Below are 55386 nucleotides of genomic sequence, written 5' to 3'. Positions count from 1 at the left end.
AGAACGCCGAGAGCTATGTTGATCAGGTGCCGGTGCGGCAGGAGAATCGGCTTGCCGGACATGCGGCCGTCGAGTTTCAGAAAGGCGATGACCGATCCCGTGAAGGTGATCGCGCCGATCGCCGCCCCGAGCGACATTTCAACGAGGCTGCCGGCGTGAATTGGCGAGCCGAGCGCGAAGGCCGGCGGAGCGTTAAGGGCGCTCGCCGCGACGAGCACGGCGGCAAGGCCGACGAGCGCGTGAAACAGGGCGACGAGCTGCGGCATCGCCGTCATTTGAATGGTGCGCGCGCGCCACGTGCCGATGGCGCCGCCGATGGCGATGCCCGCGACCACGATGAGAAGGGAAAAGGCGCTCGCCGGCGGCTGATAGAACAGCGTGGTGACAATGGCGATCGCCATGCCGATCATGCCGGCGTGATTGCCTCGCCGCGACGTTTCCGGCGAGGACAGACCCCGCAGCGCGTAAATAAAGAGCAGACCAGATGCGAGATAGAGCAGGGCCGCGAGATTGGCGTTCATCGATCAGCCCTTTTTCTTATACATCGCGAGCATGCGTTCGGTGACAAGAAAGCCGCCGAAGATATTGACCGACGCGAGGACGAGGGCGATGAAACCGAAAATCTTGGCTGCGAGGGCGCCGGCGCCCTCTCCGGCATGATCGCCGACCTCGACGCCCGCCGACAGCAGCGCTCCGACGACGATAACGGAGGAAATCGCGTTGGTGACCGACATCAGCGGCGTATGCAGGGCGGGTTTTACCGACCAGACGACGTAATAGCCGACGACCACGGCGAGCGCGAAAATCGCCAGGCGGAAGACGATCGGATCGATGACGCCGCCGGTCGCGGCATGAGCGCCGCCCGCCAGCTGATCGGCGTAGGTTTCCGCGTTTTCGGCGGCGTGGCGCGCCGCCGCGACAGCCTCATGCAGCCTTTGTAGAGCTTCTTGATCGATCTCGTTGGCCATCCGTGCCTCTCCCTCCGGTAGTCATATTTTGACGGGGTCTATCTGATTGGCGGCCCTTGCCGCCCACCTCTGGCGTCACGGCCCGGTCTGATTGGCGCCTTTGCCGGATCGCGTTCTTTGCCGCGGTTTGGCGGCGCCCGCCGGAGCTGCCAAGGCGTCGGGCGCAGCCTCGGCCTCGGGCTGAGCGGCCGGCTCGATCGTCGGGGCGGAGGATTCAGGGCGGTCGTCCCGCATCTCGGGCGCCTGCGCTGTGGCCGGCGCCTGGAAGTTTGGATGCGTGAGCGCTCCCTCCCGCGTTAGAACGGTCGCCTTGACGATTTCATCGTCCCAGTTGATCGCGAGATTTTTCGTTTCGGGATCAATCAGGGGTTTGAGGAAGGCAAGCAGGTTTCGGGCATAAAGCGCCGATGCCGTGGCCGGAACGCGCCCGGCGACGTTCAGATTGCCGATGATCTTGACGCCATTATCGGTGACGACGGTCTCGCCCGGCCTTGAGAGCTCGCAATTGCCGCCGCGCTCGACGGCGAGATCGATGATGATCGAGCCCGGCTGCATCGAGCGCACCATCTCCGCGGTGATGAGGATCGGAGCGGCGCGTCCGGGAATGAGCGCGGTCGTGACGACAATATCCTGCTTGGCGATATGGGAGGCGGTGAGGGCCGCCTGCTTTGCCTGATATTCGGGGGACATCGGCTTGGCGTAGCCGGCCGCGGTTTCGGCCGCGGCGAATTCATCGTCCTCAACGGCGATGAATTTCGCGCCGAGCGAGAGCACTTGCTCTTTGGTCGCTGGCCGGACGTCGGTCGCCGTCACGACGCCGCCGATCCGCCGCGCCGTCGCGATCGCCTGCAGGCCCGCGACGCCGACGCCCATGATGAAGATGCGGGCCGGCTGGACTGAGCCGGCGGCCGTCATCATCATGGGAATGGCGCGTTCATAGGCCGAGGCGGCGTCGATGACGGCGCGATAACCGGCGAGATTGGCCTGGCTCGACAGCACGTCCATCGTTTGAGCCCGCGTGATGCGCGGGATCAGCTCCATCGCAAACGCGCTGACGCCGGCGCCGGCGAGCGACTGCAATGCGTCAATGTGGTCGTAAGGGTCCAGAATGGCGAGGACGACGGCGCCGGGTTTGACGCCGGCGAGTTCCGCGGCTGTCGGCCGGCGCACCCGAAGCACGACGTCGGCGTCCTTTACAGCGGTGGCGGCGTCGGGCGCGATCGTCGCTCCGGCGGCGGCGTAAGCTTCGTCCAATATCGCGGAGTTGCGGCCGGCGCCCGTCTCGACCGTGACTTCCGCGCCGAGCGCGGCGAGCGATTTCACCGTCTCGGGGGTCGCCGCGACGCGGCTCTCAATGGCGTCGTTTTCGGCTTGGACGGCTATGCGCATATAAAATTCTCCGATTGTCATCGAGCTTTGGAGGCCAGAGGCTCAGTGCGGCCGGCGGGCGCCGGCGGTCGGATGGAAAGCTTAGCCTGCTATGATGGCCAATAAAATAAGGATGCCAGCCACTCCGGCGCCGCTGAAAGTGAGCAGGCGCAAGAACATTTTATATGTTTTTTCATGTTCCTCGTAATCGAGGCCCGAGGTGCTGATGGGTTGCGCGTGATCGTTCGTCATTGATCAGTCTCCTCCCGATGTGACATCCGCGAAGCTTTGGCCGCGAAGCTTTGGCCATGAGCTTTGGCCACGAAGCTTTGGCAATGAATCCCTCCCCATGCAAGAGGGCAAGCGGGAAAGCGCGACAATTTTGCATTAAGGCGAGGGGCCTCCCGAGAGATGTTTTGATCAATCCGGCGACGCGAGCCCGACGGCGGCGAGGGCGGCTGTCTGGCGTTCGCGCAACGCCTCGGCCGAAAAGACTCCGATCGCCTCATTGAACATGCGATGGAAGTTTAAGCGGGCGTCGAGATGCAGAAAGGCGCCGCCGAGGCCGATCGCGGCGCGATCCATGAAGACGAATTCGCGCGGCACCCGGACCGGCCCGTTTTTCTTCAGGGCCTGATGCACGAGAAAGGCCTGTTTGCGGCCGTATTGCGCCGGGGCGACGCCATCGGCCACAGTGCGCACGCGGTCGTCGAGCAGAGGCCCATAGATGAATCGCGCCCAGATGTTCAAGATCTCGGCCAACTCTTTGGTCAGTCCCTGAAATCCCCAGGTCTCATAGGCATGGAATGTGCGCGGAAAATCATTGTGGAGCAGGCCCTCATAGAGATCCACCACGCCGCCGACGAATTTTGGCGTGAAAATGCGGACACAGCCATAATCCAGCAGGTTAATGCCTGCCGCGCTTGCGACATCATCCGCCGAATGCCCGCGCTCGTTGAAAACCGTATAATTGCCAAGGTGCGGATCGCCGTGGATGACGCCGAACTGGCTGAACGGAATCCACCAGGCCTTGAACATCGCCGCCGCGATGCGCGCCCGCGCGGCCTCGTCCGCTCCGGTAAAACTGAGTAATTTGCCGCCTTCGAGCCAATCCATCGTGAGAAGGCGCGCAGTCGAAAGGTCGCTGCGGATGCGCGGCACGCGAATGTCGTCGAAATGCGCGAGAATGCCGGCGTAGAGCGCCGCATGCTTCGCCTCGCGCTCATAGTCGAGCTCCTCGCGGACGCGCTCGCCGATCTCCTGCGTCATTTCCCGCGTGTCGATGACGGGGTTGAGACGCCGGTGCACCGCGAACAAGACTTCGAGCTGGCTGAGGTCGGCCTCGACGGCCGATTTCATATCGGGGTATTGCAGCTTGCAGGCGAGCGGAGCGTCATCCTCGGCGACGGCCCGATGGACCTGACCGAGCGAGGCCGCGGCCGCGGGGTGCAGCTCGAAGCTTTTGAAACGCTCCCGCCAGTCCGGCCCGAGTTCGGCCTGCATCCGCCGCTTGACGAAAGCCGCGCCCATCGACGGCGCATCGCTCTGCAGCTTTTGCAGTTCGTCTGCATATTCGGGCGGGAGCACGTCCGGGATGGTCGCCATCATCTGGGCGACCTTCATCATTGGACCCTTGAGACCGCCGAGCGCTCGCGCCAGGGCGGCCGCGTTGCCGGCGTCGCCGCCGCGCGAACCGATGAGGCGCGCCCCGGCGATGCGCGCGGCGACCCCTCCGACATTCGCGCCGACGCGGGCGTAGCGCGCCGCGCGAGCTGAAAAGCGATTGGCTTCGTCGTCTCTCATGCAGATCCCTGGAAACACGAACCCGCAGGAGAGACAAGCCTCTCGAACAAAGTCACGCGTCAAACGCAGGACGCAGTGAGCCTGATCAATATTCCTCTTCGATCCTGCTCCGGCGTCCTGACCATTTGACTAGAGTTGATCGCCGGGGCGCCTGTCAACGCACGCCTGCGTCAATGCATCCATCGAAACACGGAGCGCGAGCCGCCGGGGGCGCCCTCAGCTTCCCGAAAGTTCAGCTTCGAGGCGCGCGTCGAGTTCGGCGAAATCGACGCGGACCTCGACGGCGTTGTCTTCGGTCCGCCGCGAACGGAAGCCGTGCTCGGCCACCATTTGCAGCATCTTGAAGTTGTCCGCGGAAATGGTCCCCGTGACCGCCTTCAGCCCGCGCCGTCTCGCGCAGAGAAGGATTTCGGTCATGAGCTGATATCCGAGGCCGTGCGCCTTGAAGTCGGAGCGCACCATAATGTCATATTCGGCCGTTTCGGAATCTGCATGCTCTTGTGCGATGTGCACGATGCCGAAGATTTCCTCGGGGCCCGACTCCGGCAGGGTTGTCGCGATGATGGCCGCCTCCGTTTCCGGATCAAGGCTTGTGAATTTTTCGGCCATTTTACCGGCGAAATCATGCACGGCGCCGAGGCAGCGGAAATGAATGTCCTCCGGCGAGGCATGGGAAAACATCTCTTCGAGACGCGCCCCGTCGTCGGGACGCACGTAGCGAAGCTGAAACAGCTCACCGTCCGGGAGCTTGATCGTATGTTGACGGTCTGACCGTCTGATCGGCTTGTTCATGAAGTTGGGCCTCATTGACCTTTTATTTTCAGCCGCGCCGCGAACAGGGTCACGCAGCGGCGCCAATCAAGCGGCGTCTTCAGCGCTTTGGCTTGATTGTTCGTTAAGATTGACAGAGAAGATGCCGTGAGCATGACAGAGCGGGCTGTCGCGGGGCCGATCGGCCTTTCGACAACACCCGCGGCGCTATTCCTGCTCGGTTTCGAACTACGTCGAATTGGCGTGGATCGGCCTTCTCTCGTCATCCATATATGCCTGCGCCCGAGTAATTTCGCAAGTGCAGCATTTTGCCGTCCGCCCCGGGGCGCCTCCCGACTTGACCGTTTCAGCCGGTGCGGCGGCGAGAAGTCGCAGCCGCACAAATGCTCCGGCGCGATCTATGCGGCGGCGATGATGTGAAAGAAACTGCCGCTCGTTTGCCCGCGCCGGCCGCCTTCCATGCGTTCGGCGCCGCCATGCGCGTCCCGAACCAGAGCGAAGGGGGCGTCGGTCTCGCTGGCGGCCAATGTCGTCGCATAATGAAATTCATGGCCGCGCAGGCTCGATCCAGCGGCGCCAAGCGGGTGGGCGGCGGCCAGCCGCGCGTCCCGATAGCCAAGATTCAGTTTGCGTTCTGCAAAGCTGAAGCTTTGAGACAGCAGCCCTGCCATCGCGTGAGCCTCGCCGGCTTTGTCGATGAGGCTCTGGCCCAGCACCATATAGCCGCCGCATTCGCCATGCACCGGCCTCGTCAAGGCAAATCGGCGGAGCCCCGCGAGAAACTGGCCGGAGGCGGCGAGCTTGCCGGCATGAAGCTCGGGATAGCCGCCGGGAAGCCAGCAGAGGTCGCAGTCAGGGGGAGGCGCCTCATCGGCCAGAGGCGAAAAGAAGCTGAGTTCCGCGCCGAGCCTGCGCCAGCCCTCCAGAATATGCGGATAGAGAAAAGAAAATGCGATATCCCGCGCGATGGCGATGCGCTGCGCTGGCGGGCGCAGAGCGGCGACCGGCGCCTGCTCGGGAAAAGATCCCGCGCGGGCCGACGCGCCAATGGCGTTGAGATCGCAATGCGCGCCGACGAAGGCCGCGATGGCGTCAAGCAGGGCGTCGAGACCCGCGATTTCCTCCGCCTGAACGAGTCCGAGATGACGTTCCGGCAAGTCGATTTTTGTCGTTCGCGGCAGGGCGCCGAGGACGGGAACGCCCAGCGCTGCAATCGCTTGCGCCGCGAGCCTTCGGTGGCGCTCGCTGGCGACGCGGTTCAAAACGACGCCGGCGATGTTAATACGCGAATCATAGGTCGCGCAGCCCTTGACCACGGCGGCGGCCGATTGCGCCTGGCCGCTTACGTCGACGCAGAGGAGAACCGGCCAGCCGAGCGCCGCCGCGACGTCCGCCGATGCTCCGCTGCGCCCGGGCGGCGCGATGACGCCGTCGAAAAGCCCCATCGAGCCCTCGCAGAGCACAAGATCGCAAGGCTCGCCATCCTTTGTCAGGCTGGCGGCGCCGGCGAGGGCGCACAGAAGCGGGGGGGCCATCGCCCAGCTGTCGAGATTGACGCTGTTTTGCCCGGTGGCGGCGGCGTGGAAGGCCGGATCAATATAATCCGGCCCGCATTTGGCGGCGCCGACGGCAAGGCCCTTGTTCCTGAAGGCGCGCATCAGACCAAGGGTCAGCACGGTCTTGCCGCTGCCGGAGCGCGGCGCGGCGATCAGAAGGCCGCGCGGAAAGCTCATCGCTCTCCCCCGCGAAAGCGGCGCTGATAATCCTTGTCGTAGAGCGCGCTCTCGCGGAAATCGCGCGCCTTAAGAACCTCGCCGACGAAGATCAAAGCGGTGCGCTCCATCGGCGCGGCGGCGAGCTGTTTGGCGATCGTTGCGAGCGTTCCGCGTAAAATCGTCTCGTCCGGCCAGGACGCGCGAAACACGATCGTCACGGGGCAATCGGCGCCGTAATGGGGCGTCAGCTCCGCGACCACGCGGTCGATGGCGTGAATGGAAAGGTGGATTGCGAGCGTCGTTCGCGTCGCGGCGAAAGCCGCGAGCGTTTCACGCGCCGGCATGGACGAGGCGCGCCCTTGCGTTCGGGTAAGCACGAGCGATTGCGCGACCTCCGGCAAGGTGAGTTCCGTGCCCAAAGCCGCCGCGGCGGCGGCGAAAGCTGGAACGCCGGGCGTGATCGTATAGGGAATGGCGAGCTGGTCGAGGCGGCGTAGCTGTTCGCCCATGGCGCTCCAGATCGAAAGATCGCCTGAGTGCAGGCGCGCCACGTCCTCGCCCGCCTCATGGCTGCGCAAAAATTCGGCCTCGATCTGATCAAGGTCCATGGCCGAGGTGTCGATGATCCGCGCGCCCGCCGGGCAATGCTCCAGCAGCGCGCGCGGAACAAGCGAGCCGGCAAAAAGACAGACGGGGCAGCGCGCGATGAGATCGCGGCCGCGCACCGTGATGAGATCGGGCGCGCCGGGTCCGGCGCCGATGAAATGAATGGTCATGACTGACGCTCTTTCGCGATAGCGCAGCTGGCGCAGGAGTCGCTGATGCGGGCAAGGATCAGTTCGGCGCCGGCGCCCGCCCCGGCCAGCGCGGCGGTCTCGGCGATCGACGGCAGGCCGAACATGTCGATGACTTTTTCCGATCGTGTCACTGCTCGTGGAGCCGCCTCGTCGAGAAGCTTGGGATCAAGAAAGACGAGCGGCATTTCAAGCTTTGCCGCCGCCTCGATCAGGCCGGGCTCCAAGTCCTTCGCCTGATGCGAATAAAGAGCGGCGGCCGACCCCTCGCAATGCGCGCGGGCGATGGCGCGGCGCACCAGCGCCACGATGGTCTCGCTGGCGCAATTTTTTCGGCATCCGACGCCGATTGCGATTTTCATTTCGTCACCGCCCATTGCGTGATGGGCATGGCCGGGCGCCAGCCGTGAAAACCGCCAAGAGGATCGGCCCGTGCGATCTCGATTTTCGTCAGTTCGCCGCCATGCGTCTTGAAGCGGCGGAAAAGCTCCGCCTGAGCCTCAAGCGTCACGGCGTTCATGACGAGCCGCCCGCCTGGCGCCAGCGCCGCGAAAGCCGCCTCGAAGATGGAGGGATCGCTGGAGCCGCCGCCGATGAAGATTGCTTGCGGCGGCGGCAGCTTCGAGAGAGCACCCGGCGCCTTGCCGCAAATGACGTCGATTTGCGGCGCGCCAAGATGTCTGGCGTTGCGCGCGATTCGCTCTGCCCGGTCAGGGCGCGCTTCGATCGCTATGGCGCGATTGGCGGGGTCGAGCAGCAGCCATTCGATGGCGATCGAGCCGGAGCCTGCGCCGATATCCCATAACAGATCCCCGCGCCGGGGCGTCAGCGCCGACAAAGTGAAGGCGCGGATATTGCGCTTGGTCAGCTGACCGTCATGCTCAAACAGGCCGTCGTCCAATCCGGCGCCGATCGGCAAAAAACATGATCTCGGCTCAAGCGGAATTTCGACGGCGACCAGATTGAGCGGATTGATCTCCTCAATATCGAAGGCCTCAGCAAGGCTCGACCGGATGCGTTCTCTCTCGCCGCCCATCGCCTCCATGACGGTGATGCGTGACGTCCCCAGTCCTCGCTCGCATAAAAGCGTTGCAATGCGTGGCGGGGTCGTCTCGTCCCAGGAGAGGCACAGGAGTTTTCCGCCGGGTTGGATGGCGGGGATGATGCGTTCGAAGTCGCGCCCATGGAGTGAAATAAGATCGCAGTTTTGCAGGCTCCAGTGCAGCCTTGCCGCGGCGAGGCTGAAGGCCGAGGGCGACGGAATGCAGAGCATTTCATCATGCGCGACATGCGCCGAAAGAAGGGCGCCGACGCCGTAGAAAAACGGATCGCCGGATGCAAGGACACAGACCGGCTCCCCCCGCCGCGCCAGAATCCGGGGCAGGGCCTGCGTGATCGGAGATGGCCAGATCATCGTCTCGACGTCGAGGGGACCGGCGAGCGCGAGATGGCGCGCGCCGCCGATGACGATTGAGGCTTGCGCGAGCAGCTCTCGCGCGGCAGGAGTGAGGCCGTCGACGCCGTCCTCGCCGATGCCGATGAGGGAGAGCCAGGGCTTTCCGGGCGCAGGCGACGCGGTCATGGCGCGAGCGGACAGGAGCTGGAGACAGAAAGATGAGGGTTCTCGTGCTTGGCGGCGCCTCCGAGGCAAGCGCGCTCGCAACGCTCCTCGCGGCGCGAAGCGACATTGAGGCGATCATGTCTTTCGCCGGACGCACCAGGGCGCCCGTCGCGCCGCCTATACCCTTGCGTATCGGCGGCTTTGGCGGCGCGGACGGTCTTGCGGCCTATCTCGCAGCCGAGCGCATCGACGTCCTTGTCGACGCCACCCATCCTTTTGCCGAACAGATCTCGCGCAACGCGCGGACCGCTGCGGCAAGAAGCAATATTCCGCTCATCATATTGTCGCGGCCTGCCTGGGCGCGGGAAACTGGCGATCGCTGGATCGAGGTTCCAGACATGGCGAGCGCGGTCGGCGCGCTCGGGGATAAAAGCCGCCGCGTCTTTCTCGCCATCGGACGGTTGCAGCTCGCAGCCTTCGAGGCTGCGCAGCAGCATTTCTATCTCATCCGCAGCATCGATCCGGTCGCGCCCGCTTTCCAGCATTGCCGCGTCATCGCCGCGCGCGGGCCCTTTGACGCCGATGCGGAAGAGCGCCTTCTGCGCGATGAAATGATTGACGTCATCGTTGCGAAGAACAGCGGCTCTCCGGCCGTGTTCGGCAAGATTCTTGCCGCGCGCCGGCTTCGCCTTCCCGTGATCATGGTCGAGCGTCCCTATGACGCCTTGAACGCCTCGCATGATCCCGCGGAGGCGCTTGATCTGATCCTGCGTCATGGCGCGCGTCCGGCGCTGCGCGGCGTGTAGACGAAAGGTTCGCCCGCGCCTCGCACGATCACTTTGGTTTCGCTTGATCCGATGATGACCAGTGTCGCCATATCGGCAAGGCCGGGCTCGGCGTCCGCAAGCGTCGTGACGATGAGGCGCTCGTCCGCGCGGCCGATGGATTTGGCGAACATCACCGGCGTCCGCTCCGCCTTGTGCTGACGCAGCAAAGCAAAGGCGGCGCGGATCTGATCGCGGCGTGTTCGTGAGGCCGGATTATAGAAGGCCATGACGAAATCGCCTTGCGCCGCGGCAATCAATCTTTTCTCGACGAGCGCCCAAGGCTTGAGATTATCCGACAAAGAGATCGCGCAGAAATCATGACCGAGCGGCGCGCCCAATCGCGCCGCCGCCGCCTGCATCGCGGAGATGCCGGGCGACACTGCGACGTCGATCTCGCGCCATGCCGGCTCGCCGTGATCGATCGCCTCGAACACCGCCGCGGCCATGGCGAAAACGCCAGGATCGCCCCCCGACACCACGGCGACATGACGGCCCTCCTGGGCGAGGCGCAAGGCGGCGCGCGCGCGATCGAGCTCGACCCTGTTGTCGCTGCCGTGCCGCACTTGCCCGGCGCGCTGCGGGCAGCGTTCGACATAGGGCGCATAGCCGACAAGATCAGTCGCCTCCGCTAGAATCTTCGAGGCCTCCGGCGTGATCCACTCCGCAAGGCCGGGGCCCAGTCCGACGACGCGCAGCGAGCCGGGGGCGCTGTTCGCCGCGCTCATGGCCGCCTGCCTTGACCCGGGATGAGGATCATCGAAAAATAGGGCGCGAGATCGTCGGTCTTGTCTTCAAGGCGGATGATCTTTTCGGCTTCCTGCGTGCCATGTTCGACATAGATCGCGGCGCCCTCGCGGCCGGCCTCGCGGATCGCCGCACGGACTTTGCCGAGATTGGCGCCGAGCTTCATGATGATGGCGGCGTCGCACGCCCCAAGGCGCTGCGCGAGATCCTCTCCGCCGAGCGTAGCGGGCAGAACGCTCAACACGTCGTCGCCCCAGGTGATCGGAACTTTGGCGGCGCTCCAGCAGCCGGACATGCCCGTGACGCCAGGAATGACTTCCACAGCGAAGCGGTCCTTCAGCCGTACGTAAAGATGCATGAACGAACCATAAAATAGGGGATCGCCCTCGCAGATGAGGGCGACGTCCCGGCCGGCCGACAGATGATCCGCTATCCTTTGCGTCGCGTCCTCATAGAAGGCGCGCAATGTCTCGACATAGACGGGATCGCTGAAATGCTTTTCCGTCGTTATGGGATAGAGGAGTGGCAGTTCGAGGCATGCCGGACAGAGCCAGCGGTCGACGATGGCGCGCGCCTGTCCGCGCCGGCCTTTCTTGGCGAAATAGGCGACGACGGGCGCGGAGCCCAGAATCTTGGTCGCCTTCACGGTTAAAAGATCAGGATCGCCGGGGCCGAGCCCAACGCCGTAAAGCCGCCCGGTAGCAGGCGCTGACGCGATCATTCGGCGTCCCCCGCCAGCGCGTTGAGGGCGGCCGCCGTCATGGCGCTCCCGCCCTTGCGTCCCCGCACAGTGATGTAAGGCGCCGGCGCCAGTTCGATCAGCGCTTCTTTTGATTCCGCCGCGCCGACAAAGCCGACCGGCATGCCGATGATGCAGGCGGGCCGCGCGGACAAGTGCTCCAGCATGTCGATCAGATGAAACAGAGCCGTCGGCGCATTGCCGATGGCGACGATGGCGCCGCTCAGCCGCTCGCGCCAGAGCTCCAGCGCCGCGGCGCTCCGGGTATTGCCGATCTCTCGTGCGAGCTCGGCGACGGCGGGGTGATCGAGCGTGCAGATGACTTCATTGCGGCTCGGCAGGCGCGATCTTGTCACGCCATCTGCGACCATCTTGGAGTCGCAAAGGATCGGCGCGCCATCGCGCAGCGCGCGGCGCGCCAGAGCCGCTGCGTTTGGCGAAAAGAAAAGATCGTTGCCGACCTCAACCATGCCGCAAGCATGAATGACGCGCACGGCGACCGTCTCTTCATCCGACGTGAAGCGCGTCAGGTCAGCTTCGGCGCGTATCGTCGCAAAGGAGCGCCGGTAAATCTCCGCGCCGTCGCGAATATAGTCGAAGCGATGTCCAATTTGCTGCGCGTTCATATGCATTTGCTTTTCGCGTTTTCGTCAACGCCATGCGTCATGGTTTCCAGCATGTCGCGCGCCGCCGTCAAGGTAAGGTTTTGCGCGGCGCTTGGATCGCAGGGCGTCCCGTTGATGATGAGATCGTAAAGGCCGCCCCTGCCGACCAGCGTCACCGGCGTTGGCCGCGGCCTGGCGCAGCCCTTTTGACAGCCGGACACGTGCAAGGCAATGCCGGCGCCGTTGAACCGTCGCGCGATGGCCGCAAGCGCCAACGCATCCTCGCGCGTTTGCGTCGTCGCGCGTTCGCAGGCAGGAGCGCCGCCGCAGGCCGCAAGGCGAAGCCGCGCATCGTCGGGAGCGACGATGAAATTTGCCGCTGTGAAATGACGCCGCAAAGCGTCGTTCGCTGAGGCGTCCACATGCGGCAGGAGCAGCGAGCGCCAGGGCGTCAATCTGATCTCGGCCGCCGCATAAGCCTCCGCAGCCTGAGCGGCCGCGTCAAGCATGTCGGCGGTGAGTCGGCCAAAGGGCGCGCCGGCGCCAAAGCAAAATGAGTCGTCAAAGCTGATCAGTCCGACCGGGGAAGGCGCCTCGATGCGGCCCTGTTGTCGCGCTGGCGTCAGAGTGAGGCCGGCGGATTCGGCGATGATGGCGGAACCGCATTGTGATATGAGGTCCATCATTCTTCGCGGTGGCTCCGGCAAAGCCGCGCCAATTGCGAGAAAGGCGCGGGCGAGATCGATGGCCGCTGCGACGACCCTGTTGGGCGCGCAAAAACCGAGACTAACCGCGTCGCTCGATACGCCACCAATCGAAATCGCGAAGTCATCATGCGCTTTGCGATAGGCGAAGCGGATGTCGGCGGGCTCGTCCTCGAGCGAAAGCGCGCCGCCATCATCGATCAGAAAGCCGAATTTGCCGGGCAGGCGATGCAGATCAACCGCCGCGACGAGCGCGGCTTCGAGCGCCTTGCCGATCGGGCCGACGTCAATCGCGGCGCCAAGGCCGGCGAGCGGGCTGACCATCACGTTGCGTATGGCTTCGGCGGCCGGATCTTCATCGATGAGGCCGAGCTCGCTCAGCCTTTCTGTAAGAGCGGCGAGCGTGGGTTGAGATACGCCGCGCAACTGCAGATTGCCACGCGCGGAAAGATCGATGAGACGATTGCCACAGGAGCGCGAAGCGTTGGCGATCGCGCGCATCGTTGCGGCGCCGACAATGCCGCCGCTGATGCGCAAGCGCAGGAGAAAACCATCTTTCGCCAGCATCGGGGAGAGCGCGCCGGGGCACCAGCCTTTGCGCAATTCGGAGCGAATTAGCATGAAAGGCTTTTCCGCATCGATGCGAGAGTGTCGAGCGTGGAATTGCGCCGGCCTTGCCAGAAGCCGCGCCGCAGCGCCGCTTCAAAGCGGGCCAGGATGCAGAGCGCCGCTTTCGGGTTTTCAGCGACAAGAAAATCGCGCACGTCTGGATCGCCGCAGGTGGCGTCAAAAAGCAGCTCGAAATGCTGGCTCGAGACGGCGTCGCTCATGACGGCGAGCGTGAAAAGATGATCGACGGTCTCCGCGATCTCGGCGCCGCCACGATGGCCGTGGCGCATCTGGCCTCTGATCCAGCGCGGATTGCTGGCCCTGCCGCGCACGATCCGGGCGACTTCCTCGGGCAATGTTCGCACCTTTATCGCGCCGGGCCGCGTCGTCTCCACATGATAGATCGGCGCATCATTGCCAAGCAATTGCGCGGCCGCGGCGAAGCCGCCTTCATGATCGACGATCGCATCGGAGTCGAGAAGATCCTGTTCATCCTGGTCCTGCACATGGATCATTGCGTCGGCGCTTGCGACGCGCTCGGTAAAGCCGGGGCTCGCGATCCCTTCGCCGCGGGCGCCGCCATAGGCGTGCGAAGTCGCATCGAGATAGAGCTGGCCAAGTTCTTCGCGCGACAGCGTGGCGTCTGCGTCCATTGCGCGGGAAAGTCCGAGGCCATAGGCCGATGGCGCGGCGCCGAAGATGCGCGAAGGCGCGACGCCGGCCGCACGCCGCGCCGCCGCCAAAGGATTAGCCTCGTCATCTTCATCGATTTCAGAGACGGCGCGTACGGCCGAGTCGAAAAGCGCGATCTGGGCCGGAAAGACATCACGAAAGAGCCCCGAGATGCGCAGCGTCACGTCGACGCGGGGGCGGTCGAGTCTTGCCGGAGAGATGATCTCGAAACCGGTGACGCGGGAGGAGGCGTTGTCCCAGACCGGCTTGACGCCAAGCAAGGCCAACGCCTGCGCGAGATCATCGCCTCCGGTGCGCATGGTGGCGCTGGCCCAAAGATCCATGACGATTCTCTTTGGCCATTCGCCATTGTCCTGCGCATGGCGGCTCAGCACTTCCTGAGCGGCGCGCTGACCGATCTCCCAGGCGGTGCGGGTTGGAACCGCGCGCGGATCGACCCCATAGAGATTGCGGCCGGTCGGCAGCACGTCGATGCGTCCGCGCGATGGCGCGCCGCCAGGACCTGGCTGAACGAAACGCCCGTCGAGCGCCGCGAGCAGGCCTTCGCGTTCCGCCTCGGCGCAGCGATCAATCAGCGCAGATAGCGGCGCGGCGTCGCCTGCGCCATTGGCTTTCGCGAGCGTTGCGACGTTTGCGTCGCGAACCGCCGCCGCCGGCGCACGTCCAAACACATGCAAGCCATCGCCGATGCGCATATCCTTGAGATCGCAAAGCCATGCGTCGAGACGCTGCAAACCCCCTATAGGATCATCGTCATCATTGAGGCCGCAATCCTGCGCGAGGCCGGTCTCTTTGGCGCGGGCGAGAATGGCTTTGGCGAGCAGTCTGGCGCGCCTGCGATCCAGCATTTCGGCGCTTGCATATTCGTCGAGCAGAGCTTCTATTTCCTGCGCCGCGCCGTGGCTTTGCGCGGATGTTAAGGGCGGCGTCAGATGGCCGATGATCAGGGCGCTCAAGCGGCGCTTGGCCTGCGCCGCTTCGCCCGGATTATTGACGATAAAGGGATAGATCACTGGCGTCGCGCCAAGCACCGCCTCGGGCGCGCAGGCTTCGCTCAATGCAATGGCTTTGCCCGGCAGCCATTCGAGCGTGCCATGTGCGCCGCAGTGAATGATCGCGTGGATGCCGGCGACCCGACGCAGCCAGACATAGAAGGCGACATAGGCGTGGCGCGGCGCCAGGGCGACGTCATGATATTGCGCTTTGCGCTCGGCGCTCGATCCGCGATCGGGCTGCATGGCGACGTAGAAGTTTTGCGCGTGCAAAATTGGGAATGAAAAGAAGCCCTCGATGGCGTCTGGGTCAGAGGCGGGATCGCCCCATTGCGCGTTGAGCGTCTCGGTAAAGGGGCGCGGCATGTCGCGCAGCGCCTCTTCGTAATCGGCAAGGCTCAGGCGCGCTGTCTCAGCGCCAGATTCGAGGCTTCGCATGAGATGATCTTCGTGCGGCAAAGGTCCGATGGCGTAGCCCGCCTCGCGCAGCATTTCGGCGATCGACGCGACGCTCTTGGCCGTATCGAGACCCACAGCATAGCCGCCGCGTCCCGCCTTGCCCGGATAATCGGACAGGATGCAGGCGAGGCGGCGCTCAGCCGGAGCCGTCTTGCGCAAATCGACCCAGGCTGTTGCAAGGTCCGAGACGAATGCGACGCGTGAATCGCAGGCGGCGTGCACCAATGGCGTGAATTCAAGATCCGGCCGAGGCGACGCCTGCCTTTTGAAGGCGATCGCGCGCGTGATCAGGCGTCCATCCATCTCCGGCAGAACGACATTCATGGCGAGATCCGCGCCGCAAAGGCCGCGCGGGTCGGCTTTCCATTGTGCTTCGCCAGCGCCGGAGAAGATGACTTGCAGCACGGGGGCGTCGGCTTCATCGAGAACGCTGCCGCCTTCGTCGAGCCGCGCCGAGAAGGCCGTCGCGTTCAAAACCACATCGGGTTTTCCGCACGCAATCGTCTCGTGCAAGAATCTGACGGCTCCGACATCTTTGAGGCTCGTCACGAAAATGGGCTCGACGTCAAATCCGCGCGCGGCGAGCGCGTCGGCGAGCGCGATGATCGGCGCCGTATCGTCAACCAGCATATATGACCGATAAAATATAATGAGCGCGCGCCGCTTGGCCCCACGCGTCAGTCTGCGACCCGCCGTGAAGACGCCCGCGGCGGCAATAGTCTGCTTTACGCCCCATACGGCCGGCGCATCGAGGCGATGTTCGATCCAGTCGAGAACCGCTCCGATATTGCCCGCGCTGCCGCTTTGAAAGCGCGCAAAAATCTCTTTGAGGTCTTCGGCCGCCATGTTGGACGCCTCGGCCAGGCGTTGATCTTCCGCTGCGTCGCCCGGAATGATGGCGAGCAAGACGCCGTGCGCCCGCGCGATGCGGCAAAATTCCTCGACGCCGTAGCGCCAATAGTCGAGGCCGCCGAGCAGGCGGATCAGAATGAATCGCGATTTGGCGATGACTTTTTCGGCGTAAAGATCGATGGAATAGGGATGCTTGAGGACGGCGAGATTAGCCAGCCGAACGCTCATCGCGCCGCCGGGGCGAGACCGCGCGGCCGCCGCTACAGCGCCGAGATCGCTGTCGGAAAAGGAGAGGAACACCAAATCGGCCGGCGTCTGTGCAAGGTCGATGGCGGCTTCGGCCTCATCCAGCGATCGGCTTTCCGTCCGCAAAAGATGCATTCAGCGCTCCAGCATCCGCTTGATCGCGGCGGCGTCGAGGCCCTTTTTCCCAATGATCACGAGGCGCCCGCAGCGCGCCTCGCCCGACTCCCAGGGCCGGTCGAAACTATGCTGGAACCTGTTGCCGACGCCTTGCACGAGAAGGCGCATCGGCTTGCCGCGCGCCTCGACGAAACCCTTGATCCGCAGCACGTCGTGAGCCTCGGCGACAGCCTCCAGCCGGCGAATGAAAGGGGCGGCCTCGTCAATAGCGTCGACCTCCATGATAAGGCTTTCGAAGTCATCATGGTCGTGCTCGGCTTCTTCATCATGATGCGAGCGCCGGTTCGACACGTCATCTTCAGCGGCGGCGCCAAGGCCGAGCAGAACCCGCGCGTCGATCCGCCCCTGCTGCGACGCGATTACTTTCGTCGCGCGGGGCAGGAGCGCCTTGATGTCAGAAGCGATGCGGGCTTGCTCGGGCGCGGCGATGAGGTCGATCTTGTTCAAGACGATAAGGTCGGCGCACAGCAATTGGTCTTCAAAGACTTCTTCGAGGGGATTGTCATGGTCGATCGAGGGATCGGCTTGCCGCTGCAGCGCGAGCTTTTCTGGATCGTCAACGAAGCGGCCATCGGCGACGGCCGCTCCATCGACGACGGCGATGACGCCATCGACCGTCAATCGCGCGCGGACGCCCGGCCAGTCGAAAGCCTTGACGAGCGGCTTCGGCAGCGCGAGGCCGGATGTCTCGATGATGATATGTTCAGGCGGAGGATCGAGCGCGAGAAGCCTTTCGATGGCGGGAAGAAAATCATCCGCGACCGTGCAGCAGATACAGCCGTTGGCGAGTTCGATGATGCTGTCTTCCGCGCAAGCGAGATCGCCACAGCCCTTGAGGATATCGCCATCGACGCCGATGTCGCCGAACTCATTGATGATGAGGGCGAGACGGCGTCCTCCCGCGCTGGCGAGAATATGGCGGATCAGCGTCGTCTTTCCGGCGCCGAGGAAGCCGGTGACGATGGTCGCGGGAATGCGCGAAAGACGGCTGTGGGAGAGATCGTTCATCAAGCCCCGGTCCTTGAATTGCAAGGGGGCTTTTGCCGGCGGCTGTGGCGCAGCCGCCTTCGCCTGCGGGGGACCGCCGGCATCGATTGGGGCCGGAGCTCCCCGCCGGCCTATCCTCGATCGAACGGCAGGTTTCCTGGCTTGCGGATCGGCGTCGCATGCCGCCTTCCCAAGGGTTTTAGGCCCCCAGTGGCGTCCCGGCATGCGACTACCCGCTTACAGTTGCGGGGGCAGCTGTGGATTGGCGTTCTTCCGAACGCGGCGCCACATTCCCATTTACCCCTCGTATAGAGGGACCGTTACAGGCCAGACACTAGACGGAATGGGCGCTATGTCAATCGGAAGCCCCAGCCTCACTTGAAGCAGTCGTCGACCGTCTTTTCCCAGTCGGCCGGCTTCGCCTCGTGGTTGCTCGGCCGCTCGCGGCCCAATGCGCCGTCCGAGCGCGCCCGCAAATAGGTGTAAATGGGGTTGAGATAGCACATGACGTTCTTGTTTTCCCCGAACGAGGGCATCACCAGATCCTGCGCCGCGGTGACGTCACGCTTGCCGCCGATGATCGTTCCGAGCACCTGCTGGGTCGAGAGCGACTTCAAAGAATCGACGAGAGAGGGCGCATAGGAGGAGCCGAGGGCGTCCGGACCGTGGCACTGGAGGCAGTTGGCGCCGTACATGCGGTAACCGATGAAGGTGTACCAGTCGACTTTGCCGTCCTTGCCGATCTTGTAGGTCGGGTTGCCGTCTTTATCAAAATATTGCCCGTCCGTCGAACTGACGGGCGTTGGGTCACCGGCTCCATCAGAGCGAGCCGCGCTCGCGGCGACGACAAAACCGCCGGCGAGCAGGCAGCGAAGCAGAGCCGTTATCTTCATCCTTGATCCTCCCATAGCCCGCAGCGGGCTTCGTTTTTTGACCGGCCGACGGCATAAGTCGAAACATCGACATCGGCCAAGCACGATTGTGTGACGAGAAAAAGCAAACTTGCCAAGCTGCAATAAGGTCGCAACCCGCGCCCGCGATCTTTAATGTATGAATCACGAAAAGGCGGCCGCCGTTTTGTCTGCGGTCATCGTCGCCTTTGCAACAGGCTTTGACGGGACGGCTGCGTTGAGCGAATTATCGGATGAGGCGAAAGCCTCGCGCCACCGTGAAAAAATGCAAAAGCGCAAGGCCGTTCAGGACGCCGAGGTCGCCGGCAAAGCCATCACCGGAAAAGGACTCCTGATCGTCCACACCGGCGCCGGCAAGGGCAAGTCGACGGCGGCCTTCGGACTTTTGCTGCGCGCGCTCGGCCATGGCTGGCGATGCGGCGTCGTGCAATTCATCAAAGGAGCCTGGGAGACTGGCGAGCGCGACATGTTCCGCCGCTTTCCCGATCTCGTCGCCTGGCATTCGATGGGGGAGGGGTTTACCTGGGAGACCCAGGATCGCGCGCGCGACGTGGCCGCGGCCGAAGCGGCCTGGGCGAAAGCGCTGGACCTCATGGCCGATCCCGCGATCAAGCTGATCGTTCTCGATGAGCTGAACATTGCGCTCCGCTATGATTACCTGCCGCTCGCGATGGTCGTCGCGGAGCTTAGCGGCCGCAGACCCGACCTCCATGTCATCGTCACGGGCCGCAACGCCAAGGCGGAGCTCATCGCGGCCGCCGACCTCGTCACCGAAATGAGTTTGGTCAAGCATCATTTCTCGGCTGGCGTCAAAGCGCAGCAGGGCATCGAGTTTTGATGCGGCGCGCAAAAGTCCTGATGCTGCAGGGGACCGGGTCCGACGTCGGCAAATCGCTGATCGTCGCCGGTCTCTGCCGCGCTTATCGCAACCGCGGCCTCAAAGTCCTGCCTTTCAAGCCGCAGAACATGTCGAACAATGCCGCCGTCACCGCGGACGGAGGCGAGATTGGCCGCGCTCAGGCGCTGCAGGCGCTGGCTTGCGGCGCCGTGGCGAGCGTCGACATGAACCCGGTGCTGCTCAAGCCGCAAAGCAACATTGGCGCGCAGGTGGTGCTGCGCGGGCGCGTCGTCGGGACCGCCGCGGCGCGTGAGTATCAGGACTGGAAGCCGAAGCTGCTGGCCCCCGTTCTCGAAAGCTTCGAGCGCCTTGCGCAAAAGTGCGATCTCGTCATCGTGGAAGGCGCAGGAAGCGCCTCGGAGATCAATCTGCGCAAGAACGACATCGCCAATATGGGATTTTCACGCGCCGCTGACGCGCCTGTGATTTTGATTGGAGATATCGACCGTGGCGGCGTCATCGCCCAGATCGTCGGGACCAAGGCGGTGCTCGATCCCGCCGACGCGAGGATGATCAAAGGCTTTCTCGTCAACAAATTTCGCGGCGATCCGGCGCTTTTTTCGGACGGCATGGCGCTGATCGAGCAAATGACCGGTTGGCCGAATCTGGGGCTTATTCCATTTTGCCCTGACGCGGCTCGCCTGCCGGCCGAGGACGCTCTTGGCCTGGCCGGGAAGCGGCGTTCGGGGACCGGAAAAATCCTCGTCGCCGTTCCGCTCCTGCCGGGGATTTCCAATTTCGACGATCTCGATCCTTTGGGGCTCGAGAGCGATCTTTCGCTCATCATGGTCCGCTCCGGCGAGCCTTTGCCGGCGGAAGCAAGGCTCGTTCTTCTGCCGGGCTCCAAAACGACGATCGCGGATCTTTCGGCTCTCCGGCGCGAGGGCTGGGACATTGACCTTGCCGCGCATGTGCGGCGCGGCGGCCATGTCATTGGCCTTTGCGGCGGATATCAGATGCTGGGCCGCGTCCTCCGAGATCATCAAGGCTTTGAGGGTCCGCCCGGCGAGACGGCGGGGCTTGGTCTGCTCGATATCGCCACAGAACTCGCGGCCGAAAAGGTTTTGGCTCCCGTGCGGGGCAGGGGGGCGGCCGACGGCGCGCCGTTCAAGGGCTATGAGATGCATCTTGGCCGCACAGAGGGTGCTGGCTGCGATCGGCCGATGGTCATTTTCGACGACGGCCGCCGCGATGGCGCCGTCTCCGCCGACGGCCGCATCAGCGGCTGCTACGTGCATGGGTTGTTCAGCGAGCCGGCGCAGCGCAGCGCGCTGCTGGCGCGCCTCGGCGGCTCCGGCTCCGGCCTATCTTACGAGGCGTCGGTCGAAAGCGCGCTCGACGCCATCGCCCGGCATCTTGAGATCCACATGGACCTCGACCTGCTGCTTACCCTCGCGCGATAAAAAGCAGCGCGGCGAGCGCCAGCACGCCCCAGTGGACGAGGCAGGCGCGTCGATAAAGGGCGAGCGCGCGAAAAATATCCCGGCTCGTCGCGGCGCTCTCGCCGCTGCCGATCCAGGCATCAGCGATTTCCTCGTCGCCATAGCGGCGCGGGCCGCCAAGTTTGAGGCCAAGCGCTCCGGCGAATGCCGCCTCCGGCCAGCCGGCGTTGGGGGAGGGGTGGCCGCGCCCGTCGCGCAAGGCCGTGCGCCAGGCGCCCCCAGCGCCGGCGCCTTTCAGGAACATGGCGGCGACGGCGATCCAGAGGACGGACAAGCGGGCGGGAAAGAAATTCGCGACATCATCGAGTTTGGCGGCGGCGTAGCCGAAGGCGGCATGGCGCGGCGTCAGGTGGCCGATCATGCTGTCGGCTGTATTGATCGCCTTGTAGCAGACGCCGCCGGGAAGACCGCCAGCAGCCAGCCAGAACGCCGGCGCGACGATCCCGTCGGAAAAATTCTCGGCGAGGCTCTCGATCGCCGCCCGGGCGACGCCCGCTGCATCCAGAGCGCTGACGTTGCGCCCGACAATGGCGGCGACCGCGGCGCGGCCGGCCTCCAGCCCGCGATGCTCAAGCGCCAACGCCACGGCGCGGACATGAGAATGGAGGCTGCGTTGCGCGATCAGGCTCGAAGCGATAAGCGCAAGCAGGCACAGCGCGATCGAATTCGGCAGGGCCAAGTGAACGATGAGGGAGCTGATGACGAATGCCGCGCCCCCGGCGGCGGCCAATATGAAGCCAAGCGCGGCCGCGCCCAGAATGCGCCGCTCCGCGAAAGACCGGTCCTCGCGATTGAGGCGCCGGTCGCAATACGAGATCAAGGCGCCGATCCAGCTGACCGGATGGCCGAGCGCCGCATAAAGCGCGGGTGGGTAGCCAACCACGGCCTCGATCGCTACAGCAAGGACGGCCAGCTCAAAATGCGCGGTGAAACCCATGGGTCGAAGTCCGGCGGAAGCGGTGAAGGCGGCAAGGCGTTAAAGCATGATCGAGGACGGATTGACCGGCTTTCCGAAGAGGCGTCGCAATTGAGCGGCAACACGGAACGCGCGACTGACCTTATCCCCGGCCATGACGCTGGAAGGCAAGCTCATGGCGGCGATCTTTCGGCGGCGCGCCAGGCTTTTCCATGCGCGCCCGAGCCTTGGCTTGATCTTTCGACCGGCGTCAATCCTTATTGCTATCCTTTCTCGCCGCCGTCCGCCGAAAGCTCGACGCGCCTGCCGGACGCGCCGGGGCTGGCCGCGCTCGAGGCCGCCGCCAGAACCGCCTATGGGGCCTCGCGTGACGCGGAGATTGTCGCGGCTCCGGGGACGCAGGCCATCATCAATTGGCTGCCGCATCTCTTTCCAGCGCGTCGCGTCGGCATCCTTGGCTTTACCTATTTCGAACATTTTTCCGCCTGGCGAGCCTCTGGCGCTGCGACGTCGATCGTCAATGATCTCGACGGGTTTGGCGACAAGGATGTCGGCGTCATCGTCAATCCAAACAATCCGGACGGCCGGCTCATCGCCCGCGACGACCTTCGCGGCTTGGCGGAAAGCTTTCGGGAGCGCGGCAAACTTCTCATCATTGATGAAGCCTTCGCCGATTTTCTTGAACCCGGCGTCAGCCTTGCGCCAGAACTGCCGCGATCCGGCGCCCTCGTTCTGCGATCCTTCGGCAAGACCTTTGGCTTGCCGGGGCTCCGGCTTGGCTTCGCCATCGCGCCGCGCGACATGGCTTTGAAGCTGCGTGCGGCGTTCGGGTGCTGGCCAATCTCAGGCGCAGCGATCGCGATCGGCGCACAAGCTCTTGCCGATTCGCCGTGGTTCGAGGCGGCGCGCGAAAGGCTGAAGGGGGACGCCGCGGCGCTCGATGCGATTCTCAAAAGCGCGGGTTTTGAGCTTTATGGCGGGAGCCCGTTATTCCGTCTTGCGGCCGCGCCCGACGCCGGGCGGCGTTTCAAGGCGCTGGCGGGGGCCGGGATTTGGGTGCGGCGCTTCGACGCTCGTCCAGACTGGCTTCGTCTCGCGATACCAGGACGTGAGAGCGATCGCGACCGCCTTCGACGCGCCCTTGGCGTTGAAGCGCCAAACGTCGTTGAGGCGCTGTAATAGATTATACGAATTCTAAACTTGACTTGTTAGAGTGATTATAAAGTTTCATTCTCCTATTTCAAGATGTCGTCGTTTTAGTCTAAGAGTCCTCGTCAATCGAGACGCGATAATCGCTTCGCGTTGCTGGCCTGTCCAGTTTCTGTGCGCTGAGGCGTCGCAAGGAGAAAAAATGAAGCTATTTGGCCCTGCTCTCATCGCTCTCGCCTTGGCGTCTTTCGTCGCAGTTCCCGCCATCGCCAAGGAATATCCCATCGGTAAGCCGCAGGAGCAAGGCGGCATGGAGATTGGCGCCGTCTATCTGCAGCCGATCGAAATGGACCCGCCGGACATGATGCGTCCGGCCAAGGATTCGGACGTTCATCTTGAAGCCGACATCCACGCGGCGAAAGGCAACGTCAACGGATTTGCACAGGGCGACTGGATCCCCTACCTTGGGGTCGATTACGTTTTGACCAAGCTCGACGACAATCAGACCCTCAAGGGCAGCTTCATGCCGATGGTCGCCGCCGACGGCCCGCATTATGGCGATAACGTTAAACTATTCGGTCCCGGCAAGTATAGGCTCGCGCTGACGATCATTCCGCCGAACGAAAATCCGCACGCCCACTTCGGACGTCATGTCGATAAGGAGACCGGCGTCGCGCCCTGGTTCAAGCCCTTCACCGTCGAGTATGAGTTTACTTACGCGGGGCCCGGTAAGAAGGGCGCCTATTGACCGCCGGCAGGCCGCTCCCCTTATGTCAGCATCCGGCCTCAAGGCGCGCCGCGTCAGCATGGAAGGCAAAAGCTTGAAGAATGTTGCGACGCTTTGGCTTGTCTTGAGCCTTCTTTTGATCGGAGCGCCTCTCAGCGCCGACGAAGAGCCGACGTTTACGCTCGAGTTCCACGACGGCAAGGTCGCGCCCTTGCGCGTCGAGGTGCCCGCCAACACGCGCTTCAAGCTTGAACTGCGTAATACGGGCGATACGCCGGCGGAATTCGAAAGCGCTGAATTGCGCAAGGAAAAAGTGCTTGCGCCAAATTCGACGTCGATCCTCGTGTTCAGGACGCTGGACCCCGGCGAATATCAGTTTTTCGATGATTTTCACCCGGACGCGCCAAAGGCCGTTATCATTGCGAAATGAATAGCTCTTGTCTGGAACGGCGTCTGCCTCGCAATAAAGTGAGGCGCAGCGCGACCGCTCGCAGACATTTTGGAGAAAAGCATACGTTAAGCGAGGCGCTGGCGACGTCAGGCGCGAGAGCGGAGACCTGAATTCGATGGCTTATCTGGTTGCGAGAGAGACCGAGGCGGATCTCGCGGGGGGGCCGTCGGCGCAGGGGGGCGAGCCGCCGCGGCGCTCGCCGTTGTCGCGCGCGCTCGGCCATTTCGGCGATTGGCTGCGGCTCCATCAGAAACTGATCCGGCGCGTGCAGTGGGTCGTCGTCTTCGCTTATCTCTTGCTGGTCGCGGTTCCTGCATTCCTGCCTTTGCCGGAACGCACGGCGCATATCTGGACCAATCTCACGCTCTTCGCCCAATTCGCTTTCTGGGGCGTCTGGTGGCCCTTTGTGCTGCTCAGCATGGTGCTGGTCGGACGCACCTGGTGCGGCGTCTTCTGTCCGGAAGGGGCGCTGACGGAAATAGTCAGCCGCCACGGCCGCGGCCTTGCGGTGCCGCGCTGGGTCACCTGGAAATTCTGGCCTTTCGTCGCTTTCGTCTGCACCACGATTTACGGCCAGATGATCAGCGTCTATCAATATCCGAAGCCTGCTCTCCTGATCCTCGGCGGCTCGACGGCGGGCGCGATCGCCATTGGCTATCTTTACGGCCGCAACAAGCGCGTCTGGTGCCGTTATCTTTGCCCGGTGAATGGCGTCTTCGGCCTTTTGGCGAAGCTCGCGCCCGTTCATTTCAGGGTCGACGAAGAGGCCTGGTCGAGATCGCGGCATGCGCATAACGCAGGCGTCAGGCGGGTGAATTGCGCGCCGCTGGTGCCGCTCCGGTTGATGAAGGGCAATCACGATTGCCATATGTGCGGCCGCTGCAGCGGGTTCCGCGACGCCATCGAACTCGCGCCGCGTTCGCCAAATCAGGAGATCGTCGAGGTCGCGGGCGCAGCGCCCAAGCCCGTCGAGACGCTGCTCATCGTTTTCGGCCTGATGGGGGTCGCCGCTGGCGCGTTCCATTGGGGGGCGAGCCCCTGGTATGTCGAGATCAAGCAGGATCTGGCGACCTGGCTCATCGACAGTGGCGTCATGTGGCCTTTGCAGGCTTCGGCTCCGTGGTGGATTTTCACCAATTATCCGGACGTCAACGATCAACTGACCCTTCTCGACGGCGCCGTTCTCATATTCTACATCGCCGCCACCGCCGTCGCCATTGGCGCTCTGGTTTCAGCCTGCCTGTACGCCGCGACGCGCAGTCTCGGCGCCTATGCCTCGGAGCGCTATCACCATCTCGCGCAAAGCCTCATTCCGATTGCGGCCTGCGGCGTCTTTCTGGGCCTTAGCATGACCACTGTCTCCCTGCTGCGGGCCGAAGGCGTCTCGTTCGCTTTCCTCAGCCTCTTGCGCGCCGGATTGCTGGGGGGCGCGGCGCTCTGGTCGATCGTTCTGGCATGGGGGATCGCCGGCCGCTGGACCAAAAGCCCTCTGCGCCGTTTCGCTGCGACAGCGGGCGCCGGGCTTGCCGCCTCGATCGGCGTCTTCAGCTGGGCGCTGCTTTTCTGGATCTGGTAAGATTGAGCGCCGCCTGCCGCCATCACGCATTGACGCCATAGCGAGGGGTGTGACGACTCTGTCATTTCGCCGCGCGGGTCAGTCGAGCGCCGGGAGGCTGGTCTTCGGTCTCGACAGGCCGACTCACGGGCTCATTCGGGCGCCGGCGCAGCCGCTCATCGACGCGGCGCAAGGCATCAGCCGGTAGGCTCTCGGGTGGGGGGCTCAGCCTATGGGCGGCTTTTGCGCAACGCTGTCGATGATAGCGGGGAGCGCGGCCCATGCAGGAAAACGAAAGCCGGCGGCTTCGCAGCCGCAAGGCGCGCGGCGGCGTTTTCGGGCAGCCTATAGGGAGCGAGCATCCATCCCGCCCGCGTCGACATAGCCTTTAATGTCGAGCCCGGCCGGTCGATGATCGCGATCGGCACGAGAGCGACGAGATCGCGCCAGCGTTTCCAGCGGTGAAATCCGGCGAGATTGTCGGCGCCCATGATCCACACGAAATGAACGCCGGGGCAACGTCGTTTCAGATAAGCGACCGTCTCGAAACTATAGGTTGTGCCGATCGCCGCCTCGACGCCTGTGACCTCGATCCGTGGGTGGCAGGCGAGCTTTTGCGCCGCGGCCATGCGCTGACCCAGAGGAGTGAGTTCCGTCTTATCCTTCAGCGGATTGCCGGGACTGACGAGCCACCAGACGCGATCGAGCCGCAATCGGCGCAGCGCTAGGAGGCTCGCCGCGCGATGCCCCTTATGTGGCGGATTAAAGCTCCCGCCGAACAGCCCGACGCGCAGCCCCTTATAGTGCGGCGGCAGCCTGACAAGTCCTGGATGCTCTTGTCCGCCCGTGCGCCCTTCGAGCGAAGCGACGTCTATTTGCCTGTAAAGCGCCTCAAGACGTCGCGGGCTCATCCTCACGGACGAATCTGCCCGCTGCCATGCACCCGATATTTGAACGAGGTCAGCTGTTCGAGCCCGACAGGACCTCGCGCGTGCATCCGCCCGGTGGCGATGCCGATTTCGGCGCCGAAGCCGAATTCGCCGCCATCGGCGAATTGCGTCGAGGCGTTATGGACGACAATGGCCGAATCGACTTCCTTGAGGAAGCGTTCCGCCGTCGCCGCATTCTCGGTGATGACGCCATCGGTATGATGCGAGCCATAAGTTTCGATGTGCGCGATCGCCTCGTCGATCCCCTGGACGACGCGCACGGCGATGATGGCGTCGAGATATTCCGTGCCCCAATCCTCCGGCCTCGCGGGCGTGACGCGGGGGTCGGCGGCGCAGGCCTCCGCGTCGCCGCGCACGGCGCAGCCGGCCTCGATCAGCATTTTGACAAGCGGGCCAAGATGCGTCGGCGCGCAGGCGCGATCAATGAGCAGCGCCTCCACCGCGCCGCAAACGCCGGTGCGGCGCATCTTCGCGTTGAGAATGATTCTGGAGGCTTTCGCGAGATCCGCGTCGCGATCGACAAAAATATGCACGACCCCTTCAAGATGGGCGAAGACGGGCACGCGCGCTTCTTCTTGCACCCTGGCCACAAGGCTCTTGCCCCCGCGCGGCACGATCACGTCGATATTGCCTGAGAGCCCCGTCAGCATCGCGCCGACGGCGGCGCGATCAACGACAGGCACGAGCGTGATCGCCGCCGGGGGCAGCCCGGCCTCGGTGAGCCCCGCGACGAGGCAGGCGTGGATCGCCTGCGTCGAGCGCTGGCTCTCGGAGCCGCCGCGCAGAATCGCGCCGTTGCCGGCCTTGAGGCAAAGTGCGCCGGCGTCCGCGGTCACAGCGGGGCGGCTTTCATAAATAATGCCGATGACGCCGAGCGGGGTCGCGACCCGTTCGATCAACAGTCCGTTCGGGCGTTCAAAGCGCGCCAGCACGCGCCCGACGGGATCGGGCAGGGCGGCGATCTCCTCGACGCCTTTCGCCATGGCTTCGATGCGGCCGGAATCGAGGCTCAGGCGATCAAGGAAAGAGCCGGCGACGCCTTTGGTCTTGGCCGCGGAAAAATCCTGCGCATTGGCCGCCATGATCGCTTCGGCATTGGCCCGGATCGCCGCGGCCGCTGCTCGCAGGGCGTGGTTTTTTGTCTCCGTCGACGCGAGAGAGAGCGTGTGGGCGGCTTGGCGCGCTTTGCGCCCCAGTCCAGCCATCAGCGTTTCCACGTCCTGGCCGCTGTTTTCGACGCGCTTCAAATTGTCCATCGCCGTTGCCCGAGTCTTTTGCGCTTGTTGGAAATCAGCCCAGCCGGTCGCCCGCCACCACCATGTCGTCGCGGTGGATCAGCGCCGCGCGGCCCGGCTCGCCGAGCAGCTCTTCAATATCCTGCGAGTTGCGGCCGGCGATCAGCACCGCTTCGCCGGCGTCATAGGCGACGAGGCCGCGCCCGATCTCGCCGCCCTGCACATTGCGCATCAGCACACAGTCGCCGCGCGCGAAATTGCCCTCGACGCGCGTCACGCCGGCAGGCAGCAGGCTCGCGCCCGACAGGATGGCGCGCTCGGCGCCGGCGTCAAGATGCAGCGCTCCGCGTGGCTCGAGCGAGCCGGCGATCCATTTTTTGCGCGCGGTGACGGGGCTGGAGCCTGTCAGGAACCAGGTGCACGGAGCCCCCTCGCTGATGCGGGCCACGGGATGTTTAATCCTCCCGTCGGCGATCAGCATATGTGCGCCTCCCGTCGTTGCGATCTTGGCCGCCTCGATCTTGGTGCGCATGCCGCCGCGCGACAAATGAGAGGCTGCGCCGCCGGCCATCGCTTCGATCTCCGCAGTCACGCGCGGCACAACCGGAATCAGCGCGGCGTCGGGGTTCTCATTGGGCGGCGCGGTGTAAAGCCCCTGAACGTCAGACAGCAGAATCAAAAGATCGGCGCTCGCCATGGTGGCGACGCGCGCGGCGAGGCGGTCATTGTCGCCATAGCGGATTTCGGATGTCGCCACCGTGTCGTTTTCATTGATGACAGGCACGGCGCGAAGATCAAGCAGGCGCCCGATCGTCGCCCGCGCATTGAGATAGCGGCGGCGCTGTTCGGTATCGCCGAAGGTGACGAGAATTTGCCCCGCCGTGATGGAGAGATCGGCGAGCGTTTCGGCCCAGATCCTTGCCAGCGCGATCTGTCCGACGGCGGCGGCGGCCTGACTATCCTCGAGCTTGAGATTTCCGTCCGGCAGGCCGAGCACGGTCCGGCCCAGCGCGATCGACCCCGATGAGACGACGAGGACATCAGCGCCTTTGGCATGCAGCGCAGCTATATCCCGCGCCAGGGAGACGAGCCATTCCCGTTTGACGCGGCCCTGAGCCCGATCGACGAGAAGGGACGAACCCACCTTGATCACGATCCTGCGGAACTGATCGAGCCGGGGCAGGGCGCTGGCGAAGCGTCTCGCGGCGGAGCTTTGACTCATGGCGCCCACTCGGCGGCGGGCGCCACCGCCGCCTCCTGTCGAGCGTCGGCCGCGTCGATCTCGGCCAGAACAGCACGCAAGGCCTCGCGCACGTTGACGTTGGTCGCGGCCGAAATTTTCAGCGGCGTGCGCTTGGCGGCGCGCTTCAGGCGCAGGGCCTGCTGCTTCAGGGTCTCGGCGTCGACGCTGTCGATCTTCGATAAAGCGACGATTTCGGGCTTGTCGGCAAGGCCCTCGCCATAAGCTTCGAGTTCGCGGCGGACGGTCTTGTAGGCTTTGCCGGCGTGCTCCGTATTGGCGTCGACGAGATGCAAAAGCACGCGGCAGCGCTCGACATGGCCAAGGAAGCGATCGCCGAGGCCAACGCCGTCATGCGCGCCCTCGATGAGGCCGGGGATATCCGCGAGGACGAACTCGCGTCCGTCGCAAGCGACGACGCCGAGTTGCGGATGGAGCGTCGTGAAGGGATAGTCGGCGATCTTCGGCCGCGCCGCGCTGACTATTGAAAGAAAGGTCGATTTGCCGGCGTTCGGCAGTCCGACGAGCCCGGCGTCGGCGATCAGCTTGAGGCGCAGCCAGATGGTGCGTTCTTCGCCCTCCTGGCCGGGATTGACGCGCCGCGGCGCCTGATTCGTCGCCGTCTTGAAATGCGCGTTGCCGAAGCCGCCATTGCCGCCGCGAGCGAGCGTGACGCGCTGGCCAATCTCGGTCAGATCGGCGATGAGCTGTTCACCTTCCTCGTCAAAGATCTGCGTGCCGGCTGGCACTTTGAGAATAGCGTCGGCGCCTTTGCCGCCGGAGCGGTTCTGGCCCATGCCATGGGTCCCGGTCTTCGCCTTGAAATGCTGCTGGTAGCGGTAGTCGATCAGTGTGTTGAGGCCGCCGACGCATTCGACGATGACGTCGCCGCCGCGTCCGCCGTCACCGCCGTCGGGGCCGCCGAATTCGATGAATTTCTCGCGCCGGAACGACAGGCAGCCTGCGCCGCCGTTGCCCGAACGTATGTAAACTCTGGCCTGGTCGAGAAATTTCATCGCTGTATCGTCTATGGAGAACGAGGGATCATTTCAAGGAAAAGACGACGCCTTGCCAGCCCGCGCAGCAGCCTTGCAAAATGTCGGAGCATGAGCGGCCCCAGTTGAACCGCTCACACCCGTTTTCTCGCCTTGAAACATGATCCTATCCGAAAAGTCGGGCGCTTTCCGAAAATCATGCGCGGCGGCTTGAAAACGCCGCGGCTCTTATCTTTTTGTTTCAGGCGCGCTCTTGGCCAGAAACCTCGGGGCTTTTCGGGATCATGCCCTAAGCCTCGATCGTCGAGGCAAGGTGCAAGACTGCCGCCATGGCGTCTGGCGTCTGGTGCGCCATCGCGGGAAGATGGGGGTTGAGGCGGCTGGTGGTCCAGCCCTTTCTCGTGAGCAGGAACCGGTCGCAGGGATAAAGCCCGCCGCGCGCAGGCAGCAGGTCAAGCCCGGCGTCCACGTAAGCGAACCCGCACTTTTCCAGGACGCGGCGCGACGCCTGGTTGATGACCCTCACATTGGCGAGAATGCGTTCGGCTTTGGTCAAGGCGAAAAGCGCCTCGACGTGCGCCCTAACCGCTTCGGTGGCGAAGCCTTTGCCCCATGCGGTCGGCGACAGGATGAACCCGAGTTCGATGTCTCCGGCTTCCGACAGAGTCGCGCTGACGACGCCGATGACCGGCCGGCAGTCACCCTTCTGGCTGATCACGAGGATCAGCGCATTGCCGTTGGCGTTGTCGGCGCGAGCCTGGAAAATGAAGCGCTCGGCTTCGCCGGCGGGATAGGGATGCGGGATCTCGGCCGTCATCCGTGCTGTTTCGGCGAGGCTTGCGAAACTCGTGACCGCCGGGGCGTCGCTGACGCGGGGCCAGCGCAGCCACAGTCGTTTGGTTTCGAGACGAAAGATATCGTCGCAGGTCAGATCAGGGAACATGGTGGCTCCGGCTGGCGAACCCATAGGGTTCTGCAACAAAAGAGAGCGGCGACGTCCCACACCCGTTGCAAAGCCGTTCGAGCTTTTCCGGACTTCCCTGATTTCCAAAGAGCGGTTTTCAAACATTTCAGAAAACCTAGTCCGCCGGGTCTGATGGGACAGGCGGAGGTTTTCCAGTCTCTCCGCCCTTATTCTGTAGCTTGCGTTTGTGGCTCAGCAATGACCGATACATAGGCGCGGCCATTTCCTTTGGTCGAAAATTTGATCTTGCCTTCGATCAGAGCGAACAAGGTATGGTCCGTGCCGAGGCCGACATTGGCGCCGGGGTGCCAGGTGGTGCCCCGCTGGCGAACGATAATGTTTCCGCTCACCACGGATTCGCCGCCGAATTTCTTCACGCCGAGACGCCGGCCCTTGGAATCGCGGCCGTTGCGGGACGAGCCGCCTGCTTTTTTATGCGCCATCGAACTGGCTCCAAATATCTGTGCGATGGAGGCGCCGTTGCGCACATCGCTCGCTTGCATGACTGGTTTGGTGCATCCTCACGGTCCGAAAGCGCGACAGGCGTTTTCCGAACCGCAAAGCAAATTTCGTTCCGCCGCGTCGCTCAGGTCTCTGGCGATTCGGACGAAGCCGCCGCGCGCGCAGCGCCGCCGCCCGTCACGAGCTGGGTGATTCGCACCAGCGTCAGATCCTGGCGATGGCCGCGCTTGCGCTTCGAGTTCTGCCGCCGCCGTTTCTTGAAAGAGATGACCTTGGGGCCGCGTTTCTGCTCGACGATCTCGGCCGCGACGCTGGCTCCTGGAACAAAGGGCGCGCCGACCGTCGGCTCGCCGTCTCCGCCGAGCATCAGGACATTATCGAAAGTCACGGCGTCGCCCGCTTCGCCCGGAAGACTCATGACCGTTATCGTATCGTCGGCGGAAACGCTGTATTGCTTGCCGCCGGTTTTGATGACTGCGAACATTTTTTTCCCTTATGTTCGATCCGGCTCTTTCGAGGCGAAACCTCGCAGGCCGGCTTCTTGGCAGTAGTCACAAAGCCGTTAGAGGCTCATTCTCGCGCGCCGATCAGACTTGATCCGCGGCCTCCGCCGTGCTTTTGGGCTATCCCGCAAAAGCACAGCGCCACGCTGCGCAAACGAAAAAACGCGGCCGAAGCGCCGCGCTGAGATGGCAGTTCAATACAAAACCGACAAATGCTTGTCAACCGTTCCTTCGGAGCGCGCCCGGCGACCGCGAGCGCCGCATTTGAGCCATCTTCGGCAGGCTTTGTCTTCCCTCGCTCATCGCCTTTGGCGTCGCCGCGGTCACACGCGTCTCAAGCGCGCTATTTTCGGGAAAGGATCGTTCTTTAAATCTCAAGGGATCGGTGGAGCCATTTACAATAGCGGCTTGATCCCTTTAAGGCGATGCGTCATGCGCAAAGCCGCCGGTATCACAAAACCTGCCCGGCGCAGCGCACAACCCGCCGCGCCAATTCACTCGAAGGGCGCTTTCGTCAGATCTCGAATGGGATGATCCGTCTACAGGACATTGGCGCGGGGTTTTCGCCGTATGTCGCGCTGAACGGCGCCGGTCCGCCGCGGCCGATTTAAAAAGAGCAGGGCATTGGCAAGGGTCAGAACATCACAATGACAATGGACGCGCCCTTGCGCAGCCACCCTTTTGTGCCGGGTCTGTGGTCGAACCGCTTGCATGGCGGCGTGGATCTCGGCCACGAGCCCGCGATTGAGGCAGATGGCGAGCGGCATTCGTCTTTCGATCGGCGTCGCATATCGCTGCGATGGTTTTCAGGCACGATTCTGGCCGGCGTCACCGGCGGCGCGCTGATCGGCGCGGCTATCTACGCCTCGCTCGGCAATCAATCCTATTTCGCCGAGCCGCCGTCGCTCGCGCCGCGCAAGGAAATCAACGTCGATTTCGGCGTCGACCAGCACAAGGCAGACCGTCTGGTCAAGTCGGTTGATATTGTCGCCGCAAAGCAGACTTTCCGCGCGCCGACGGCGATCAAGGTGGGCGACAAGGAGGTCATGAAGGTTCACACCTTCACGCGCGTCGAGACGACGCTGCTCCTGAACAGCGCTGGCTTCGCCGAGGATGTGCCGCCGTTCAACCCGCTCAAAATCCTGGCCGACGCCCGCAATCCGATCGACGTCGCGCCCGAGCCCGTTCAGGACGACGCCGAAGTGTCCTGGTCGACGCGCGATATCGCTGTCGAAGATCTCTCGCCCATCGGACTGAGCGAGGATGAGGTGCGGGCCCAGGTCGCCGAACACGTCAAGAATACGGCGGCGGCCGGATCGAGGCAGATTGCTTTGCCGCCGCAACTTCTGCTGATGCGCACGAGCCGCACCAATCTCCCCGGCATGCTCGCCTATGCCAATCCCGCGGATGAGATCAAGACGACGCCTTTTTCGGCCATCGAGGTGCGCATGGTTCCGGAAAATGTGACCAATGTCGGCCGCTCGCCGCAGACGCCGCAGGGCGCGCAGGCGGAGGAGCGCCTCGTCGTCGTCCGCCACGGCGAAACGCTGGAAGACGTTTTGCGTACGGCGGGGCTCGGCAAGGCGAGGATCGCGTCCGTGATGGCCGCCTTCAAGCTGAAGCCTGGCGAATTGGCCGCGCCGGAAGGGCGCCGCGTCAAGCTGCTCTTTGCGGATCTCGACGGCTCAGGGGAAGGTTTGACGCTTGCGCGTCTTTCCATCTACTCGGACGAGACATTGGAGAGCAGCGTCGCGATCGACGATCGCGGCGCCTATGTGCCTGTGATGGCGCCGGCCCATCCCGCCAAACGGCCGGCCGCCAACAGCGATGACGCCGACGATGAAGACGGCATGCGGCTTTACGATTCATTCTACGAGACGGCTTTGAAGCAGGAGATTCCGCGTCCGATCATCGATGATCTGGTGCGCATCTTCGCCAATGACGTCGATTTCCAGCGTCCTGTCAGCGGCGGCGATTCCTTCGAGGCTTTCTACGATGAGACCGACGAAAGCGAAGGTCACAACCTCCTCTACGCAACGATCACGGCGCGGGGTGAAACCTATCGATACTACCGCTTTCAGACGCCCGACGATAGCGTCGTCGACTTTTATGATCAGGACGGCCGTTCAACGCGCAAGTTTCTGGTGCGAACCCCGATCATCAACGCCAAATTCACGTCTGGATTCGGGTACCGCTTTCATCCGATCCTCGGCTATACGCGCCCGCACACCGGCGTCGATTGGGCGGCCCCGATCGGCACGCCGATCTTCGCCGCCGGCAATGGCGTGATCGTCAAGGCGGGGTGGGATTCCGGCTACGGCCGCCGCATCGAGATCGAGCATGCGAACGGCTATGAGACGACCTATAATCATATGTCGGGCTTCGCCCGAGGCGCCACGGAAGGCGCGAGAGTCCGCCAGGGCCAGGTGATCGGCTACCTTGGCCAGACCGGCCTCGCAACCGGGCCGCATCTTCATTACGAAGTTCTGGTCAACGGCCATTTCGTCGACCCGATGAAGGTCAAGCTATCGCGCACGCGCGAATTCGACGGCCGCATGCTGGCCGATTTCAGGCGTGAGCGTGACCGCATAGACGGTCTGGTCGCCGAAGCGCCCGCGGCCGAGCGCGTCGTCGCGGAGCAGCGCGCCAAATAAATTCAGGAATTCCTGGAGCCCGGGGGGGGGGAGATTGCCTGTTCGGGCTGATTACCTGCTGAGCGGTCGGATTGTGGCCTGAAGACGCCTTCCAGAATGCGACGACTGTCGCGCGCGCCTTCAGTTCTTTCATCGGCGTCTGGTTTGACGAACCGCCCCCGCTTCGCTTTATGAAGGTGATCGGGGCTCCGGCTCCAGCCTTATTTGGCGAGGTCTGAAACGATCAGCGAGTGGTCGGAGCCGAGCATTTTCATTCGGACCAGTTCGTCTCCCTCGAACCACAGATCGCGGTCAAAATCGCCCGGCGGCTTCGCCGAAAGCTGGTAGTGGTGGGTTTGATGCTTGACGCCCTGGATCGTCAGCGTCTCTTCGCCAAGATCCTTGACCTTGACCGAAAGGCGCTTTCCGTCCGCCGGATCGAACAGCTCCGTACGGGTGATGAGGTCCTTGCTCCAAAGGCTCGCCGGCGCAATCGATTTGGGCTCTTCGCTTTTCTTGCCATCCACGATGAGCGTGACCTTGTCAGGCGTCGCCGAGGGCGCGATCTCGACGACGTGCTTCGTGCCATTATCGTCGGTTTGCGATTTGAACGCCGCCAGCTGACCGTTTTTCCAGGTCTCGCTGCAGTTGTGCTGATAGCGGTACACCTCGACATACATCAGCTTGACGGAGATATCCGTCTTGTTTTTCACCGTTGTCGAGTCGGCTGTCCGGTCGATATCCACCACATTTGCGCCAATCTTGTCATCCTTTCGAATAATATCGAAAGTTTGATGCATCTTGGTCGGCGCCGGTGCGTGCGCGGCGGCGTGGGCGTCGGCGCGCGGAGCCGGAGCGTTTTCGCCATGCGCCGCAGGATCAGCGTGCGCGAGGATGATCGCGGAAGGGGCGGCTGCCGTCAGAAGAGCAAGCACAACGCCAAAAGTTCTCATATCATCACCCATATTTGCGTTTAGATTCCATCCTACGCAGCAAAAGCGACGGTTTTGGGTCAATTCGGCCCCGCGCTTTCTTTATTTTGCCTTAAACAGAGGTATTCGTATCTTTTCGAGCGCGGTGTTCCCGGCGGGCGAGTCTTGCTTTATCTTGGCAGTTTGAGAGTCACGAGGCGGCGATCAGTTCCCCGCCAAGCAATTTGCGTGCGGCCTCTGGCGACAGCCCTTCCTGCCGTAGCGCGCGCAACGACTTCGCGCGCAACGACTTCGACAATTTGTGGCCCGAGGCGTCGCGAAGCAGCCTGTGATGGCGATAGCGCGGCTCCGGCAAATCGAGCAATGCCTGCAGCAAACGATGCAGATGCGTCGCCATGAAAAGATCCTCGCCGCGCACGACATCTGTGACGCCTTGCAGCGCGTCATCGACAACAACGGCGATGTGATAGCTGGTCTGGATGTCCTTGCGCGCCACAATAGCGTCGCCCCACAACGCGGGCTCGGCTATGATTTCGCGGCCTTCCGCGCTTGAGCCGAACACGGGACGTTCGCGCCAGCCGAGCTGAAAGCCAAGCGAAGCCATCGCCGCGTCCATGTCGATGCGCTCCGCCGCGGCGCGGCCGCCTGCGAGCCGGCGCGCGCGCTCCGCTGGCGGCAGATGCTTGCACGTTCCCGGATACAGCGGCGAGCCGTCCGGATCGCGCGGCGAATCGGGGCGTCCAGCGACCGTGGCCATGATGTCCCCGCGCGAACAGAAGCAGGGATAGACCAATCCGCGCGATCTCAGCCTATCAAGAGCGTTCGCATAATCGGAAAAATGCTCGGACTGGCGCCGCACAGGAAGCTCCCAGCTGAGCCCAAGCCATTCAAGATCCTCGTAGATCGCCTGCTCGAATTCGGGACGGCAGCGATCGATGTCGATATCCTCTATGCGAAGCAACATGCGGCCACCGCTTGCGCGCGCCATTTCGAAATTCAGCAGGGCGGAATAGGCGTGGCCAAGATGGAGGTAACCGTTCGACGAAGGCGCAAAACGGAGGGTCTGGTTGGAAAAGCTCCGCGTCATTCCTGGGCGCCTGGCATCAAATTAACGCCCGCGCTGCGTTCATTCGTCAGTTGTCGCGGCGTTTCGCGAAGGGCGCGAGGCGGCATTGTTTAAAAATCCATCATTGCAAATACCTTCATGTCGCGCCGCGGCGATCGCGGCGAAAAAAGATCCCATGTCTCAAAAGCTCGTGAAAGGCGCAAATCGCCTCCCATCATGATCTTGCAAAAAAAAGCGGCGGACGGCCGGATCGGGAACCAGAATGATTTCGCCTCTCAGCATAGTCGATGTGTGCGAACCGACCAAGCCTTGAAGCTTGCGCCCGAAACAAACAATGATTCGGATCAAAGTGTGCGTGAACGGAATGATAAAAGCATTTTATCATTTTAGGGAAATTAGAAAATGATTGAGCGCGATTGCTTTGACGCAGCGATGCGAATCCCGCTCGGTAGTCTTCGATTTCCGCGTCATCCGCTCTGCCGATGACCCTTGGGCAAATGGAAATCCGTTCCTCGCCAGTAAGTGGGAGGATGATGTCGCTGCAAAACCGGCTTCGGCTTTTCGGCGTCATGTTCTAGTAGCGGATTTTGACATATTCGCCGGGCGCATCGCAGAGGGCGGGCAGTTCGCCGCTTCCTGGAATTCGCGCCGGCGCACGCTCGGGCGATTGCCGGACGACCCATTCGAGCCAATCGGGCCACCAGCTGCCCGGATGTTCGGTCGCCTTTTCAAGCCATTCCTCGAAGGCGCCGGAGGGACGGTCTCCGATCCAGTATTGATACTTCGGTTTGGCGACCGAATTGATGACGCCGGCGATATGGCCGGAGCCCGCGAGGACATAGCGAACATCGCCGCCGACCATTTGCGCGCCGATGAACACGGACCGCGCCGGCGCGATGTGGTCCTCACGCGTTGCGAGATGATAGACAGGGATCGTGATCTTCTTGAGGTTCAGAGTCTTGCCGCCAAACGCGGCCTTGCCGCGCGCCAGCCTGTTTTCGAGATAGCAGTCGCGCAGATAGGTTATGTGATTGGCGGCGGTCATGCGCGTCGAATCGGAATTCCACGCGAGAAGATCGAACGCCAGTGGCGGCTTGCCCTTCATGTAATTGTTCACGACGAAGGACCAAATGAGATCCTCGGGCCGAAGCATGTTGAAGGACGTCGACATGGCCGAGGCTTCAAGATAGCCCGTCGCGGCCATCTTCTGTTCGAGGTCGCGCAGATGCTCCTCGTCGATGAAAATCTTGAGGTCGCCCGCCTGGCTGAAATCAGTCTGCGTCGTAAAGAAGGACGCGCTTTCGATCCTTTTGTCGCCGATCTCGGCCATATAGGCGAGCGTCATGGAAAGCAGAGTGCCGCCGATGCAATAGCCGATCGCCGTTACATTGGTTTCGCCGGTGGCCTTCTCGATGGCTTCGAGCGCGGCAAATATGCCTTCGCGCATATAGTCTTCAAATCCCTTGTCGCGATGGCGCGAATCGGGGTTGACCCAGGAGACCATGAAAACCGTGAGCCCCTGCGAGACCGCGTAGCGCACGAAGCTTTTGTCGGCCGTGAGGTCGAGAATGTAGAATTTGTTGATCCAGGGCGGCACGATGAGCAGCGGCCGCTTGTAGACGGTCTCGGTCGTCGGCGAATACTGGATCAGTTCGATGAGCTCGTTACGGAAGATGACCTTGCCCGGCGTCGTCGCGAGATTCTTGCCGACTTCGAATTTCGAGGCGTCGTAACGCGTGATCTTGAGGCGGCCTTTGCCCGCTTCGAGGTCCCTGGCCAGCATCGCAGCGCCGCGCACGAGATTTTCGCCGTTCGAAGCCCAGGTTTCCTTGAGAACCTCGGGATTGGTCGCGAAGAAATTTGAAGGCGCCAGGGCGCTCGAAATCTGCCGGAAGTAGAATTTCGCCTTGCCGCGGGTCTGCGGATCGAGATCGTCCGAGCGGTCGATGATCGCATTCGCCCAGTTGACGGCGATGGCGTGCGCCTGACGCAGGAAATCGAACACGAGGCTTTCGCGCCATTCCGGAGCGGTGAACCGCTTATCCGATGGATCGTAAGGCACGACGGGCGCTTCGGCTTCGCCCGAGAGCCGCCGCAACGTGTTCGACAACAGGGAGAGAAAACCGACGACGAGGGCGGACTGCGCTTCGACGGTCTTTTTCGGATCGCTGAGCCAATGTTCGGCGACCTTGCTGATCGAGCGGATCGCGTTCGACATTTCCGATGAGAGGTCGCTTTTGGTCTCACCCGGCTCCGGCGGTTTCAGGGACGCCGCCAGAGCCTTGCCGCCGTGTTCGAGAAGCCGCGCCATATTGTAGGCTATCTGCTCGAGATCCGGCTTTGGCGCGCCATCGGCGGCGCCCTCCATCGGAATACCCAGCTTCGCCAAACCTGGCGCGAGCGCTGCGAGCGCCGGAGGCATGAGGCCAGGAGGAATAACCGTGGCGGAAGCCACGCCAGGAGCAACTGGCGGTGAGGCGCTGGAAGCCGGAGACGCGGTGGGCGATGACGGCTTGCGACCGTTCGCGTCGGCGGCCGAACCATGCGCCTTTTCGGCTTGGCTCGCGCTCAGTTTTTTTTCCGCCGCAGCCTTTGCCCTTTTTTTCCGTCCCGCGGCTTTCGTCTTGCCTGACTGTCCGCTTTCGACACCGCGCCGGGATCCGATAGAGCTCATGGCGTTCCCCTTTACCCTCTGCGGTTACACATTATCTTTTTCGGCGATGCGCATCGCCGCGCGACGCATGGCGTCTCTCTTAAAAGGCAGTGGCGTCGCCGGTCGCCGCCGCCTTCGGTCTTTCAAGCGGCGGGCGACTTTCTATATAAGCATTTGCTGAAGGCTTATTGAGGCGCTCGTCCGGCCGGTTGTCTGTCTGCGGCCCATCATAACGGTTTCCCGCCTCCAGAAAACCGTCTTTATGAGGATAAAGGGCGTTGAATCAATGCGCTACAGAGGCGTGCGCGGCTCTACGCCGTATGAATGCGAAAGTTTTGACGAGACCGTGTTGAGATTGCCGCGAATGCGCCAAGATGAGAATCACTGGATGGGATTAGAGCCTGCGCGGCTTCAGCCTGCAAGATCAAGCTCTATCCTTAGTGGGCTCATGACCCTTGTGATCTGCAGCGCCATGATTGCTCATCCGGCGCCAGCGTTTGCGCAAAGCTCTACCCCGGCCGCCGGTGCGCCGGTCCAGCCCGCCGCCACGCCGGCCCAGAAAACGCGGATAAAGACGAAGAATCCAACCGGCTCCCCGCTCGACACGCTGATGAAAACCCGGCTTTGGGCCGACGTGCCGGAAGCGAAGGATTTTGTGCGTCAATCGCGCCCGCCCCAGGACACGCTCGATTATCGGCCGACCACAGGGACCGATCCAGAGCGGCCAAAGCCACGCACCAAAGCTGAACTCGACGCGCTGCAGAGCGAACTTGAAAGCGCGTTGGTCCACAACGGCGCTCGCGGCGGTCAGCCAAAGGCCGCCAGGACGCCGGCGGCCTCGAATCCAAAGCAGGGCGCCAGGAAAACGCCGGCAAATTGAGCGGCGCGTCATGATGAGCGCCGCCGGAGCATCCTGAAACCATTCTCCATGGCCGGGAATCCCCAGCTCTTCATAAGGGCCCTTCTTACGCGCTATTGACGTCGCCGTCCCGGAAGTGTACCAAATAGTAAAGTATGTACCGAATAGTACATAAGCTGGTCTGTCCGGAGCTGAAAAATGTCGAATGAACAACGCCCCCCGCTTCCGCCCTTCAGTCACGAAACCGCCGCCCAGAAGGTGCGTCTTGCCGAGAACGCCTGGAACAGCCGCGACCCTGCCCGGGTCTCGCTCGGCTACAGCGTCGACAGCGCCTGGCGCAATCGCGCGGAATTCGTCAACGGCCGCGAGGCGATCGTCGCGTTTTTGTCGCGCAAATGGGCGCGCGAGCTTGACTACCGGCTGATCAAGGAACTTTGGGCCTTTACGGGAAATCGCATCGCCGTCAGATTCGCTTATGAATTCCGCGACGATTCGCGCAATTGGTATCGCGCCTATGGCAATGAAAACTGGGAATTTGGCGAGGATGGGCTGATGGAGCGCCGGTTCGCCTGCATCAATGATCTGCCGATCAGGGAATCGGAGCGCCAATTTTTCTGGCCTCAGGGCGATCGTCCCGCCGATCATCCAGGATTGTCGGATCTCGGGCTTTAAGAACAATGGCGAGGCTTATTGCGGAGCGTTCGGATATCGTGCCCAAGCTAGCCGAGATTTTTCGTGAAAACGGCTTCGAGGGCGCGAGCCTCGCGCTGATCGGTCAAAAGACGGGCCTTGGCAAAGGCAGTCTCTATCACTTTTTTCCTGGCGGGAAAGAGGAGATGGCCGCCGCCGTTTTGGCTGACATCGACGACTGGTTCGAGAGCAATGTCTATCGGCCCTTGCGCGAGGCCGATGACGCTGGCCTCGCCATCAGCGGCATGTGCCGCTCCGTCGTCGATTATTTCCGCTCCGGCCGCAGAATATGCCTCGTTGGCGCATTCGCGCTCGACAATGTGCGCGACCGCTTCGCCGCCAGGATCCGCGCTTATTTCGCGGCCTGGACCGAAGCGCTCGCCGGCGCCCTCGAGCGGGCCGGAAGCGATTCGACGAAAGCGCAGCAACGGGCGGAAGAAGCCGTCGCCGATATCCAGGGCGCGCTTGTGCTTTCGCGCGCGCTCAACGACACGGCTGTGTTCGAGCGGGGAATGGCCCGCATCGAGGAGCGGCTTCTGGCGGCTTAGAGCATGATGCCGAAAAGTTGCAGACTTTTCGGGCCCACATCATGCGGTAAAACAAAGGCTTAAAGAATGCGATTCCGCTTGAACGCATTCCGCTCTAGCCGGCCGGCGGCCCGCCGGGAGGAAGTTGAACGGTTCGCCCTTGAGGGCGTCGCTCGGGCCGCCCGCAGCTGAGAGCTGAACTGGCTTATTGCTGATTAGATCAGGCTGGCGAGCCCGGCGAAAACCGCTTCGTTCGAGGCCGTCGACGCGTTGCGGACTAGAGCCAGCAAAGGCGCGCTGGTGAAATTCGCGAGGGTTGCAAGCGTCGCATCAAGGCCGACAGAAGAGTCTGGCGTTTCGCTGATGACGACTGCCCGGACGGTCAGGCGGTTCGCACGCAAGACATCGAGCGCTGTCAGGCTGTGGCTGATGGCGCCGAGATAGCTGCCCCCGACAAAAATCAGCGGCAGATTTAGCGCGCACATCAGATCGAGCTGTGTCTTGGCGGCGTTGAGCGGAACCATGACGCCGCCGATGCCTTCGATCAGCAAAACATCCGTCGTCCTGGCAAGAGCCTCATCGCAAAATGCCTTAACTTCGGCCATGTCGATGGCGCGGCCCTCCGCCGCCGCCGCCATGTCGGGCGACAGCGGGGCGCTGAAGCGCAACGGCGAGACCAGCGCCAGGTTCTCGCTCGATGCGGGGCGCCCCAGCGCTTCAAGAAGCACGGCTGGATCGCTGGTTGAGGGATCAGCCGGATTGAAGCCGCTGACGATCGGCTTCAAGACCTCGACATCGCGGCCTTGTTCCCTGAAGGCCCGCGTGAGGCCCGCGACGACGAAAGTCTTGCCGACATCGGTGCCGGACCCCGTGATGAAAAGAGCCGGCATGTCAGGACCTGATGATGGAGCGCACCGTTTGCGCCAGCCGCGCGATGTCTTCATCGCTATGCGCGGCGGAAAAGGCGAAGCGCAACCGCGCCGTGCCGGCTGGCACCGTCGGCGGCCTGATGGCGGTCACGAGAAATCCGGCCTCGGCCAATTGCCGCGAAGCCGCGAGCGCCGCCTCGGGGGCGCCGATGATCACCGGAACGATCGGGCTCTGCGCCTCCGGCAGGTTGAGCGTCTTTGCAAAGGCGCGCGCCTTGGCGAGCGGCTTCTCGACGAGCAGAGGCTCGTTTTCGATGATGTTCAGAGCGGCGATCGCAGCGGCCACGCTGGCGGGGGGCAGGCCTGTCGAATAGACGAGGGTTCTGGCGCGCGTCTTTATGAGATCGATCACCGGCTTTGAGGCGCAAAGATAGCCGCCATAGCCGCCGATTGCTTTTGACAGCGTGCCCATCTGCAACGGAACCGGCGGGGCGCCCGCCGCCGTGACCGATCCGCGCCCGCCGCCGATGACGCCGAGCCCATGCGCGTCATCGCTCATCAGCCAGACGTCATAGGCGGCGCAAAGCGCGGCGAGTTCGGCGAGCGGCGCGCGATCGCCGTCCATGGAGAACACGCCGTCGGTGAGGAGCAGGGCGCGGCGGAAGTCTGTGCGCTGGGCTGCGAGCAATTCTTCCGCCTGCGAAACGTCATTATGGCGGAAGATGATCGTTTTCGCCGGTGAGAGCTGCGTCCCGGCAAAGAGGCAGGCATGCGCCAATTCGTCGATCAGAATGAGATCCCCGGCGCCAGCGAGCGTCGGGACGATGCCCGCATTGGCGAGATAGCCGGAGCCGAAAACGCAGGCTGCTTCTGTCGTTTTCAGCCGGGCGAGCCGCGTCTCGAGTTCGCCGAGCAAGGGATGATTGCCGGTAACGAGGCGCGAGCCGCCGCTGCCCGCTCCATAGCGCGCGATCGCTGCAACCGCCGCGGCCTTGACGGCGGGATGATGAGAGAGATTGAGATAATCATTGCATGAGAAGGATAAAAGCCGCCGCCCCTCCCGAAAAACCCAGGGCGCCTCCTCGCGCGCGCTCTCGACAAGCGTGCGGCGCAGATGCTGGGCGTCGAGTTCGGCGAGTTTTGCTGAGGCGAAGTCGTCTAGCGAGTTCATTTTCGGGTTCGGCCTGCGTTGACGCAGCGGATCGGGAGGGCTAGGCGAGGTTTTGCGCAAAAACATCGCGCGAGGCAAATCCAGGAGACGAATCAGTGAGCGCCGGACCGCCGGATTGGTTGACAGAAGGCCTGCCGCATATCTGGCTGCCCTATACGCAGATGCTGACCTCGCCGCCGCCCTTGCCGGTGGTCGCCACGCAGGGCTCGCGGATAAAGCTGGCGGACGGGCGCGAACTCGTCGATGGCGTCGCCAGTTGGTGGACGGCGTGTCACGGCTATAACCATCCCCATATCGCCGGCGCCGTGACGCGGCAGCTCCGCGATATGCCCCACGTCATGTTCGGAGGTCTCGCCCACGAGCCGGCGCTGACTTTGGCGCGGCGGCTTGTCGAGCTCTTGCCGAAGCCTCTCGACCGGGTGTTCTTTTGCGACAGCGGCTCCGTCGCCGTCGAGGTCGCGATGAAGATGGCCGTGCAGTTCTGGCTCAATCAGGGCGCCGGCGGACGGACAAAATTTCTCTCTTTCAAAGGCGGCTATCACGGCGACACATTCGCGACCATGGCCGTGTGCGATCCCGAAGAGGGCATGCACAGCCTGTTTTCGAATGTTCTGACCAAACAGGTCATTGCTGACCTTCCCGTCGATGAGGCGAGCGAATGGACTTTCGACGCCGCGCTCGATGCGCACGCCGGCGCGCTCGCCGCGATCCTCGTCGAACCTCTGGCGCAAGGCGCAGGCGGCATGATTTTCCATGATCCGGCCGTTTTGCGTAAATTGCGCCGCGCCGCGGACCGGCATGGAATCCTTCTGATTTTCGACGAGGTCTTTACCGGCTTCGGCCGCACAGGAACAATGTTCGCCTGCGAGGCGGCGGGCGTCGTCCCCGACATCATCGCTTTGTCGAAGGCCTTGACCGGAGGGACCATGGGCCTTGCGGCCACGGTCGCGACCAGCACAGTGTTCGAGGCGTTCTCATCAACCGATCCAATGCGCGCGCTGATGCATGGGCCGACTTTCATGGCCAATCCGCTGGCTTGCGCCGCGGCCAATGCTTCGCTCGATCTTTTCGCGAGCGAGCCGCGGCTGAGGCAGGTCGCCGCAATCGCCGCCGCGCTCGCGCGCGATCTTGAACCGTGCCGGGACTTTGCGGGAGTGCGCGATGTGCGCGTTCAGGGCGCGATCGGCGTCGTCGAACTTGATCAGATCAACGACATGAATGAGTTGAAGCGCCGTTTCGTCGAATCCGGCGTCTGGGTGCGCCCGTTTCGAAATATCGTTTATCTGACGCCGGCCTTTACCATAGCGGAAGCTGAGCTCAAGAGACTGACCGATGCTGTCGTCGCGGTGCTCGGCGCCTGGTCCAAGGGATGGTGAGGAAGGGTTTTTGCCGAGCAGTCGCCGGTTTTCGTAAAGGACGTGGAATCAGAAAATCCTGGGGAAGCTGCTGGCTTCCCCTCGACTAGTGAGCCGCCGCCTTTTCCTTGTCCTTGGGGTCTTTCGTGCAAACGATGTGCGTTTCCGTGCGCGTCACGCCGTAGCCTTCGTCCAACGCGACATTTTCAGAAACGCAGCCTTCGTCCAGCGCCGTTTGCGCTTTCGTTTCGGCGACCGACGCGTCCTGGGTTCCCATATAGGCTGCAAAAATCACGGCCAAACTGAAGACAAAGCCAAGGATCGAACCCAGTCTGGTCATGTCGCATCCGATGTGAAGCCGCCTCGACATAGACAACAGCTGAGCCGTTGGAACCGTTCCGCTTACGGAGCAGCATTTGTCGACGAGCGGGCGATGAGCCCGCAACTTCCTAGACGAGCGCTATCCTTGAAACTAGTGCATGAGCGCAACACCGCCGCGTTTCCGCCCGAACATGCACAGGCTCAAAGAAGGAACCGGCCGGGACCATCGGGAAAAATCTGCCGCTCTCGGGGCCGCGCCCGCGCGACGACCGAACATTTCCGCAGCCCGGCCCGACGCCTAAAAGGAAACCGTCACCTGATTCTGCGCCGACCGATTCGCGAGCGTCAGCGCGATGTCGGCGCAGGCTTTCGTTCTCTGTAGAACAAAAAGCGACTCGAATTCTTCAAGAGCGAGAAGTTCGAAATGCTCGTGCGATCCGCATGGAATGCGCCCCGTGTAGGCCAGATCCTGCAAGGCGCGCAGTCTCGAAAATAACTCAAGTCGAAACTCATTATCCAGAAGCATCCCTTCGCCTCCCAAATGGATATTTGACTTATCAATTCATGCCAATTTCAATCGTCGTTAAATTGTCGCCAGCAAGCCTGGCGGCCGCCGTTTCCACGCTGACGCTCGCAATCAATTATCCACAGATTGTTGCCGACGAATAGCGTGTGTCAATTGCGTAAATTACACATTCTACAGATTCCATGGAGCTTCGCAAACACACAATGTAAATTGCGTTACTTTGCGGTGATCGCGCCACAATGAGAAGGCGGTTCGAGCTTCAGCGACTTCGGCCGCTCTTTTGCTCAGCTCTCGCTTGTTGACGAAACTGAACTGCTTGCATCGCGAAGATGGTTGAACGGGTGGCGAGCTTGACTGACGCCGCGCGGACTGCGAGAACAAAAACAGAACTTGCGCTGCTCGCCTGCCTCGGTTAGGGCTTGGCCATGGGAAAAGCCGTCTCTCCACCGCCGCCGCCCGCATCGGGCGGTTTCGAGCCCGTCAACCTGCGAGATGCGCTGGAAGAGCGCTACCTCGCCTATGCGCTTTCGACCATCATGGGCCGGGCGTTGCCGGACGCGCGCGATGGCCTGAAGCCGGTGCATCGCCGCATTCTGTATGGCATGCAGATCCTGCGGCTCGATCCCGGGACGGCCTTCAAGAAATGCGCGAAAATCGTCGGCGACGTGATGGGCTCGTTCCATCCCCACGGCGATCAGGCGATCTATGACGCGCTGGTGAGGCTCGCGCAGGATTTTTCTTCGCGCTACCCGCTGGTCGACGGGCAAGGCAATTTCGGCAATATCGACGGCGACGGAGCCGCCGCCTATCGCTACACCGAAGCGCGCATGACGGATGTGGCGCGGTTGCTCCTCGAAGGCATCGAAGAGGACGCGGTCGATTTTCGCGAGAATTATTCAGGCGACCAGCAGGAGCCCGTCGTGCTTCCCGCGGCCCTACCCAATCTTCTCGCCAATGGCGCGCAGGGCATCGCCGTCGGAATGGCGACCTCGATCCCGCCGCATAACCTCGCCGAGCTTTGTGACGCTGCGCTTTATCTGATTTCGCATTCGGAGGCGACGACGGACCAGCTGCTGGCCTTCGCGCCGGGACCTGACTTCCCGACCGGCGGCGTTCTGGTCGAGTCAAAAGAATCGATTGCCGAAACCTACCGCACCGGGCGCGGCTCGCTGCGGCTGCGCGCGCGCTGGACGAAGGAAGAAAGCGCACGCGGCGCCTGGGTCATTGTCGTCACCGAAATCCCCTATATGGTGCAAAAGTCGCGGCTGATCGAAAAGATCGCCGAGCTTTTGAACGACAAGAAGCTGCCGCTCGTCGCCGACATCCGCGACGAATCGGCCGAAGATGTCCGCGTCGTCATCGAGCCGAAAAGCCGGACGGTCGACGCCGACATGCTGATGGAGCATTTGTTCAAGCTCACCGAGCTCGAAACGCGCTTCCCGATGAACATGAATGTGCTCGAGGGCGGCGTCGTGCCGCGCGTCGTCTCCTTCAAGGAGGCGTTGCAGCAATGGCTCGACCATCGCCGCGATGTGCTTTTGCGCCGTTCGCGGCATCGGCTCGCCGAAATTGTTCGCCGGCTCGAAGTCCTGGCCGGCATGCTGATCGTCTTCCTCAATCTCGATGCGGTGATCCGCATCATCCGGGAGGAGGATGAGCCAAAGCCGAGGCTGCAGGCCGCTTTCGGCCTCTCGGAGCCGCAGGTCAATTACGTTCTCGATACCCGCCTTCGCAGCCTGCGGCGCCTCGAGGAAATGCAGATCCAGCGCGAGCACGATGCACTCGTCGAGGAGCGCCGGGACATCGAGGCGCTGCTTGCCGATGAAGTCAAGCAATGGAAGACGATCACCGGCCAGATACGCGAGCTGAAGAAAAAATATGGCCCCGAGACCAAGCTCGGCCGGCGCCGCACGACGTTTGACGTTGCCCCGGATCTTGGCGACGTCGATTTTGCAAGCGCGATGGTCGAACGCGAGCCGGTCACGGTGGTCGTCTCGCAAAAGGGCTGGATTCGCGCTCTGAAAGGCCATGTCGCGGAGCTGAGCGGCCTGCAATTCAAGGGCGATGACGCCTTGAGCGTCTCCTTCTTCGCCGAAACCACCTCGAAAATTCTTGTACTCGCCAGCGACGGCAAGATCTTTACGCTCGACGCCGGGAAGCTGCCGGGCGGGCGCAGTCAGGGCGAACCGCTTCGCCTGATGGCCGACATCGGCGAGGGCGAGACGATCTGCGCCGTCTTCCCCTATGCGCCCGGCGTCAAAATGCTGGTCGCCTCCAGCGACGGACGCGGTTTTGTCACCTCGCAGGACGAGATGATCGGCGGCACGCGCAAAGGCAAGTCTTTGCTCAATGTCGACAAGCCAGCGGCTGCGAAAATCATCACGCCGGCTGACGGGGACCATTTGGCCGTGATCGGGGAAAACCGTAAGCTTCTGGTGTTTCCGCTGGATCAGGCGCCGGAAATGGCGCGCGGCAAAGGCGTGCGCCTGCAGAAATACCGGGACGGCGGCATCGCCGACGCCAAAGTGTTCCGCCTCGCCGATGGATTGACCTGGAAAGATTCGGCCGGACGCGTCTTTACGGTCTCCGCGGCTGAACTTGGCGAATGGATCGGCAGCCGCGCCGAGGCCGGACGCCTGCCGCCGCGCGGCTTCCCCAAGAACAACAGGTTTGGGTAAGGCAGCCTAACCCACCCTCTCCCAACCGTTCATGCCGAGCCGTTCCTGCGGCAGAAAACGCGCCTTATAGGCCATCTTCTGCGAGCCCTCGACCCAGTAGCCGAGATAGACATGCGGCAGGCCGAGGCGGCGCGCGCGCTCGATATGGTCGAGAATCATAAATGTCCCGAGCGAGCGGCGCGGCTGGTCCGGCGCATAAAAGGAATAGACCATCGACAGCCCGTCGGCGAGGAGGTCGGTGAGACATGCCGCCGTCAGTTGCGTCTCGCCCGGCGCATTGAGATCCGGCGCGCGATATTCGACAAGACGGCTTTCGACATGGCTGTCCTCGATCATCATCGAATAGTCGAGAACGGTCATATCCGCCATTCCGCCTTCGCCGTGCCGCGCGTCGAGATAGCGGCGAAACAGCGAATATTGCTCGGACGTCGGCTCCGTCCGTCCGACGAGGCCGGCGAGGTCGGCGTTCTGCTCCATCACGCGGCGAAAAGTGCGGGTGGGCCGGAAGTCATTGACCTTGACCCGGACGGAGACGCAGGCCCGGCACCGCTCGCAGGCGGGCCGATAAGCGATCGTCTGCGAACGACGAAAGCCGGAAAGCGTCAGCTGATCGTTTAAGCCCACCGCACGGCCGCCGATGAGATGGGTGAAGACCTTGCGTTCCTGCCGGTCCGGAAGATACGGGCACGGGGACGGCGCCGTCAGATAGAACTGTGGCGCGTCGCGCGGTTCTCGCGTCAAGGTGGTTGGTCCCTTTGATCCCGTTTTCATCTTTGTTCAATCAAGGCTAGCGCTTTCTTGTGTCGCCGCAACTTAAAAAACGCTTCTAAAAAGGACGGCGGGTAATGATCACTCCGGCAAGGATGTCATGCAAACACCTTTTTCCGTCCGTTACTAAGGCGACAAGAAAAATCGGCGGAAACATGGTGCTGAGATAGAAAAGCACCGCATGCGCCGCAGCGATCAAAAAAGGGACGCGCTGACCGTCGATCAGACGCAACTCAAGGTCCATGGCGCGCATGCCCGGGGTCGCCATCTGCGCACCGGACACGGTGAGGCCGTTGTAAAAAAACGCGACAAAGGGAAAGATCGGCGGCAGAATCAGGACCGTAAGACCGAGCGTCAGGAACGCCAGCGCAAACCAGATCGCGACGGAAAAGATCGAGACGAGAATAAAATCGAGAATGAAAGCCATGATGCGCCGGAACAACACGCCGGAGAAGGCCGCTGGCGGCAAATTGGCCGGAAGATACGCGGCCCCCGGCATCGTCCACCTGTCGAAACCGCGTAAATCGCTCATCCGTCGCATTCCTCTCTAGATTTCTGCATTGCCAAAACGGTTGCCGCTGCGGCGACGCCCGCCCGGCGAATGCGTCACGAAACTCTATTTGGCCTCGACAGGGGCATGCAACAAGATCCATCTGGAGAGCTCGCCATGGAGCCGCCTGATTTCTACGAATTATCAGCCGGACATGCTGACAAGCTTGCGCCAGGCCGCCGTCGAGCCGAAGACGAAGAACAAGCAGACCATCAAAGGCTTTTTTGAAGCTTTCGCCGGCCGACGCTTTTGCCAGATTGATCTCGCATTTTGCCCTTGGGCCGGGTGTGGAGGGGCGCCGTCGGAGCGCCGGCGGGACAGGGAGTAATGATGAGCGACACGAATGCGCCCGCTGTCACCCTTTTGACGCTTGGCTCCCGGTGCGGCGCCAAGGCTAAACCGGAAGGAGAGCCGCCGCCCGATTTCGTGCGGCTGGCTGACGTCGCGCCGCGCATCCGTCAGGATATGCGTTACGCTGGGCCTGAGAATTTCATGGGGCGTCCTGTTCCCGGCTATTGCGCGGCGCAATGCTGGCTGCGCCGCGAGGTCGCGGAAGCGCTGGCCGCCGTGCAGAAGGATGCCGAAAGGGCGGGGCGAAGCCTTGTCGTCTATGATTGTTACCGGCCGCAGCGGGCGACCGCGGCGTTCATCGCCTGGGCGGCCGACCCTTCCGATCAGACAATGAAGGCCGCCTATTACCCGCATCTCGACAAGGCGGCTCTGTTCGAGCTTGGTTATATCGCCAGGGCCTCCGCCCATTCGACCGGGATCGCCGTCGATCTCGCCCTCATCGGGATGGATTTCGGCACGCCGTTCGATCTCTTCGACGAAGCTTCGGGCACGCGCGATCCCGCGATCCCCGATGACGCGAAACAAAATCGCGCGGAGCTCGGCGCCTTGATGCAGAGACGCGGCTTCGTGAATTTTGAAAAAGAATGGTGGCATTTCACGCTCGAAGGACTGAGCGGCGTGGCCCCGCATGACTTCGAGGTGCGCTGATGCGGCAGGCTCTGCGCCAGCTGGAAATTCAAACCAGGGGCAAGGGCCTCACTGAAATAACGCGCGATGTCGCGGCCTTCGTCAGCGGGGAAGGGATCTCGACAGGGCTTTTGACCTTGTTCTGCCGGCACACCTCGGCGTCGCTTCTGATCCAGGAGAACGCGGACGCCGACGTTCAGAAGGATCTTGCCGCTTTCTTCGAGCGGATCGCGCCCGAGGATGCGGCGCTCTATGCGCACAATGCGGAGGGGCTCGACGACATGCCGGCTCATATTCGCGCCGCGCTGACGCAGGTTCAGCTCTCGATTCCGGTAGCTTCGGGCGCGATGACGCTGGGAGCCTGGCAGGGAATCTATATATTCGAACATCGGCGGGCGCCGCATCGGCGCGCGGTCATATTGCACCTTTTGGGTGAGTGAAGCTCTGCTCGGCAAGACAAACCATTTGCATCAAGAAATCTCAGTTGCCGCCAGCTGTTTCGTTGTGTTTTTGCCACTGCATGGAAGATAACATCGCAGCGGATCCAAGCTATTATTGATGAATAGCGTCAGTCGACGTAGATTTCCTTCATTCGCGATGCTCGATCTCGGGGGGGGTTATGATGTTACGCTACGTTATCTTGGCTTCGGCCGGCGCCATGGCCTTTACGGGAGCCGCCTTCGCCGCCGACCTGCCCATGCAAGCCCCGCCGCCGGCGGTGTCGCCGCCACCGGCCTGGACCGGCCTCTATATGGGTCTCAACGCCGGATATGAGTGGGCGGCCAACAAAAGCGTCAACACGACGGCGTCGCCGTATTTTGCGGCCCCCACCTGGTCCACCGAACTTGCTCTTTCAACGGGCCTCGCCAGCGGTTCTGCTCCTGTCAACTCCAGCGGTTTCATCGGCGGCTTCCAGGTCGGCTACAATTATCAGTTAGCGACGAGCTTTGTCGTCGGCCTCGAGGCGGATATTCAGGGCGTTACTGGAAGCAGCTCCACCGGCTCGTTCAGCGGTAGCGGCGTTCCTGCCGGCTTCCCGGACGAAACCATCGTGTCGACCGTGCAGTCGACCAACAAGCTTGATTACCTCGGCACTGTGCGCGCCCGCCTTGGCTACCTCGTGACGCCGACTCTGCTGATTTATGGAGATGGCGGACTAGCCTATGGCGAAGTCCAGACCGGAACCAACATCTTTCAGGCAAACCAGCCCTTTGATCCGGCATTTGGCTCTTTCGGAGTCCATACCAAAACGCAGGTCGGCTGGGCGGTCGGGGGCGGCCTGGAATGGATGTTCCTCCCCAACTGGAGCGTGAAGGCCGAATATCTCTATTATAATCTCGGCTCGGTCAGCAACGCTCTCTCCCCGCTGGCGTTTGCCCCAGGAGGCGATTTGCTCTATTCGAGCGGTCCGTTGTCCACGGCGCGCTTCAATGGCAATATCGTCCGCGCCGGCATAAATTATCACTTCAACTGGGGCGCTCCCGCGCCGATCGTCGCGAGGTACTGAATTTGCCATCGAGGCAGAGGCTTTCGAGCAGACCCGGTCCCGGCCCCATGGGCTGGCTGCGCCTGGCAGGCTGACCCGCACATGACCCAAAAAGCTTCGGTGACGGCCGCTGTTCTCGTCATCGGGGACGAGATCCTGTCGGGGCGCACGAAGGACGCAAACAGCGGCTATATCGCCGATTACCTCGCCAAGATCGGCATCGACCTGCGCGAGATCCGGGTCGTCGGCGATATCGCCGACGAGATCGTCGCGGCGCTCAACGCATTGCGCGCGCGCTATGACTATGTCTTTACGACCGGCGGCATCGGCCCGACGCATGACGACATCACGGCCGACGCCGTCGCCGCCGCGTTGGGCGTCGGCATCGGCGAAGATCCGCGCGCGATCAAGCTGCTGCTGGAACGGATAAAACCTGAAGCTCTCAACGAAGCGCGCCGGCGCATGGCGCGCATCCCGCACGGCGCCAGGTTGATCGAGAACGATATCTCGAAGGCGCCGGGCTTTTGGATCGGCAATGTCATCGTCATGGCGGGCGTTCCGGCGATCATGCAGTCGATGCTGGATCGCGTCGCGGAGAAACTCGTCACGGGCGCCAAAGTGGTGGCGAAAACGATCGAGGCGGGCGGTCTTCCGGAGGGAGCTTACGCGGCCGGATTGACTGATGTGGCAAAAGCAAATCCAGAGCTTTCGATCGGCTCTTATCCATCCTTCCAGGATGGCGCCTTCCGCAACGAGATCGTCGTGCGCGGCAAAGATATCGGGAAGGTCGCCGCCGCCGCCGCCGCCGTCGAAGCTCTGGTGGCGCGCCTCATGAACGAGCAGGTCTGAGTCTCGATGCCCGATTCGCCGCAGCCCAATACGCGCAAGGCCTTTCATGTGTCATGGGACCAGTTTCATCGCGATGCGCGCGCGCTTGCCTGGCGGCTCAGCGCCAGCGGCCCGTTCTACGGCATGGTGGCGGTGACGCGGGGCGGCCTGGTGCCGGCGGCGATCGTCGCCCGCGAACTGAACCTTCGCCTCATCGACACTTTCTGCGTGACGAGTTATGTGGACGAGAACGTTCGGGGCCAGGTCAAGGTGCTGAAAGGCGTCTCGCCGGACGTCGGCCGCGATGAGGGAAGCGGCGTTCTCGTGGTCGATGATCTTGCCGACACTGGAGCGACCGTCAAAATCGTCCGGGCGCTGCTGCCGAAAGCCCATATAGCGACGGTTTACGCAAAGCCGCTCGGCGGTCCGCTCGTTGACACTTATATCACGGAAGTCTCGCAGGACACCTGGATCTATTTTCCCTGGGATCTTGGCCTCAGCTTTCAGGCGCCGATTTCCGAGACCGGGCGGGTCTGAAGGCAAGATCCGATCTGGCGCCTTGTCTGCGCCTCCGGCAGCGCGTAAAGCGGTCGAGGCGAAGGCGGACGTGGCGAAATTGGTAGACGCAAGGGACTTAAAATCCCTCGACCTTGGTCATACGGGTTCGATTCCCGTCGTCCGCACCAGTCCGCGCCCGGCGAGCCATGTCGTCAGCAAAATCTCGTGAACGGGTCGGCGTTTTCCAGACCGTTTTTGCGCTTTTTCCAGGTGCTTTCGCCACGCCGCGCCATCGGCAAACCGCCGTGGGCGGGCCTTGCCTTTTAGGCCGCTTATCGATTTTACTGCACTGCAACCTTGGCCTGCGTCCCCGCCTGTTTACCTGGGGAGGCCCTCCGGCCGCGCTCAGGCCGCGCCTCATTTGGCGCAATATATGCGCGCGATGTTATGGAGTCGTCGATGATCAAGCACATCTTCTGGGGGCTTGCGATGCTCGCTCTCGCGCTGGCCCCGGGCGCCCGCGCCGCCGAGCCGCCTGTCTCCGCTGATGTGTTTGTTTCACCCGGGGGCGACGACGTCGCGGGCGAAGGTAGTTTCGACAAGCCCTATGCGACCGTCGATCGCGCGCGGGCGGCCCTCAGAACGAAACTGACGGGAGCGGGACAGAGCCGCGACTGGACGGTGCTGTTTCGCGGCGGGACTTATTTCCTGCCGGAGACGGTGACCTTCACGCCAGACGACGGCGCTGGCGCAGGTCACGTCGTCACCTACGCGGCCTATCCCGGCGAGACGGTCGTCTGGAGCGGAGGAACCGACATTACGGAGCTCTTGCATCCGGCCGATCTTCCGGCGCTCGGGCTTTCAAACGTCTGTCAGGCGGAGATCCCGGGGCCAAGGCCATTTACGCAAGTCAATGCGAATTACTACTTCGGAGAAATCTGGGTCAATGGCGTGCGTGCGTCCGAACCCATCCGGCCGCGCAGGGGCAGCGACTGGTTTCACATGCGCGAGGGCGGTTCGGCCGTTCCGACGACTCAGATCGCAACTTTTACGGAAGGTTCGAAAACGATCCGCTTGACGAGCGCTGCGGCGCTTCCCGGCGGCGTCGGCAGCGCCATAGCGTTCAACAAGGCCGGCTTTGGCTTCCGCGCAAACCGGTCCTACTGGATCTTGTCGATGTCGGACAATGATGTCGAACTCGGCGCTTCGCCCGGGGGAGCGGCGCTGCTGGCGCAGGCGAGCGGAGCGCTGCCCCTTCAGGACAACGTGCAAGCGGTCAATGCGGCAGACCGCGTGAGCACGGCCGTGAGACCGTCCCTGAACCGATTTGGCTTTAACGCCGGCGCCGATCCGGAGCTGTCAAGCTCATGGACCAACGTAACCGACATCAAGATCCAGATTCCGACCGGCGGCGCGAGCTCGGACATCATTCCGGTGCAGTCGATCGACGATAAGGGCCAGACCGTGACTCTAAACAGCCACGTCATGATCCCGGCCAAGCTCTACCCCGGGCATGCCTGGCGGCGGTGGAATCGCTTTGAAGACATTGGCCCCGGCGAGATGTATCTCAACAGACAGACTGGCGTCCTGACTTACGTTCCGCGCCCGGGCGAGACATGCTCCAACATCAAGGTCATCGCGCCGCGCCTTCTGCAATTGATGCTCATTTCGAACAGCCGTGCGGCGGGCGGACCGACGGGCGTTCCCGCCGGCAACATCGCGTTTTCCGGAATCACCTTTTCACATACCCAGTCAACGCTTTATTCCGGCGCATTCGACCTCGCCGGCAATACCGGCGGCATCATGGGCGTCGAGAGCAACCATGCCAATACGCTGAGTTCGGGGATCGTCACGGTCGGCGCTGAAAACGTCCTTTTCGATCATGACGCCTTCACGCATTTCGGCGAGAGCGGCATTCTGACGAGCTTCGGATCGAACCATGTGACAATCCGCAACAGTTCCTTTTCCGATCTCGGCGGCGCTCCG

54 protein-coding genes, 1 tRNA gene and 1 riboswitch (2 of these 56 running past the window's edge) are annotated in these 55386 nt (G+C 62.8%); of the genes, 21 read left to right on the top strand and 34 right to left on the bottom strand.

The features are described from left to right. From SIN04_RS11090 to cbiE, 10 genes are all read right to left on the bottom strand, one after another. A protein-coding gene (locus SIN04_RS11090) for an NAD(P)(+) transhydrogenase (Re/Si-specific) subunit beta (RefSeq protein ID WP_134489151.1) crosses the window boundary here: on the bottom strand, positions 1–521 show its 5' portion. Its footprint begins 886 nt before the window's first position; 521 of the gene's 1407 nt are visible here — the first part of the coding sequence; it begins with the start codon at positions 519–521; its stop codon lies off the left edge, out of view. Between the two features lie 3 nt (positions 522–524). After that, the gene (locus SIN04_RS11085; RefSeq protein ID WP_134489149.1) at positions 525–968 is read right to left on the bottom strand and encodes an NAD(P) transhydrogenase subunit alpha; all 444 of its coding nucleotides are present in this window, start codon (positions 966–968) and stop codon (positions 525–527) included. Positions 969–1043: 75 nt separating this feature from the next. After that, positions 1044–2357 carry a Re/Si-specific NAD(P)(+) transhydrogenase subunit alpha gene (locus tag SIN04_RS11080; protein WP_134489147.1) on the bottom strand — a complete coding sequence of 438 codons (1314 nt, stop codon included), beginning with the start codon at positions 2355–2357 and terminating at the stop codon, positions 1044–1046. 81 nt (positions 2358–2438) lie between these two features. Continuing rightward, positions 2439–2588, bottom strand: a complete 150-nt coding sequence (locus tag SIN04_RS11075; RefSeq protein WP_134489145.1) for an aa3-type cytochrome c oxidase subunit IV — start codon at positions 2586–2588, stop codon at positions 2439–2441. Between the two features lie 168 nt (positions 2589–2756). After that, positions 2757–4139 carry an ABC1 kinase family protein gene (locus SIN04_RS11070; RefSeq protein WP_134489143.1) on the bottom strand — a complete coding sequence of 461 codons (1383 nt, stop codon included), beginning with the start codon at positions 4137–4139 and terminating at the stop codon, positions 2757–2759. A 216-nt stretch (positions 4140–4355) separates the two neighbouring features. Then, the gene (locus SIN04_RS11065) at positions 4356–4931 is read right to left on the bottom strand and encodes a GNAT family N-acetyltransferase (protein WP_166795913.1); all 576 of its coding nucleotides are present in this window, start codon (positions 4929–4931) and stop codon (positions 4356–4358) included. Positions 4932–5308: 377 nt separating this feature from the next. After that, on the bottom strand, positions 5309–6643 hold the full coding sequence (locus tag SIN04_RS11060; protein WP_341264442.1) for a cobyrinate a,c-diamide synthase: 1335 nt from the start codon (positions 6641–6643) through the stop codon (positions 5309–5311). Next, positions 6640–7401, bottom strand: a complete 762-nt coding sequence (cobM, locus tag SIN04_RS11055) for a precorrin-4 C(11)-methyltransferase (RefSeq protein ID WP_134489139.1) — start codon at positions 7399–7401, stop codon at positions 6640–6642. The genes SIN04_RS11060 and cobM overlap by 4 nt, the downstream gene beginning before the upstream one ends. Further along, the gene (locus SIN04_RS11050) at positions 7398–7781 is read right to left on the bottom strand and encodes a cobalamin biosynthesis protein (RefSeq protein WP_134489137.1); all 384 of its coding nucleotides are present in this window, start codon (positions 7779–7781) and stop codon (positions 7398–7400) included. The genes cobM and SIN04_RS11050 overlap by 4 nt, the downstream gene beginning before the upstream one ends. Next, a complete protein-coding gene (gene cbiE / locus SIN04_RS11045) occupies positions 7778–9001 on the bottom strand; it encodes a precorrin-6y C5,15-methyltransferase (decarboxylating) subunit CbiE (RefSeq protein ID WP_134489135.1) in 1224 nt (407 codons plus the stop codon). The genes SIN04_RS11050 and cbiE overlap by 4 nt, the downstream gene beginning before the upstream one ends. Before the next feature lie 32 nt (positions 9002–9033). Here cbiE and SIN04_RS11040 point away from each other — a divergent pair, with 32 nt between their 5' ends. Next, positions 9034–9786: a cobalt-precorrin-6A reductase gene (locus SIN04_RS11040; protein ID WP_134489133.1), complete on the top strand. Its 753-nt coding sequence runs from the start codon at positions 9034–9036 to the stop codon at positions 9784–9786. On the opposite strand, the gene cobJ is transcribed toward SIN04_RS11040, so the two are convergent. The 7 genes from cobJ to SIN04_RS11005 form a co-directional block, all read right to left on the bottom strand. Next, positions 9753–10532 (bottom strand): precorrin-3B C(17)-methyltransferase, encoded by a 780-nt coding sequence (gene cobJ / locus SIN04_RS11035; RefSeq protein WP_134489131.1) that lies wholly within the window; start codon positions 10530–10532, stop codon positions 9753–9755. The genes SIN04_RS11040 and cobJ overlap by 34 nt on opposite strands. Next, complete coding sequence (locus SIN04_RS11030) at positions 10529–11272, bottom strand: precorrin-2 C(20)-methyltransferase (protein ID WP_134489129.1); 744 nt, start codon at positions 11270–11272, stop codon at positions 10529–10531. The genes cobJ and SIN04_RS11030 overlap by 4 nt, the downstream gene beginning before the upstream one ends. Beyond that, positions 11269–11916, bottom strand: a complete 648-nt coding sequence (locus SIN04_RS11025; protein ID WP_197731968.1) for a precorrin-8X methylmutase — start codon at positions 11914–11916, stop codon at positions 11269–11271. Before SIN04_RS11025 ends, SIN04_RS11030 begins: the two co-directional genes overlap by 4 nt. After that, the gene (gene cobG, locus SIN04_RS11020; RefSeq protein ID WP_341264441.1) at positions 11913–13220 is read right to left on the bottom strand and encodes a precorrin-3B synthase; all 1308 of its coding nucleotides are present in this window, start codon (positions 13218–13220) and stop codon (positions 11913–11915) included. The genes SIN04_RS11025 and cobG overlap by 4 nt, the downstream gene beginning before the upstream one ends. Then, entirely contained in the window at positions 13214–16585 is a 3372-nt protein-coding gene (gene cobN / locus SIN04_RS11015; protein ID WP_134489125.1) for a cobaltochelatase subunit CobN, read from the bottom strand. Before cobN ends, cobG begins: the two co-directional genes overlap by 7 nt. Then, positions 16586–17635, bottom strand: a complete 1050-nt coding sequence (gene cobW, locus SIN04_RS11010; protein ID WP_134489123.1) for a cobalamin biosynthesis protein CobW — start codon at positions 17633–17635, stop codon at positions 16586–16588. A gap of 109 nt (positions 17636–17744) precedes the next feature. Beyond that, a riboswitch (cobalamin riboswitch) is annotated at positions 17745–17951 on the bottom strand. 37 nt (positions 17952–17988) lie between these two features. Next, positions 17989–18507 (bottom strand): c-type cytochrome, methanol metabolism-related, encoded by a 519-nt coding sequence (locus tag SIN04_RS11005; RefSeq protein WP_134489121.1) that lies wholly within the window; start codon positions 18505–18507, stop codon positions 17989–17991. A gap of 283 nt (positions 18508–18790) precedes the next feature. Between SIN04_RS11005 and cobO the strand changes: the two genes are divergently transcribed. Beyond that, entirely contained in the window at positions 18791–19363 is a 573-nt protein-coding gene (cobO, locus tag SIN04_RS11000) for a cob(I)yrinic acid a,c-diamide adenosyltransferase (RefSeq protein WP_244629079.1), read from the top strand. A 20-nt stretch (positions 19364–19383) separates the two neighbouring features. After that, positions 19384–20826: a cobyric acid synthase gene (locus SIN04_RS10995; RefSeq protein WP_341264461.1), complete on the top strand. Its 1443-nt coding sequence runs from the start codon at positions 19384–19386 to the stop codon at positions 20824–20826. Here SIN04_RS10995 and cbiB read toward each other — a convergent pair. Beyond that, entirely contained in the window at positions 20810–21802 is a 993-nt protein-coding gene (gene cbiB, locus SIN04_RS10990) for an adenosylcobinamide-phosphate synthase CbiB (protein WP_341264440.1), read from the bottom strand. The genes SIN04_RS10995 and cbiB overlap by 17 nt on opposite strands. Here cbiB and cobD point away from each other — a divergent pair. The 5 genes from cobD to SIN04_RS10965 all read left to right on the top strand — a co-directional run bounded on the left by cobD (position 21785) and on the right by SIN04_RS10965 (position 25871). Next, positions 21785–22960, top strand: a complete 1176-nt coding sequence (cobD, locus tag SIN04_RS10985; RefSeq protein ID WP_134489114.1) for a threonine-phosphate decarboxylase CobD — start codon at positions 21785–21787, stop codon at positions 22958–22960. The genes cbiB and cobD overlap by 18 nt on opposite strands. 172 nt (positions 22961–23132) lie before the next feature. Then, positions 23133–23678 carry an iron transporter gene (locus tag SIN04_RS10980; RefSeq protein ID WP_134489112.1) on the top strand — a complete coding sequence of 182 codons (546 nt, stop codon included), beginning with the start codon at positions 23133–23135 and terminating at the stop codon, positions 23676–23678. 58 nt (positions 23679–23736) lie between these two features. After that, positions 23737–24087 carry a cupredoxin domain-containing protein gene (locus SIN04_RS10975; RefSeq protein ID WP_244605957.1) on the top strand — a complete coding sequence of 117 codons (351 nt, stop codon included), beginning with the start codon at positions 23737–23739 and terminating at the stop codon, positions 24085–24087. 136 nt (positions 24088–24223) lie between these two features. Beyond that, on the top strand, positions 24224–25684 hold the full coding sequence (locus SIN04_RS10970) for a 4Fe-4S binding protein (protein ID WP_134489108.1): 1461 nt from the start codon (positions 24224–24226) through the stop codon (positions 25682–25684). A gap of 49 nt (positions 25685–25733) precedes the next feature. Further along, positions 25734–25871 (top strand): hypothetical protein, encoded by a 138-nt coding sequence (locus tag SIN04_RS10965; RefSeq protein ID WP_341264439.1) that lies wholly within the window; start codon positions 25734–25736, stop codon positions 25869–25871. 22 nt (positions 25872–25893) lie between these two features. On the opposite strand, the gene SIN04_RS10960 is transcribed toward SIN04_RS10965, so the two are convergent. The 7 genes from SIN04_RS10960 to rplU form a co-directional block, all read right to left on the bottom strand. Next, positions 25894–26574 carry a nicotinate-nucleotide adenylyltransferase gene (locus SIN04_RS10960; protein ID WP_134489106.1) on the bottom strand — a complete coding sequence of 227 codons (681 nt, stop codon included), beginning with the start codon at positions 26572–26574 and terminating at the stop codon, positions 25894–25896. Positions 26575–26576: 2 nt separating this feature from the next. Then, positions 26577–27869 carry a glutamate-5-semialdehyde dehydrogenase gene (locus tag SIN04_RS10955; RefSeq protein ID WP_134489104.1) on the bottom strand — a complete coding sequence of 431 codons (1293 nt, stop codon included), beginning with the start codon at positions 27867–27869 and terminating at the stop codon, positions 26577–26579. A gap of 34 nt (positions 27870–27903) precedes the next feature. Then, entirely contained in the window at positions 27904–29070 is a 1167-nt protein-coding gene (gene proB / locus SIN04_RS10950) for a glutamate 5-kinase (RefSeq protein ID WP_134489102.1), read from the bottom strand. Beyond that, positions 29067–30104: a GTPase ObgE gene (gene obgE, locus SIN04_RS10945; RefSeq protein ID WP_134489100.1), complete on the bottom strand. Its 1038-nt coding sequence runs from the start codon at positions 30102–30104 to the stop codon at positions 29067–29069. Before obgE ends, proB begins: the two co-directional genes overlap by 4 nt. Before the next feature lie 268 nt (positions 30105–30372). Beyond that, positions 30373–31026, bottom strand: coding sequence for a GNAT family N-acetyltransferase (locus SIN04_RS10940; protein ID WP_134489098.1), 654 nt, complete (start codon positions 31024–31026; stop codon positions 30373–30375). Between the two features lie 188 nt (positions 31027–31214). Further along, a complete protein-coding gene (gene rpmA, locus SIN04_RS10935) occupies positions 31215–31490 on the bottom strand; it encodes a 50S ribosomal protein L27 (RefSeq protein WP_174513583.1) in 276 nt (91 codons plus the stop codon). A 143-nt stretch (positions 31491–31633) separates the two neighbouring features. Continuing rightward, positions 31634–31993 (bottom strand): 50S ribosomal protein L21, encoded by a 360-nt coding sequence (rplU, locus tag SIN04_RS10930; protein ID WP_134489096.1) that lies wholly within the window; start codon positions 31991–31993, stop codon positions 31634–31636. Positions 31994–32659: 666 nt separating this feature from the next. Here rplU and SIN04_RS10925 point away from each other — a divergent pair. Further along, positions 32660–34666: a M23 family metallopeptidase gene (locus tag SIN04_RS10925; RefSeq protein ID WP_341264438.1), complete on the top strand. Its 2007-nt coding sequence runs from the start codon at positions 32660–32662 to the stop codon at positions 34664–34666. A gap of 200 nt (positions 34667–34866) precedes the next feature. Here SIN04_RS10925 and SIN04_RS10920 read toward each other — a convergent pair whose 3' ends face one another. The 3 genes from SIN04_RS10920 to SIN04_RS10910 form a co-directional block, all read right to left on the bottom strand. Beyond that, positions 34867–35598, bottom strand: a complete 732-nt coding sequence (locus SIN04_RS10920; protein ID WP_341264437.1) for a DUF6134 family protein — start codon at positions 35596–35598, stop codon at positions 34867–34869. A gap of 169 nt (positions 35599–35767) precedes the next feature. Next, positions 35768–36664, bottom strand: coding sequence for a tRNA glutamyl-Q(34) synthetase GluQRS (gene gluQRS, locus SIN04_RS10915; RefSeq protein WP_134489091.1), 897 nt, complete (start codon positions 36662–36664; stop codon positions 35768–35770). Positions 36665–37217: 553 nt separating this feature from the next. Next, on the bottom strand, positions 37218–39317 hold the full coding sequence (locus SIN04_RS10910; RefSeq protein ID WP_423136010.1) for a PHA/PHB synthase family protein: 2100 nt from the start codon (positions 39315–39317) through the stop codon (positions 37218–37220). A 427-nt stretch (positions 39318–39744) separates the two neighbouring features. Here SIN04_RS10910 and SIN04_RS10905 point away from each other — a divergent pair, with 427 nt between their 5' ends. The 3 genes from SIN04_RS10905 to SIN04_RS10895 all read left to right on the top strand — a co-directional run bounded on the left by SIN04_RS10905 (position 39745) and on the right by SIN04_RS10895 (position 41393). Further along, positions 39745–40176, top strand: a complete 432-nt coding sequence (locus tag SIN04_RS10905) for a hypothetical protein (protein ID WP_134489087.1) — start codon at positions 39745–39747, stop codon at positions 40174–40176. A 177-nt stretch (positions 40177–40353) separates the two neighbouring features. After that, positions 40354–40827 carry a DUF1348 family protein gene (locus tag SIN04_RS10900; RefSeq protein WP_134489085.1) on the top strand — a complete coding sequence of 158 codons (474 nt, stop codon included), beginning with the start codon at positions 40354–40356 and terminating at the stop codon, positions 40825–40827. 5 nt (positions 40828–40832) lie between these two features. Next, complete coding sequence (locus tag SIN04_RS10895) at positions 40833–41393, top strand: TetR/AcrR family transcriptional regulator (RefSeq protein ID WP_134489083.1); 561 nt, start codon at positions 40833–40835, stop codon at positions 41391–41393. Positions 41394–41587: 194 nt separating this feature from the next. On the opposite strand, the gene bioD is transcribed toward SIN04_RS10895, so the two are convergent. Continuing rightward, positions 41588–42262 (bottom strand): dethiobiotin synthase, encoded by a 675-nt coding sequence (gene bioD / locus SIN04_RS10890; protein ID WP_134489081.1) that lies wholly within the window; start codon positions 42260–42262, stop codon positions 41588–41590. A 1-nt stretch (position 42263) separates the two neighbouring features. Continuing rightward, positions 42264–43412, bottom strand: coding sequence for an 8-amino-7-oxononanoate synthase (bioF, locus tag SIN04_RS10885; RefSeq protein ID WP_134489079.1), 1149 nt, complete (start codon positions 43410–43412; stop codon positions 42264–42266). 161 nt (positions 43413–43573) lie between these two features. On the opposite strand from bioF, the gene SIN04_RS10880 reads away from it, so the two are divergent. Further along, positions 43574–44788 carry an adenosylmethionine--8-amino-7-oxononanoate transaminase gene (locus SIN04_RS10880; RefSeq protein ID WP_244605954.1) on the top strand — a complete coding sequence of 405 codons (1215 nt, stop codon included), beginning with the start codon at positions 43574–43576 and terminating at the stop codon, positions 44786–44788. Between the two features lie 85 nt (positions 44789–44873). Here the strand turns inward: SIN04_RS10880 and SIN04_RS10875 are convergent, their stop codons facing one another. Together SIN04_RS10875 and SIN04_RS10870 are read right to left on the bottom strand one after the other, a co-directional pair. Continuing rightward, positions 44874–45107, bottom strand: a complete 234-nt coding sequence (locus SIN04_RS10875; RefSeq protein WP_134489074.1) for a hypothetical protein — start codon at positions 45105–45107, stop codon at positions 44874–44876. 279 nt (positions 45108–45386) lie between these two features. Continuing rightward, complete coding sequence (locus SIN04_RS10870) at positions 45387–45614, bottom strand: hypothetical protein (protein ID WP_134489072.1); 228 nt, start codon at positions 45612–45614, stop codon at positions 45387–45389. 425 nt (positions 45615–46039) lie between these two features. Between SIN04_RS10870 and parC the strand changes: the two genes are divergently transcribed. Continuing rightward, a complete protein-coding gene (gene parC / locus SIN04_RS10865) occupies positions 46040–48292 on the top strand; it encodes a DNA topoisomerase IV subunit A (protein ID WP_134489070.1) in 2253 nt (750 codons plus the stop codon). Positions 48293–48298: 6 nt separating this feature from the next. Here parC and SIN04_RS10860 read toward each other — a convergent pair whose 3' ends face one another. Both SIN04_RS10860 and SIN04_RS10855 read right to left on the bottom strand, forming a co-directional pair. Beyond that, complete coding sequence (locus tag SIN04_RS10860; RefSeq protein ID WP_134489068.1) at positions 48299–49033, bottom strand: arginyltransferase; 735 nt, start codon at positions 49031–49033, stop codon at positions 48299–48301. Between the two features lie 85 nt (positions 49034–49118). After that, positions 49119–49592, bottom strand: a complete 474-nt coding sequence (locus SIN04_RS10855; RefSeq protein ID WP_134489066.1) for an RDD family protein — start codon at positions 49590–49592, stop codon at positions 49119–49121. A gap of 348 nt (positions 49593–49940) precedes the next feature. On the opposite strand from SIN04_RS10855, the gene SIN04_RS10850 reads away from it, so the two are divergent. The 7 genes from SIN04_RS10850 to SIN04_RS10820 form a co-directional block, all read left to right on the top strand. Beyond that, positions 49941–50609 (top strand): M15 family metallopeptidase, encoded by a 669-nt coding sequence (locus SIN04_RS10850; RefSeq protein WP_134489064.1) that lies wholly within the window; start codon positions 49941–49943, stop codon positions 50607–50609. Next, positions 50609–51028 (top strand): secondary thiamine-phosphate synthase enzyme YjbQ, encoded by a 420-nt coding sequence (locus SIN04_RS10845; protein WP_134489062.1) that lies wholly within the window; start codon positions 50609–50611, stop codon positions 51026–51028. The genes SIN04_RS10850 and SIN04_RS10845 overlap by 1 nt, the downstream gene beginning before the upstream one ends. Positions 51029–51207: 179 nt before the next feature. After that, positions 51208–52095: an outer membrane protein gene (locus SIN04_RS10840; RefSeq protein ID WP_341264435.1), complete on the top strand. Its 888-nt coding sequence runs from the start codon at positions 51208–51210 to the stop codon at positions 52093–52095. An 81-nt stretch (positions 52096–52176) separates the two neighbouring features. Beyond that, the gene (locus SIN04_RS10835) at positions 52177–52923 is read left to right on the top strand and encodes a competence/damage-inducible protein A (RefSeq protein WP_134489058.1); all 747 of its coding nucleotides are present in this window, start codon (positions 52177–52179) and stop codon (positions 52921–52923) included. Between the two features lie 6 nt (positions 52924–52929). Further along, positions 52930–53439 carry a xanthine phosphoribosyltransferase gene (gene gpt, locus SIN04_RS10830; protein WP_134489056.1) on the top strand — a complete coding sequence of 170 codons (510 nt, stop codon included), beginning with the start codon at positions 52930–52932 and terminating at the stop codon, positions 53437–53439. Between the two features lie 64 nt (positions 53440–53503). Next, positions 53504–53588, top strand: a tRNA-Leu gene (locus SIN04_RS10825). Between the two features lie 271 nt (positions 53589–53859). Continuing rightward, a protein-coding gene (locus tag SIN04_RS10820) for a right-handed parallel beta-helix repeat-containing protein (RefSeq protein ID WP_166795912.1) crosses the window boundary here: on the top strand, positions 53860–55386 show its 5' portion. Its footprint extends 1236 nt past the window's final position; only the first 1527 of its 2763 coding nucleotides appear in the window; the start codon lies at positions 53860–53862; the stop codon falls past the right edge of the window.

The sequence above is a fragment of the Methylocella tundrae genome, assembly GCF_038024855.1.
In the GTDB taxonomy this organism is placed as follows: domain Bacteria; phylum Pseudomonadota; class Alphaproteobacteria; order Rhizobiales; family Beijerinckiaceae; genus Methylocapsa; species Methylocapsa tundrae.
Note: the sequence above shows the minus strand (reverse complement) of the source record. Positions and strands in the feature narration are given on the sequence as shown.

Excerpts from the sequence above, each read along its gene's own strand:
- SIN04_RS11080 (WP_134489147.1), bottom strand. The coding sequence starts at position 2,357 with ATGCGCATAGCCGTCCAAGCCGAAAACGACGCCATTGAGAGCCGCGTC.
- SIN04_RS11065 (WP_166795913.1), bottom strand. The coding sequence starts at position 4,931 with ATGAACAAGCCGATCAGACGGTCAGACCGTCAACATACGATCAAGCTC.
- cobD (WP_134489114.1), top strand. The coding sequence starts at position 21,785 with ATGCGCGGTGAAACCCATGGGTCGAAGTCCGGCGGAAGCGGTGAAGGC.
- bioF (WP_134489079.1), bottom strand. The coding sequence starts at position 43,412 with ATGAACTCGCTAGACGACTTCGCCTCAGCAAAACTCGCCGAACTCGAC.
- cobM (WP_134489139.1), bottom strand. The coding sequence starts at position 7,401 with ATGACCATTCATTTCATCGGCGCCGGACCCGGCGCGCCCGATCTCATC.
- gluQRS (WP_134489091.1), bottom strand. The coding sequence starts at position 36,664 with ATGACGCGGAGCTTTTCCAACCAGACCCTCCGTTTTGCGCCTTCGTCG.
- SIN04_RS10980 (WP_134489112.1), top strand. The coding sequence starts at position 23,133 with ATGAAGCTATTTGGCCCTGCTCTCATCGCTCTCGCCTTGGCGTCTTTC.
- rpmA (WP_174513583.1), bottom strand. The coding sequence starts at position 31,490 with ATGGCGCATAAAAAAGCAGGCGGCTCGTCCCGCAACGGCCGCGATTCC.
- SIN04_RS10960 (WP_134489106.1), bottom strand. The coding sequence starts at position 26,574 with ATGAGCCCGCGACGTCTTGAGGCGCTTTACAGGCAAATAGACGTCGCT.
- SIN04_RS11060 (WP_341264442.1), bottom strand. The coding sequence starts at position 6,643 with ATGAGCTTTCCGCGCGGCCTTCTGATCGCCGCGCCGCGCTCCGGCAGC.
- SIN04_RS10895 (WP_134489083.1), top strand. The coding sequence starts at position 40,833 with ATGGCGAGGCTTATTGCGGAGCGTTCGGATATCGTGCCCAAGCTAGCC.
- SIN04_RS10955 (WP_134489104.1), bottom strand. The coding sequence starts at position 27,869 with ATGGACAATTTGAAGCGCGTCGAAAACAGCGGCCAGGACGTGGAAACG.
- cobN (WP_134489125.1), bottom strand. The coding sequence starts at position 16,585 with ATGCATCTTTTGCGGACGGAAAGCCGATCGCTGGATGAGGCCGAAGCC.
- SIN04_RS10940 (WP_134489098.1), bottom strand. The coding sequence starts at position 31,026 with ATGTTCCCTGATCTGACCTGCGACGATATCTTTCGTCTCGAAACCAAA.
- cobJ (WP_134489131.1), bottom strand. The coding sequence starts at position 10,532 with ATGAGCGCGGCGAACAGCGCCCCCGGCTCGCTGCGCGTCGTCGGACTG.
- SIN04_RS10855 (WP_134489066.1), bottom strand. The coding sequence starts at position 49,592 with ATGAGCGATTTACGCGGTTTCGACAGGTGGACGATGCCGGGGGCCGCG.
- SIN04_RS10970 (WP_134489108.1), top strand. The coding sequence starts at position 24,224 with ATGGCTTATCTGGTTGCGAGAGAGACCGAGGCGGATCTCGCGGGGGGG.
- SIN04_RS10875 (WP_134489074.1), bottom strand. The coding sequence starts at position 45,107 with ATGACCAGACTGGGTTCGATCCTTGGCTTTGTCTTCAGTTTGGCCGTG.
- SIN04_RS10995 (WP_341264461.1), top strand. The coding sequence starts at position 19,384 with ATGCTGCAGGGGACCGGGTCCGACGTCGGCAAATCGCTGATCGTCGCC.
- SIN04_RS11025 (WP_197731968.1), bottom strand. The coding sequence starts at position 11,916 with ATGAACGCGCAGCAAATTGGACATCGCTTCGACTATATTCGCGACGGC.
- SIN04_RS10845 (WP_134489062.1), top strand. The coding sequence starts at position 50,609 with ATGCGGCAGGCTCTGCGCCAGCTGGAAATTCAAACCAGGGGCAAGGGC.
- SIN04_RS10880 (WP_244605954.1), top strand. The coding sequence starts at position 43,574 with ATGCTGACCTCGCCGCCGCCCTTGCCGGTGGTCGCCACGCAGGGCTCG.
- cobO (WP_244629079.1), top strand. The coding sequence starts at position 18,791 with ATGCAAAAGCGCAAGGCCGTTCAGGACGCCGAGGTCGCCGGCAAAGCC.
- SIN04_RS11030 (WP_134489129.1), bottom strand. The coding sequence starts at position 11,272 with ATGATCGCGTCAGCGCCTGCTACCGGGCGGCTTTACGGCGTTGGGCTC.
- SIN04_RS10975 (WP_244605957.1), top strand. The coding sequence starts at position 23,737 with ATGGAAGGCAAAAGCTTGAAGAATGTTGCGACGCTTTGGCTTGTCTTG.
- SIN04_RS11005 (WP_134489121.1), bottom strand. The coding sequence starts at position 18,507 with ATGAAGATAACGGCTCTGCTTCGCTGCCTGCTCGCCGGCGGTTTTGTC.
- cobW (WP_134489123.1), bottom strand. The coding sequence starts at position 17,635 with ATGAACGATCTCTCCCACAGCCGTCTTTCGCGCATTCCCGCGACCATC.
- SIN04_RS10910 (WP_423136010.1), bottom strand. The coding sequence starts at position 39,317 with ATGAGCTCTATCGGATCCCGGCGCGGTGTCGAAAGCGGACAGTCAGGC.
- SIN04_RS10925 (WP_341264438.1), top strand. The coding sequence starts at position 32,660 with ATGACAATGGACGCGCCCTTGCGCAGCCACCCTTTTGTGCCGGGTCTG.
- SIN04_RS11040 (WP_134489133.1), top strand. The coding sequence starts at position 9,034 with ATGAGGGTTCTCGTGCTTGGCGGCGCCTCCGAGGCAAGCGCGCTCGCA.
- gpt (WP_134489056.1), top strand. The coding sequence starts at position 52,930 with ATGCCCGATTCGCCGCAGCCCAATACGCGCAAGGCCTTTCATGTGTCA.
- SIN04_RS11050 (WP_134489137.1), bottom strand. The coding sequence starts at position 7,781 with ATGAAAATCGCAATCGGCGTCGGATGCCGAAAAAATTGCGCCAGCGAG.
- bioD (WP_134489081.1), bottom strand. The coding sequence starts at position 42,262 with ATGCCGGCTCTTTTCATCACGGGGTCCGGCACCGATGTCGGCAAGACT.
- rplU (WP_134489096.1), bottom strand. The coding sequence starts at position 31,993 with ATGTTCGCAGTCATCAAAACCGGCGGCAAGCAATACAGCGTTTCCGCC.
- SIN04_RS10835 (WP_134489058.1), top strand. The coding sequence starts at position 52,177 with ATGACCCAAAAAGCTTCGGTGACGGCCGCTGTTCTCGTCATCGGGGAC.
- cobG (WP_341264441.1), bottom strand. The coding sequence starts at position 13,220 with ATGCTAATTCGCTCCGAATTGCGCAAAGGCTGGTGCCCCGGCGCGCTC.
- obgE (WP_134489100.1), bottom strand. The coding sequence starts at position 30,104 with ATGAAATTTCTCGACCAGGCCAGAGTTTACATACGTTCGGGCAACGGC.
- SIN04_RS10900 (WP_134489085.1), top strand. The coding sequence starts at position 40,354 with ATGTCGAATGAACAACGCCCCCCGCTTCCGCCCTTCAGTCACGAAACC.
- SIN04_RS10920 (WP_341264437.1), bottom strand. The coding sequence starts at position 35,598 with ATGAGAACTTTTGGCGTTGTGCTTGCTCTTCTGACGGCAGCCGCCCCT.
- cbiE (WP_134489135.1), bottom strand. The coding sequence starts at position 9,001 with ATGACCGCGTCGCCTGCGCCCGGAAAGCCCTGGCTCTCCCTCATCGGC.
- SIN04_RS10870 (WP_134489072.1), bottom strand. The coding sequence starts at position 45,614 with ATGCTTCTGGATAATGAGTTTCGACTTGAGTTATTTTCGAGACTGCGC.
- SIN04_RS10850 (WP_134489064.1), top strand. The coding sequence starts at position 49,941 with ATGAGCGACACGAATGCGCCCGCTGTCACCCTTTTGACGCTTGGCTCC.
- proB (WP_134489102.1), bottom strand. The coding sequence starts at position 29,070 with ATGAGTCAAAGCTCCGCCGCGAGACGCTTCGCCAGCGCCCTGCCCCGG.
- cbiB (WP_341264440.1), bottom strand. The coding sequence starts at position 21,802 with ATGGGTTTCACCGCGCATTTTGAGCTGGCCGTCCTTGCTGTAGCGATC.
- SIN04_RS11085 (WP_134489149.1), bottom strand. The coding sequence starts at position 968 with ATGGCCAACGAGATCGATCAAGAAGCTCTACAAAGGCTGCATGAGGCT.
- SIN04_RS11075 (WP_134489145.1), bottom strand. The coding sequence starts at position 2,588 with ATGACGAACGATCACGCGCAACCCATCAGCACCTCGGGCCTCGATTAC.
- SIN04_RS11070 (WP_134489143.1), bottom strand. The coding sequence starts at position 4,139 with ATGAGAGACGACGAAGCCAATCGCTTTTCAGCTCGCGCGGCGCGCTAC.
- SIN04_RS10905 (WP_134489087.1), top strand. The coding sequence starts at position 39,745 with ATGACCCTTGTGATCTGCAGCGCCATGATTGCTCATCCGGCGCCAGCG.
- parC (WP_134489070.1), top strand. The coding sequence starts at position 46,040 with ATGGGAAAAGCCGTCTCTCCACCGCCGCCGCCCGCATCGGGCGGTTTC.
- SIN04_RS10840 (WP_341264435.1), top strand. The coding sequence starts at position 51,208 with ATGATGTTACGCTACGTTATCTTGGCTTCGGCCGGCGCCATGGCCTTT.